General features: G+C 47.8%; 56 protein-coding genes and 1 riboswitch (1 of these 57 only partly in view). Of the genes, 20 read left to right on the plus strand and 36 right to left on the minus strand.

Annotated elements, in window-relative coordinates; translation table 11 throughout:
* Window positions 1–252: 252 nt before the first annotated feature.
* From IQ217_RS05290 to IQ217_RS05315, 6 genes are all read right to left on the minus strand, one after another.
* A complete protein-coding gene (locus tag IQ217_RS05290) occupies window positions 253–594 on the minus strand; it encodes a slr1659 superfamily regulator (RefSeq protein ID WP_190598470.1) in 342 nt (113 codons plus the stop codon).
* Window positions 595–656: 62 nt separating this feature from the next.
* Window positions 657–1,256, minus strand: coding sequence for a slr1658 family protein (locus IQ217_RS05295; protein WP_194019176.1), 600 nt, complete (start codon window positions 1,254–1,256; stop codon window positions 657–659).
* A gap of 41 nt (window positions 1,257–1,297) precedes the next feature.
* Entirely contained in the window at window positions 1,298–2,125 is an 828-nt protein-coding gene (locus IQ217_RS05300; RefSeq protein WP_194019177.1) for a diguanylate cyclase, read from the minus strand.
* A gap of 384 nt (window positions 2,126–2,509) precedes the next feature.
* The gene (gene murG / locus IQ217_RS05305; protein ID WP_194019178.1) at window positions 2,510–3,577 is read right to left on the minus strand and encodes an undecaprenyldiphospho-muramoylpentapeptide beta-N-acetylglucosaminyltransferase; all 1,068 of its coding nucleotides are present in this window, start codon (window positions 3,575–3,577) and stop codon (window positions 2,510–2,512) included.
* A 185-nt stretch (window positions 3,578–3,762) separates the two neighbouring features.
* The gene (locus tag IQ217_RS05310; protein ID WP_028948017.1) at window positions 3,763–3,879 is read right to left on the minus strand and encodes a photosystem I reaction center subunit VIII; all 117 of its coding nucleotides are present in this window, start codon (window positions 3,877–3,879) and stop codon (window positions 3,763–3,765) included.
* A gap of 90 nt (window positions 3,880–3,969) precedes the next feature.
* Entirely contained in the window at window positions 3,970–4,443 is a 474-nt protein-coding gene (locus IQ217_RS05315) for a photosystem I reaction center protein subunit XI (protein ID WP_190598466.1), read from the minus strand.
* Window positions 4,444–5,025: 582 nt separating this feature from the next.
* Here IQ217_RS05315 and IQ217_RS05320 point away from each other — a divergent pair.
* The gene (locus IQ217_RS05320) at window positions 5,026–6,660 is read left to right on the plus strand and encodes an iron uptake porin (RefSeq protein ID WP_194019179.1); all 1,635 of its coding nucleotides are present in this window, start codon (window positions 5,026–5,028) and stop codon (window positions 6,658–6,660) included.
* On the opposite strand, the gene IQ217_RS05325 is transcribed toward IQ217_RS05320, so the two are convergent.
* From IQ217_RS05325 to IQ217_RS05345, 5 genes are all read right to left on the minus strand, one after another.
* Window positions 6,657–7,871 (minus strand): M20 metallopeptidase family protein, encoded by a 1,215-nt coding sequence (locus IQ217_RS05325; protein ID WP_194019180.1) that lies wholly within the window; start codon window positions 7,869–7,871, stop codon window positions 6,657–6,659. The two genes, IQ217_RS05320 and IQ217_RS05325, sit on opposite strands and share 4 nt — an antisense overlap.
* 48 nt (window positions 7,872–7,919) lie before the next feature.
* Window positions 7,920–8,597 (minus strand): diacylglycerol/polyprenol kinase family protein, encoded by a 678-nt coding sequence (locus IQ217_RS05330; RefSeq protein WP_476718266.1) that lies wholly within the window; start codon window positions 8,595–8,597, stop codon window positions 7,920–7,922.
* A gap of 202 nt (window positions 8,598–8,799) precedes the next feature.
* Window positions 8,800–10,359, minus strand: coding sequence for a circadian clock protein KaiC (kaiC, locus tag IQ217_RS05335; protein WP_190598462.1), 1,560 nt, complete (start codon window positions 10,357–10,359; stop codon window positions 8,800–8,802).
* Between the two features lie 157 nt (window positions 10,360–10,516).
* Window positions 10,517–10,834 (minus strand): circadian clock protein KaiB, encoded by a 318-nt coding sequence (kaiB, locus tag IQ217_RS05340; RefSeq protein ID WP_010874242.1) that lies wholly within the window; start codon window positions 10,832–10,834, stop codon window positions 10,517–10,519.
* A 127-nt stretch (window positions 10,835–10,961) separates the two neighbouring features.
* Complete coding sequence (locus IQ217_RS05345; RefSeq protein ID WP_190598461.1) at window positions 10,962–11,861, minus strand: circadian clock protein KaiA; 900 nt, start codon at window positions 11,859–11,861, stop codon at window positions 10,962–10,964.
* Window positions 11,862–12,249: 388 nt separating this feature from the next.
* Here IQ217_RS05345 and pgm point away from each other — a divergent pair, with 388 nt between their 5' ends.
* Window positions 12,250–13,905 carry a phosphoglucomutase (alpha-D-glucose-1,6-bisphosphate-dependent) gene (pgm, locus tag IQ217_RS05350; RefSeq protein ID WP_194019182.1) on the plus strand — a complete coding sequence of 552 codons (1,656 nt, stop codon included), beginning with the start codon at window positions 12,250–12,252 and terminating at the stop codon, window positions 13,903–13,905.
* Window positions 13,906–14,019: 114 nt separating this feature from the next.
* On the plus strand, window positions 14,020–15,777 hold the full coding sequence (locus IQ217_RS05355) for a glycosyltransferase family 39 protein (RefSeq protein WP_194019183.1): 1,758 nt from the start codon (window positions 14,020–14,022) through the stop codon (window positions 15,775–15,777).
* A 62-nt stretch (window positions 15,778–15,839) separates the two neighbouring features.
* Here IQ217_RS05355 and IQ217_RS05360 read toward each other — a convergent pair whose 3' ends face one another.
* The 4 genes from IQ217_RS05360 to IQ217_RS05375 form a co-directional block, all read right to left on the minus strand.
* Window positions 15,840–16,082, minus strand: coding sequence for a DUF4926 domain-containing protein (locus IQ217_RS05360; RefSeq protein WP_190598458.1), 243 nt, complete (start codon window positions 16,080–16,082; stop codon window positions 15,840–15,842).
* The gene (locus IQ217_RS05365) at window positions 16,079–16,414 is read right to left on the minus strand and encodes a DUF6883 domain-containing protein (RefSeq protein ID WP_194019184.1); all 336 of its coding nucleotides are present in this window, start codon (window positions 16,412–16,414) and stop codon (window positions 16,079–16,081) included. The genes IQ217_RS05360 and IQ217_RS05365 overlap by 4 nt, the downstream gene beginning before the upstream one ends.
* A 74-nt stretch (window positions 16,415–16,488) precedes the next feature.
* Entirely contained in the window at window positions 16,489–17,046 is a 558-nt protein-coding gene (labA, locus tag IQ217_RS05370) for a low amplitude/bright protein LabA (RefSeq protein ID WP_010874237.1), read from the minus strand.
* Window positions 17,047–17,394: 348 nt separating this feature from the next.
* A complete protein-coding gene (locus tag IQ217_RS05375) occupies window positions 17,395–17,658 on the minus strand; it encodes a DUF4327 family protein (protein ID WP_190597932.1) in 264 nt (87 codons plus the stop codon).
* A 478-nt stretch (window positions 17,659–18,136) separates the two neighbouring features.
* Here IQ217_RS05375 and accA point away from each other — a divergent pair, with 478 nt between their 5' ends.
* The 3 genes from accA (at window position 18,137) to IQ217_RS05390 (ending at window position 20,392) form a co-directional block, all read left to right on the plus strand.
* A complete protein-coding gene (gene accA / locus IQ217_RS05380; protein ID WP_194019185.1) occupies window positions 18,137–19,117 on the plus strand; it encodes an acetyl-CoA carboxylase carboxyl transferase subunit alpha in 981 nt (326 codons plus the stop codon).
* Window positions 19,118–19,127: 10 nt separating this feature from the next.
* Entirely contained in the window at window positions 19,128–19,988 is an 861-nt protein-coding gene (locus IQ217_RS05385) for a DNA adenine methylase (RefSeq protein ID WP_228023937.1), read from the plus strand.
* A gap of 149 nt (window positions 19,989–20,137) precedes the next feature.
* Window positions 20,138–20,392: a DUF6737 family protein gene (locus IQ217_RS05390; RefSeq protein WP_190597929.1), complete on the plus strand. Its 255-nt coding sequence runs from the start codon at window positions 20,138–20,140 to the stop codon at window positions 20,390–20,392.
* A 12-nt stretch (window positions 20,393–20,404) separates the two neighbouring features.
* Here the strand turns inward: IQ217_RS05390 and IQ217_RS05395 are convergent, their stop codons facing one another.
* Window positions 20,405–21,748: an ArsB/NhaD family transporter gene (locus tag IQ217_RS05395; RefSeq protein WP_194019186.1), complete on the minus strand. Its 1,344-nt coding sequence runs from the start codon at window positions 21,746–21,748 to the stop codon at window positions 20,405–20,407.
* Window positions 21,749–22,071: 323 nt separating this feature from the next.
* Window positions 22,072–22,207: riboswitch (cyclic di-AMP (ydaO/yuaA leader) on the minus strand.
* A 104-nt stretch (window positions 22,208–22,311) separates the two neighbouring features.
* On the opposite strand from IQ217_RS05395, the gene IQ217_RS05400 reads away from it, so the two are divergent.
* Complete coding sequence (locus IQ217_RS05400; RefSeq protein ID WP_194019187.1) at window positions 22,312–22,887, plus strand: carbonic anhydrase; 576 nt, start codon at window positions 22,312–22,314, stop codon at window positions 22,885–22,887.
* A gap of 189 nt (window positions 22,888–23,076) precedes the next feature.
* Here the strand turns inward: IQ217_RS05400 and eno are convergent, their stop codons facing one another.
* Both eno and IQ217_RS05410 read right to left on the minus strand, forming a co-directional pair.
* The gene (gene eno, locus IQ217_RS05405; protein ID WP_190597926.1) at window positions 23,077–24,375 is read right to left on the minus strand and encodes a phosphopyruvate hydratase; all 1,299 of its coding nucleotides are present in this window, start codon (window positions 24,373–24,375) and stop codon (window positions 23,077–23,079) included.
* 124 nt (window positions 24,376–24,499) lie between these two features.
* Entirely contained in the window at window positions 24,500–25,246 is a 747-nt protein-coding gene (locus IQ217_RS05410; protein ID WP_194019188.1) for a tetratricopeptide repeat protein, read from the minus strand.
* Between the two features lie 124 nt (window positions 25,247–25,370).
* Here IQ217_RS05410 and IQ217_RS05415 point away from each other — a divergent pair, with 124 nt between their 5' ends.
* Window positions 25,371–25,820, plus strand: a complete 450-nt coding sequence (locus tag IQ217_RS05415; RefSeq protein WP_190597924.1) for a DUF4278 domain-containing protein — start codon at window positions 25,371–25,373, stop codon at window positions 25,818–25,820.
* A 129-nt stretch (window positions 25,821–25,949) separates the two neighbouring features.
* On the opposite strand, the gene bchN is transcribed toward IQ217_RS05415, so the two are convergent.
* The 4 genes from bchN to IQ217_RS05435 all read right to left on the minus strand — a co-directional run bounded on the left by bchN (window position 25,950) and on the right by IQ217_RS05435 (window position 30,019).
* Window positions 25,950–27,359, minus strand: a complete 1,410-nt coding sequence (gene bchN, locus IQ217_RS05420) for a ferredoxin:protochlorophyllide reductase (ATP-dependent) subunit N (protein WP_190597923.1) — start codon at window positions 27,357–27,359, stop codon at window positions 25,950–25,952.
* A 42-nt stretch (window positions 27,360–27,401) separates the two neighbouring features.
* On the minus strand, window positions 27,402–27,791 hold the full coding sequence (locus IQ217_RS05425; protein ID WP_194019189.1) for an endonuclease domain-containing protein: 390 nt from the start codon (window positions 27,789–27,791) through the stop codon (window positions 27,402–27,404).
* Between the two features lie 131 nt (window positions 27,792–27,922).
* A complete protein-coding gene (gene bchL / locus IQ217_RS05430) occupies window positions 27,923–28,783 on the minus strand; it encodes a ferredoxin:protochlorophyllide reductase (ATP-dependent) iron-sulfur ATP-binding protein (protein WP_194019224.1) in 861 nt (286 codons plus the stop codon).
* 540 nt (window positions 28,784–29,323) lie between these two features.
* On the minus strand, window positions 29,324–30,019 hold the full coding sequence (locus tag IQ217_RS05435; protein WP_194019190.1) for a phosphate ABC transporter permease: 696 nt from the start codon (window positions 30,017–30,019) through the stop codon (window positions 29,324–29,326).
* 167 nt (window positions 30,020–30,186) lie between these two features.
* Here IQ217_RS05435 and IQ217_RS05440 point away from each other — a divergent pair, with 167 nt between their 5' ends.
* Both IQ217_RS05440 and IQ217_RS05445 read left to right on the plus strand, forming a co-directional pair.
* Window positions 30,187–31,776 (plus strand): glycoside hydrolase family 57 protein, encoded by a 1,590-nt coding sequence (locus tag IQ217_RS05440; protein ID WP_194019191.1) that lies wholly within the window; start codon window positions 30,187–30,189, stop codon window positions 31,774–31,776.
* Window positions 31,777–31,790: 14 nt separating this feature from the next.
* Window positions 31,791–33,002, plus strand: a complete 1,212-nt coding sequence (locus IQ217_RS05445) for a family 10 glycosylhydrolase (protein WP_194019192.1) — start codon at window positions 31,791–31,793, stop codon at window positions 33,000–33,002.
* 165 nt (window positions 33,003–33,167) lie between these two features.
* Here IQ217_RS05445 and IQ217_RS05450 read toward each other — a convergent pair whose 3' ends face one another.
* From IQ217_RS05450 to IQ217_RS05460, 3 genes are all read right to left on the minus strand, one after another.
* Window positions 33,168–34,259: an ABC transporter ATP-binding protein gene (locus IQ217_RS05450; RefSeq protein ID WP_194019193.1), complete on the minus strand. Its 1,092-nt coding sequence runs from the start codon at window positions 34,257–34,259 to the stop codon at window positions 33,168–33,170.
* Window positions 34,260–34,381: 122 nt separating this feature from the next.
* Window positions 34,382–35,650 (minus strand): glucosylglycerol 3-phosphatase, encoded by a 1,269-nt coding sequence (stpA, locus tag IQ217_RS05455; RefSeq protein WP_194019194.1) that lies wholly within the window; start codon window positions 35,648–35,650, stop codon window positions 34,382–34,384.
* Between the two features lie 38 nt (window positions 35,651–35,688).
* Window positions 35,689–36,954, minus strand: coding sequence for a two-component system response regulator (locus IQ217_RS05460; protein ID WP_194019195.1), 1,266 nt, complete (start codon window positions 36,952–36,954; stop codon window positions 35,689–35,691).
* 231 nt (window positions 36,955–37,185) lie between these two features.
* Between IQ217_RS05460 and leuC the strand changes: the two genes are divergently transcribed.
* The gene (gene leuC / locus IQ217_RS05465) at window positions 37,186–38,592 is read left to right on the plus strand and encodes a 3-isopropylmalate dehydratase large subunit (protein ID WP_194019196.1); all 1,407 of its coding nucleotides are present in this window, start codon (window positions 37,186–37,188) and stop codon (window positions 38,590–38,592) included.
* 222 nt (window positions 38,593–38,814) lie between these two features.
* Here the strand turns inward: leuC and IQ217_RS05470 are convergent, their stop codons facing one another.
* From IQ217_RS05470 to IQ217_RS05480, 3 genes are all read right to left on the minus strand, one after another.
* On the minus strand, window positions 38,815–39,267 hold the full coding sequence (locus IQ217_RS05470; RefSeq protein WP_194019225.1) for an SH3 domain-containing protein: 453 nt from the start codon (window positions 39,265–39,267) through the stop codon (window positions 38,815–38,817).
* 121 nt (window positions 39,268–39,388) lie between these two features.
* Window positions 39,389–40,237, minus strand: coding sequence for a TIGR03943 family putative permease subunit (locus tag IQ217_RS05475; RefSeq protein ID WP_194019197.1), 849 nt, complete (start codon window positions 40,235–40,237; stop codon window positions 39,389–39,391).
* A 28-nt stretch (window positions 40,238–40,265) separates the two neighbouring features.
* Complete coding sequence (locus tag IQ217_RS05480; protein ID WP_194019198.1) at window positions 40,266–41,555, minus strand: glucose-1-phosphate adenylyltransferase; 1,290 nt, start codon at window positions 41,553–41,555, stop codon at window positions 40,266–40,268.
* Between the two features lie 360 nt (window positions 41,556–41,915).
* Between IQ217_RS05480 and htpG the strand changes: the two genes are divergently transcribed.
* Both htpG and IQ217_RS05490 read left to right on the plus strand, forming a co-directional pair.
* Entirely contained in the window at window positions 41,916–43,886 is a 1,971-nt protein-coding gene (gene htpG / locus IQ217_RS05485; protein WP_194019199.1) for a molecular chaperone HtpG, read from the plus strand.
* A gap of 250 nt (window positions 43,887–44,136) precedes the next feature.
* Window positions 44,137–45,294, plus strand: a complete 1,158-nt coding sequence (locus IQ217_RS05490) for an abortive infection system antitoxin AbiGi family protein (protein ID WP_194019200.1) — start codon at window positions 44,137–44,139, stop codon at window positions 45,292–45,294.
* Window positions 45,295–45,458: 164 nt separating this feature from the next.
* Here the strand turns inward: IQ217_RS05490 and IQ217_RS05495 are convergent, their stop codons facing one another.
* Together IQ217_RS05495 and IQ217_RS05500 are read right to left on the minus strand one after the other, a co-directional pair.
* Window positions 45,459–46,118 carry an SDR family oxidoreductase gene (locus tag IQ217_RS05495; protein ID WP_194019201.1) on the minus strand — a complete coding sequence of 220 codons (660 nt, stop codon included), beginning with the start codon at window positions 46,116–46,118 and terminating at the stop codon, window positions 45,459–45,461.
* A gap of 49 nt (window positions 46,119–46,167) precedes the next feature.
* Window positions 46,168–46,845, minus strand: coding sequence for a uracil-DNA glycosylase family protein (locus IQ217_RS05500; RefSeq protein WP_194019202.1), 678 nt, complete (start codon window positions 46,843–46,845; stop codon window positions 46,168–46,170).
* A 234-nt stretch (window positions 46,846–47,079) separates the two neighbouring features.
* On the opposite strand from IQ217_RS05500, the gene IQ217_RS05505 reads away from it, so the two are divergent.
* From IQ217_RS05505 to IQ217_RS05515, 3 genes are all read left to right on the plus strand, one after another.
* Window positions 47,080–47,274, plus strand: a complete 195-nt coding sequence (locus IQ217_RS05505) for a hypothetical protein (protein ID WP_190597907.1) — start codon at window positions 47,080–47,082, stop codon at window positions 47,272–47,274.
* A 270-nt stretch (window positions 47,275–47,544) separates the two neighbouring features.
* The gene (gene dacB, locus IQ217_RS05510; protein WP_228025698.1) at window positions 47,545–48,456 is read left to right on the plus strand and encodes a D-alanyl-D-alanine carboxypeptidase/D-alanyl-D-alanine endopeptidase; all 912 of its coding nucleotides are present in this window, start codon (window positions 47,545–47,547) and stop codon (window positions 48,454–48,456) included.
* A gap of 26 nt (window positions 48,457–48,482) precedes the next feature.
* Window positions 48,483–49,802, plus strand: coding sequence for an FAD-binding oxidoreductase (locus IQ217_RS05515; protein ID WP_194019204.1), 1,320 nt, complete (start codon window positions 48,483–48,485; stop codon window positions 49,800–49,802).
* 117 nt (window positions 49,803–49,919) lie between these two features.
* On the opposite strand, the gene psaJ is transcribed toward IQ217_RS05515, so the two are convergent.
* Window positions 49,920–50,042 (minus strand): photosystem I reaction center subunit IX, encoded by a 123-nt coding sequence (gene psaJ / locus IQ217_RS05520; protein ID WP_010872732.1) that lies wholly within the window; start codon window positions 50,040–50,042, stop codon window positions 49,920–49,922.
* A gap of 100 nt (window positions 50,043–50,142) precedes the next feature.
* A complete protein-coding gene (locus IQ217_RS05525) occupies window positions 50,143–50,640 on the minus strand; it encodes a Photosystem I reaction center subunit III (protein ID WP_190597904.1) in 498 nt (165 codons plus the stop codon).
* A 310-nt stretch (window positions 50,641–50,950) separates the two neighbouring features.
* Between IQ217_RS05525 and tsaD the strand changes: the two genes are divergently transcribed.
* The 4 genes from tsaD (at window position 50,951) to IQ217_RS05545 (ending at window position 54,678) form a co-directional block, all read left to right on the plus strand.
* Window positions 50,951–51,997 carry a tRNA (adenosine(37)-N6)-threonylcarbamoyltransferase complex transferase subunit TsaD gene (tsaD, locus tag IQ217_RS05530; protein ID WP_194019205.1) on the plus strand — a complete coding sequence of 349 codons (1,047 nt, stop codon included), beginning with the start codon at window positions 50,951–50,953 and terminating at the stop codon, window positions 51,995–51,997.
* Between the two features lie 185 nt (window positions 51,998–52,182).
* Entirely contained in the window at window positions 52,183–52,728 is a 546-nt protein-coding gene (gene rimM / locus IQ217_RS05535; protein ID WP_194019226.1) for a ribosome maturation factor RimM, read from the plus strand.
* 103 nt (window positions 52,729–52,831) lie between these two features.
* Window positions 52,832–53,761, plus strand: a complete 930-nt coding sequence (locus IQ217_RS05540) for a UDP-glucuronic acid decarboxylase family protein (RefSeq protein ID WP_194019227.1) — start codon at window positions 52,832–52,834, stop codon at window positions 53,759–53,761.
* A complete protein-coding gene (locus IQ217_RS05545) occupies window positions 53,758–54,678 on the plus strand; it encodes a DUF4351 domain-containing protein (protein WP_194019206.1) in 921 nt (306 codons plus the stop codon). The genes IQ217_RS05540 and IQ217_RS05545 overlap by 4 nt, the downstream gene beginning before the upstream one ends.
* Before the next feature lie 43 nt (window positions 54,679–54,721).
* On the opposite strand, the gene rsmI is transcribed toward IQ217_RS05545, so the two are convergent.
* From rsmI to IQ217_RS05565, 4 genes are all read right to left on the minus strand, one after another.
* On the minus strand, window positions 54,722–55,561 hold the full coding sequence (gene rsmI, locus IQ217_RS05550; protein ID WP_194019207.1) for a 16S rRNA (cytidine(1402)-2'-O)-methyltransferase: 840 nt from the start codon (window positions 55,559–55,561) through the stop codon (window positions 54,722–54,724).
* Complete coding sequence (locus tag IQ217_RS05555) at window positions 55,561–55,782, minus strand: hypothetical protein (protein ID WP_228023938.1); 222 nt, start codon at window positions 55,780–55,782, stop codon at window positions 55,561–55,563. The genes rsmI and IQ217_RS05555 overlap by 1 nt, the downstream gene beginning before the upstream one ends.
* Window positions 55,783–55,855: 73 nt before the next feature.
* Window positions 55,856–56,767, minus strand: a complete 912-nt coding sequence (gene miaA / locus IQ217_RS05560) for a tRNA (adenosine(37)-N6)-dimethylallyltransferase MiaA (RefSeq protein ID WP_194019208.1) — start codon at window positions 56,765–56,767, stop codon at window positions 55,856–55,858.
* A 6-nt stretch (window positions 56,768–56,773) separates the two neighbouring features.
* Window positions 56,774–57,012: the 3' end of a Gfo/Idh/MocA family protein gene (locus IQ217_RS05565; protein WP_194019209.1), read on the minus strand. The gene runs 877 nt beyond the window's last position; the window shows 239 of its 1,116 coding nt (coding positions 878–1,116); its start codon lies off the right edge, out of view; the stop codon is at window positions 56,774–56,776.

Consider the following 57,012-nt stretch of genomic DNA (forward strand, 5'->3'; position numbering starts at 1 on the left):
GAGTTCGTCGGCAGCGTCAGTGTGTATAAGAGACAGGAGTATAACGGGGTGGGGGTCTACGGGCCATAGGGAAAAGTTGAGAGGGTGGAGTTTCCTAGTCTAGCTTTGGGAGAACTATTTCAGCCGGCCAGGATTCAGGGTGAGCTTTGGGGTTGAATATGAAGAGAAAATATTGTCCCGTGGCTTGGCATTGCCAACACCAGGTAATGGGCAGAGAGAATACTATCCTATCCAAGTTTTCCGTCCAGAATTTTAGATGAATTCCAAGGTTAAACCAGGCATCAACCGTTGCAGATTTCTTAGGGATTTAGTTTGCCAGAGGATATTTTTAGAACCCCTAAAGGCCAGACTGGCACCTTCCTTGCCCCGCACCTTCATGACAAACATTGAGAGCATACTGATGCCGGAACTGTTGAGAAATTCTAACCCTTCCAGGTTGATGATCAGCTCACTACAATCCGCCAAAATTTCTAGCATGGTGTTCATAATTGGCTGATATTCCTTCATGCCTTCCAATCGCAAAAAGCCGCGAAAATAAAGGGTATTGTTGGCTTCTTCAAAGTAAATTCGATAATCTTCGGTGGTTATTTCCATATGGATAGGTCGCAATAAAATTAGGGATTTGGGAGAAATGGTTTTTTCTTAGCTATCACTGCTCAAATTTCGACGCTCAAGTGGGTCATTACCGTCACTTTTATCAAATCCTCAGAGCCGGGAACCGGGGAAAATTGCCAACCAAACTGGGCTTGGTAATCATTAATCATGGTTAATAAGCCAATTTGGGATGCTTCGCAGTTTTCCAGGGCCGATTTTTCCAGCCGTTCCATATACAATTCCATGGGATCCTTCTGCTTCAGCACTTTGATGAAGTCTTCATACTCGATGGTGGTTGGCAGAGGCGAAATATTACTGGTCTCAAAAATTAATTTGTGATCGTAGAGATGGAGGGTGATGATGATGGGGCAATCATGGTCCGTGGTGCTGTATTTAACGGCGTTTTCCAACAATTCGTTGGCAATGTAACTGACGGACCCTTTGATGGTGTCCCGCTGACTGAGGCCGTCGTCCGCTTCATTACCCGGAAAAAAGGTGGCAAAGTAGTCTCCCAAAAAGTCCGCCGATAGGCCATAGTTGCGCCAACGTTGTAGACGATTGGCCCGGTCGGGGGAAAAGTTTAGGGTGAGAAATTCGTCGCTGGGGGGAATAGGGTCAAGAAACTCTCCCCATTGTCTGACATTGGTCTGGTCAGTGCTCATGGTTGTGCCTATGGGACTGGCTCACTTAGTTGATAGGAAAATCAATGGCCGACAATACAATTCCGGCCCTGGCGTTTTGCCTTGTAAAGATTTTCGTCCGCTTGGGCAATTAGGTCTAGGGGGGATTGCCCTGGCTGGGGATACACGCGACCGATGCCAAAGGACATGGTAACGAATTCATTGGTGGGGGAATGGTGGTGGGGAATCTCTAGCATGACCAGGGATGATTGCATCCGTTTAGCAATCTGCTGAGCGGCTTCACCGGTCACCTGGGGTAGAATGACGGCAAATTCTTCGCCACCGTAGCGGGCGAAAAGATCGAAGGGGTTGCGGAGGGTGGAACTGAGGGTTTTGGCAATGCGCCGTAGACAGTCATCCCCACTGAGGTGGCCATAGAGGTCGTTGAATTGTTTGAAATGGTCGATGTCACACAAAACTAAGGCGATCGCCCCTTGGTCATCCATGGCCCGTTCCCATTGTTGGGCTAGATGGAGGTCAAAGTGGCGGCGGTTGGAAACCTGGGTGAGGCTATCGAGGTTGAGTAGCTCTGCGGTTTCTCCTAGCTTTTGTCGCCATTGGGCGTCCACCACGTCCCCATGTTGCATGATGGTTTCCACAATAATCTCTAGGTCTTCCTTTTCTCGGGAAATTAAACTGAGGATATTTTGTAACTTCGCTTCTGCCCGCTGTCGTTCCACAATCTCACTTCTGAGCTTGACATTGGTTTCATTCAGCAATGACTCGATCATGTCCCCATGTTCGGCGATCGTGGTTAAGGCAATGTGGAGGTCATCGTTTTCCCGTTGCAACCGATTAATTTCTTGCTGGAGTTGAGCTAGGGTGGCCGCCGTTAATTCTGTCGTAGTCATAGTGGGGAGCAGGGACGGAGATAGGATCCAGAAATTTTTGAGTGGGTTTATTTACCTACCTAGGTTATTCAATGTAACTCACTTAGTTAAGAATGACTGCTTACCAGGGACTCTTTTCTACCAGATATTCTAAATATTTTTGTTGGGTAACCCTCTGTTTAGTTGTGGGTGGGGTATAGAGTACCTACTATCGTTCCCCTAGAAACAACAGGGAGCGAGTCTTGTCTTGGCTTAGGGCCTACTGGCAAAGTGCTATTTTGCGCCTCAATGGACTGAATGGGGCACTTTTTCCTGTTTTTTTCCAAGCTTAGGGGAGGCGGGAGGGCTTTTACAACAATCTTTTTGATGAATCCGGTAACTACGTCTCAGCAGGCTCCGTCAATGTCAGCGAGATTTTTCCACCGATGCCCTGACGATCGCCGCTAACTGTTCTGCACTATCGAGGTCAGCCAAGGTGCCAGCGGCCTTGGCCATGGTGGTCAATTTTTCCGGACTCTGGAGGAGTTCGAGCCCAGCTTGCTCCAACTGTGCCGCCGTGAGGGATTTTTGGGCAAACATTAGGGCGGCCCCGGCATCGACAAATACCTGGGCGTTGTACATCTGATGATTTTCCGCTGCAAAAGGATAGGGAATTAAAATGGCAGGCGTCTGGGTAACAGCCAATTCCGTCAGGGTGCCTGCCCCGGCTCGACTGATGGCTAGGTCTGCCCTCTGCAAAAGCGCCGCCATGTTATCAAAAAATTCTAGGGAGAGATAATGATCATGGCTAAAGGTGGCTGCCTCCGGATCGTTCTTGCCGGTCAAATGGACAATAAAAGCTCCGGCATTAACCCAAGCCGGCACACAACTACGGACTTTTTGGTTCACTGTCACGGCCCCTTGGGAGCCGCCTGCGACCACAATTAAATGTTTGCCCGCTGGGATGGACAGGTCTAAGGGCTGGGGTTGGTGAAACTGCTCTCGCACGGGGGTACTGATCCACACCGTTGCACAGTTGGGCAAATATTTGGCTGTGCCCCGAAAACCGATCGCCACTTTATCGCACCAACGGCCCAACCAAGTGGTTACTTTACCGGGAATGAAGTTAGATTCATGAAAAATTACCGGAATGCCACATAATTTGGCTGCCACAATGGCCGGTGCCGCAATATAACCCCCCGTAGTCGCCACCGCATTAATTTGTTTGCTCTTAATCAATTTTCTGACGGTGAATACGGACCGCAACAGATTCCAGCTGATCTTGACTGTTTTTAAACTGGGCCGCCCCTGGAAACCTTCCACTGGGATAGTTTGGAGGGGATATTGCCTGGGTACTAGCGTGGTCTCCAGGCGATCGGGCACCCCCAACCAAGTAATCTCATAGTCTGGCAACTGTTGGGCCAGGGCTAGGGCCGGAAAAAGATGTCCCCCCGTGCCACTGGCGGCAATTAGTAAACGAATCGGTTCAGTCATCTCACCAAAATATCCGGTAAAAACTACATAAGCCCTTAATTAAGCCCACAAAAAAAATACCCCACCCGCTGGCGGAGTAACAAATTAAAATGTCCAATCCCCCGCATAACGGAGAAATCCTGACCCACCCAAGGATGGTTAGACATTTTTGATTAAAAGACTGTTAGTCTTCAAACCTTCCCAGCCTAACCTTCACTTTCAATGTGAATGAAAAGCAACCCCATGGTCACAGCGGGGAATAACCAACCGACCATAGGAATCAAAATCCAAGGCAGATAAGATGCAGCGTAGGAACCGTCCATTAGTTAATACTCCTTATTAATTGGATGATTGTAAACTCAGGCCGTTGTGGCAACGGCAAAATCGCAACAGTTTAAAGGTTATAAGGTTATTTAGTTAAATAGACCCCGGAAAATCCCATCCACAACACTGAGGTTTTCCAGCAGGAAGTAAGCCACAAAGGCACCTCCCATGCCACCCACAAAAAAGCCAGCGGCAAATTGGCTCCAACCATCGGCTGTTTGCAGAGTGTCGCCGGTACCCTCTTCCCCTTGGAAAGTAACTAAGCCATAGCTACTCAAGGCAGCGGTGGCCACCAAGATCAAAGCCAAAGCTCCGATCAGACCACCAATGTACTGGTACTCAGAATCCCGCAGGGGGCCGAGCAGGGTCCAGGGGCCAATCAGAAAGTAGCCATGGGCCATCCCCACTTCCAAACCTCTGAGGATGGGGGAAAGACCTTTGCGGTAGGCGGGTAAGTTACCGATAAAAGTGCGGGTAAAAGCGGAGTCGGAAATGGGGGTGGAAAGGTGCCCCACAAAAGGATCGCCGTTATAGGCTTGTACAACTTGGTTAGATTCAGCCATTGGTATTGAGTTCTCCTGTTAAAGAATTTCGTCAGGGACGTGACAAAACTTTAGTCCCCATTTTACGCACGGGGGGACGTTTTGCGAGGAAAATGGCCTTTAGCTTTAAAAAAATTCATTAAGTTTTATTGACATCCCACGACAAGGGCTGTTTTGTTGGGATTCTCGACCCAGAGGACTTCTTTATATCTGATTTGCCAATTAGTTGGCTCTGTCTTTTTTAATAAGCTAATAAGCTTCTTCAATCTTTGTCAGTTTGCTTTTGGCGATTTGGAGAAAATGGGCGAGCCAAATCATGGCTTTGTCTAAGGAGATTAACAAAGGAAAAAAGCTGTCTGAGCCGTTATCCCTCCATCTATTCGTGCAGGTGAAAAAATCACTAGGACTTAGTCAATGAAGATTCCAGTCCGATGGGCTTGGTGGAAATGCTCACCATAAATGGCGGAAAATATTATATTGTGATAATGATTATCATTGTTAAGGCTAGCCTGGGGCAATTTTTGGGTATGGGGAGGAAGGGCATTGCTTTCGCTCTGACTTCTTGCCTATATTCTCAATAATTTGTCGGCTAATCCTTAGAGTGTGAGGACTCGTATGTTAAAAAAACTGTCACTAGTGTGGGGTTTAGGTGCCCTGATGGCGATCGCCGGGGGAGAGGGAGAAGCTTTAGCCGAACCAGTCGACAAAATCGAACGCTTGCAGTTTGGTCAATCCCTGGAAGATATGGACTCCAACCCCATGGGACAGATCACCAATGTATCGGAGCTCAGGGATGTGCAGCCCACCGCCTGGGCCTACGAAGCATTAAAAAGTTTAGTGGAGCGTTACGGTTGCATCGTTGGTTACCCTGACCGGACTTTTCGCGGCGATCGAGCCCTATCCCGTTGGGAGTTTGCTGCGGGGCTAAATGCCTGCATGAATGTGATGGAGCGGTTAATCCAGGAGAACGTAGCGGTTTTACGGGAAGACGTTGATAAGCTGAAACGCTTAGCTCAAGAATTTCAGGGAGAATTGGCGGCCCTGGGAACCCGCATCGATAATCTGGAAGTCCGCACGGCTTACCTGGAAGACCATCAATTTTCCACCACCACCAAATTAAGTGGGCAGGTAGTAACGGCCCTGAGTGGCATTGTCAGCGGCGACAAAAATAATGGCACCGAATCAATCACCAGAAATACCACCTTGGGTTATCGCACCCGCTTGGAGCTCAATACAAGCTTTCGGGGAGATGATGATCTGTTTATTCGTTTATCCAGTGGCAATTTAGAAGACTATGGTCCCATTGCCGGTACTTTTCAGCCGGTGTTAGGGGCAACGGAACCGGAAGATGGCAACCTCAGCAACAGTGTTCTGTACTATACTTTCCCTGCCACGGAAAATATTCGTCTGTGGGCCCTTGGGGCTGGGGGAGCTTTCGATGATTTCACCAATACCATTAACGTTTTGGACGGGGATGGCGCCTTTGGTGCGTTGACAGCCTTTGGTACCCGTAGCCCTATCTATTTTCTAGGGGAAGGCACCGGGGCGGCCCTCCAGGGCACCTGGGATAGATTACAACTCAGCCTTGGTTACCTGGCCCCCGCTGGCAATGATCCTTCCCAGGGAGAAGGGCTATTTAACGGTAGTTTTGGCACGATCGCCCAGTTAAACTACGACTTCAGCGACAATTTGACCCTAGCTTTAACCTATGGCTATGGCTACAATACCCTGGACACCAGCACCGGTAGCCAACGCTCTAATTTCCGCTACTTCACCGAAACCACCTTTGGCGAAGCAGCCAAAACTTCCCACAACGCCTATGGAGCGGCTTTTTCCTGGCAATTGAGTGACCATTTTGTCCTGGGAGGCTGGGGAGGCCTTACCAAAGCCCGCACCCTCAACTCCATTGATCTGGTAGATGCCAGCATTGGTAGGGGCAGTTTAGACATTTGGAATTGGGCAGTGACTTTGGCTTTCCCCGACATTATCAAGGAAGGGAATATGGCAGGGATTATTGTGGGCATGCAACCCTGGGTGAGCAGCAGTTCCATCGTCTTTCCCGATGACGTTGCCAGCACCGACATTGACAGTTCCCTCCACCTAGAAGGGTTTTTCGAGTGGGCAGTGAATGATAATCTTTCCATTACCCCCGGTATTGTGGTGGTGCCCAATGCTGATTACAACAACGCCAATGGCACCCTGGTGATGGGGGTGATTCGTACCACCTTCAGCTTCTAGGCATGGCAAAACCGTTCCACACAACGGACAAATAACTCTACCCCCACTGGCAACACGGCCTCATCAAAATTGAAGCGGGGATGGTGGTGGGGATAGTCCAAACCTAGGCCGCTATTGGCAGACCCTAAAAAGAAGTAACAGCCTGGCACGGCCTGGAGGAAAAATGACATGTCTTCCCCTGCTAGGGTTTGATAATCCGGTTGGAGATGGTCATCAGTTAGTAACACATCCGCCGCCGCCAATCGCACTAAATCCACCAAACGGCGATCGTTGACCACGGGGGGATAGATATTGTCGTAGGTGAATTGGTAATTAGCCCCGTGAGTCTGGCAAATGCCCTTGATAATTTCTTCGATGCGTTGGGCAAAATAGCCCGCAAAACTGGGGTCAAAGTAGCGCACTGTGCCCCGGAAATAGGCACTGTCGGGGATGACGTTAAAGGCCGTACCGGATTGCAACTGTCCCACAGTAACCACGGCGGACTGCAGGGGATTTAAATTGCGGGCCACAATGCCTTGCAAAGCCATGACAATCTGGGCACTAATCACCAGGGTATCAACGGTTTGGTGCGGCATGGCCCCGTGGCCCCCTTGACCGAACAGTTGACATTCAAAATGTTCCACCGCTGCCATCACTGGCCCTGGTTTGATGCCCACCGTGCCCACGGGCAGATCGTTCCACAGATGTAAGCCCACAATGGCATCCACCGCCGGATTTTCCAGCACCCCCGCCTCAATCATGGGTTTGGCACCGCCGGGGCCTTCCTCCGCTGGTTGAAAAAACAATTTTACCTGGCCCCGAAAACTATCCCGATGGGCTGCCAAATATTGCGCTGTTCCCAAGGCGATCGCCGTGTGACCGTCGTGGCCGCAGGCGTGCATTTTGCCTGGGTGGAGGGAACGGTAATCCACTTCATTTTCTTCTGTTACTGGCAGAGCATCCATATCGGCTCGGATGGCCAACACAGGCCCCGGTTTACCACTGTCAACCACTGCCATAATGCCGGTTTTGGCAATGCCTGGGGTGTGGGGAATCCCTAGCTTAGTGAGGGTTTCCGTAATGTGGGCCGAGGTTAATTGCTCTTGGAAGCCCAATTCCGGGTATTGATGAAATTGCCGTCGCCATTGGATCAATTGACCATGTAGCGCCTGGATGGGCAAACGGACATTGGTACTGGGCAGATTGGTTGGCTGGGGAAGGGTAAAAACCATAGTGGAAAAGCAGGGTGGTGTTTGTATTTTAACCATTCCCCCCAGGCATTATCCCAGCCAGAGATAGCTACCAACCAAGGCGATCAAGGCACTGCCCATGGGAACAGTTAGGTTATCAATGCCCCAACGGGAAAAGCTCTCCAATCCCGCACTGGCGATCGCCACCGCCCCGGCAACAACAAAGGAACTAGCTGTGAAGCCAAAGGTGTAACCCAGGAGTGCCACTGTGACCAAAAAACTAGCCAACACCATGGTGAGAGTGCCTTCCCAACTTTTGCGGAAACCAAAGACTTCGTAGCGGTGACGACCCCATCTTTGTCCCACCAGGGCCGCCATTCCATCACCCCAGGCCATGACTAAAATACCGATCGCCGCAAATACCGGCAGCCCCACGGAGAAAAATCCCCCCACCAATAGGCCAATGCTGAGGGCGTAAAACAAAGTGCCGTAACTATGACGGCCAACACTTTCCAGGCTGGGTAAAATCGGTAAACGGTAGGAGAGCACTGCAATGCCAGCGGCAAAGACACCGGCGATCGCCCCCACCCAACCGGGAATACCCAACCACCAAGCGATTAGCACCACCTGCCCCGCTCCAATGTGGACAATTTTGCGGGTTACCTCCGCCGGACTGGGGGAAAGGCGATTAAGCAGTTCCGCCGTTAACACCACAGCCCCTAGGTAAGTTGCCGCTAGCCCCACCGCTATCCAGAGAGAAAAAGCCATAGGACTATTTTGCTCGATGCCCATCAGGAAAGAAAACCATGGTTATAGCTTCGGTGCCAGTACCTTAGCTTGATGACAATCCCACTAATCATACCTTCAAAAATATGATCGATCTTTTAATCAATTTGGGTTTCACTACCAATGTTTGATTTTCGAGTAGTTTAAGAGCCTGTTTGTAAAGTCTGATTTCGCCCTCTAAACTCTACTCAACTGTTTTATCTTTAACGCCCCGAACAATACGGGAAAGCTCAGATTTTTCATCCACACTGATGCGGGTGGGAGAACCACTAATAATCCGTTCATAATTGCGGAAGGAATCCCGAATGTCAGGGCCGTCATGGCTGATGCTATATTCGCGAATACCTTTATCGTGCCAAGAACCCCGCATTTTAAACACATTTAGGGCCCGGGACATTTCCCCCCGTATCTCCACATACTGCAACATCAAAATAGTGTCCGTAATGGTGGAAATATGGGATTCCGTAATGGAATGGGCCCCCATAAATTGGTCTGTGGTATTAGTAAAGAAACCAGTAATTTCTTCCTGTTTGGCGTAGCCCGTTACCCCAATGACAAATTGACGGAAAGCATTATTAGTCACCCCCCGGGCCAGGGCAGAGAGGGAATCGATGGCAATCCGGGAGGGCTTAAATTCCGATATTTCTGATTTAATCATTTGTAAATGATCTTCCAAACCTGCCGATTCCGGATAGGTACAGAGGAGTTTTAACAAACCTTTGTGTTCCATTTCTTCAAAGTCAATGCCCCAAGAAGAAGCGTTACGGGAAAGCTGAGCCCGGGACTCTTCATAGGCAAACAAAATGGCCCGTTCCCCTTGGCGACAACCTTCTTGTAAAAATTTGCTTACTAATAGAGTTTTGCCGGTACCAGTAGCCCCCGTAGCGAGAATAATTGAATCTTTGAAAAAGCCACCGCCACACATTTCGTCCAAGGTTTGCACCCCCGAAGAAATCCGCGCATTGGAAGACCTCTGGGTGAGGCGCATGGCCCCAAGGGGAAAAATATTAATGCCGTCATGGGTGATGGTAAAGGGATATTCCCCTTTCATGTGGGTGGTGCCCCGCAGTTTGAGGATTTCTACGGTGCGCCGTCGCCGTTCCCCTTCCAAAACATTACGCAAAACCACCACGTTATCGGAGACAAATTCTTCAACTCCAAAGCGGGCAATGGGGCCATACTCCTCCACCCGTTCCGTGGTCATAATCGACGTTACCTGTAATTGTTTTAGCCGGGCCACCAAACGAAAAATTTCCCGCCGCACCACCGAAGCCGCATCATATTGTTGAAATACCGCTGTGACGGAATCAATGGAAACTAACTTGGCTTTATACTTCCGCACTGCATACTGAATTCTTTCAATTAGGGCCGATAGGTCAAAGGTGCCCACCACTTCCTGCCCTTCCGGATCAGGAGAAGCATCGAGGATAAATAATTTGCCATCTTCAATTAGCTGCTGTAGATCCCAACCAAAGCTGTAGGCATTTTCAATAATGTCACTGGGGGATTCTTCAAAGGTAATAAATAGCCCTGGATAGTCGAAGTGTTGAATTCCCTGATAAAGAAATTGCACTGCCAGCAGGGTTTTACCGGTACCAGAGGTACCACTCACCAGGGTAGTACGGCCAATGGGCAAACCGCCATGGGTAATTTCGTCAAAGCCCTCAATCACAGTACGAATTTTCTGTACTCCCTTCCTTGGCACGTCGGGGCGGTTGCGTTCGTTAACAATCGGTAAGTTCATTAGCTAAATTTAAATTTTTAAAGAAGTTAGTAAAACTAAATAACGGTTTGGCTAAAACTAATTGAATTTGTTTAGGTTGAGGGGCGAGATTAAGATTTTCTACGAGTTCGATGACTTATGCTGATCCGGAGACGCGCTAGCCCTGTGGCCAAATTTTTTATTGGTCTTCCGCTTCCCGTTCCCGGATTTCGTCATAGAGCAAATCTAGACCAATTAACACTTTTTCTCGGTCGGAAAGATCACCGATGATTTTCCTGACGGGGGGCGGTAGGATTTTAGCTAGGGTGGGGGTAGCAAGAATTTTATCTTCTTCGGCCAACTGGGGATTTTTTAACACGTCGATCACTTTGAGGGCATAAACTCCCTGAAATTCTTGCTCTAGGATATTTTTCAGCATTTTAAGGGCCCGCACAGAATTGGGGGTATTGCCGGCTACGTAGAGTTTGAGAACGTAAGTTTTTTTAAAAGGGCTCATTTTATGGGTTTACTAGGACGAAGGGGGAAACCAACCAAGAAACAACTAAGCAAATAGATAACCAGGGAATCGAGGCAGTTTCAACAGTCAAAAGTTGAGCTGATGATTAAACCGCAGCATTTGGTTATTAATCCGTTTGATAATATACATCAAAGGGAATGTCCTCCCGTGGTATGGAACGACGATACATTTCCCCCAGATGGGCGAGGATGTCGATCAGCACTAAACGATAATCTAGGAGAACTTCTTCGCTCCGTCCTTCTAGCTTGAGGTGCTGGGAAAATTCGTCCATTAACTCCATATGAATTTCGAGGATTTGGGAAATGGCCAGGTCAGCAAAAAAAGCCTGGTTGACAAATTGATCCAATAGGTCGTTAACTGTTCCCTCATTGCTGAAGTAACTGAGGGTAATCTCCCGATATTGGGAACTTAAATCTTCTAGATATTCCTGTTTTTCCTGGGGGGAAAAGTTGCGGTAAAAGTGACTGGGCTTACGTTTGTAATACACTCCTAGGTAACCAAGTCTTTCTTTGAGTTTGTCGGCCAGCCTTCTTTGCTGTAGCAGTAAAAAGCTTTGGGATGATTCATCGACAATGGGGGCAGGGATAGTTTCTCTTTGGTTAGGGAGGGTGCAGAGGGGCCCAAGGTGTAAATAATGGGCGATCGCCCGGTCTACGACGGTGGGCAGTTCGGACCATTGGGATTCGGGCAGATGGATTTCGGCGTTGTGATAGACAATGGTGGGGTGTTCGTTGGTAGTTTTTGCTAGGGCGGAAGGACTAGGTTCGAGCAAAATAATTGGCAACAAACGCCCCTGTTCATAGAGACGATTCAACACCGGCAAGGAATTAACTTCGTAGTAGACCAACAAACAATCAATCCGTTCAGGTTTGTCTTCTAGAAAGGCACAAAAGTCATCTAGCGCTTGAAAACTCGACAGATGATGGCGATCGCCCTGGAAAATAGACCTGAGTCTATGGGCAACGTGTTCGGGAGCAAAAAGACAGAGGGAGAGGGGAGACTGCACAGGGGATCAATAATCAGTCGAAGGTTAATCAGACAAGGGCTCAGATTAGTTTTGTCACCACGGAAGGTGCAAGTTAAGAAAGTATTAATACTATTAATTGGAAAATTGTGTTAAGCAACTACCCCCTGAACGTTAACACAATCTGAGTGCTCCTTGGCCGGATAGCTTAAGACCTGTTTACAAAGATTGAATCTGCGCTCCTAATCTTGTCGCTGGGCATGATTAGCTCAAGGTAACTTTGGAACTTTTTCCCCATAGCTAGGGGGTGGGGGGATTTTTTTACCATCTGTTTGTCAAGGGCTAGCCCTTGGCTAGTTCACCCTTTTTGGCTAGGATTTGGGTGTCTAAGCCCCCGATCGCCGCCCTCCATTTTTTATAGTCTCCGTATATGACAAGCAGAATTAACCCCCTCGCCGGCCAGCATCCCCCCGCCGATCAACTGTTGGATGTGGCTCAACTGCTCGACAATTACTACCGTCAGCAACCGGACCCGGAAAATCCCGCCCAGCTAGTGAGCTTTGGCACCTCTGGTCATCGGGGTTCTGCCCTTAACGCTACTTTTAACGAAGCCCATATTTTGGCGGTGACCCAGGCGGTGGTGGACTATCGCCAAGCCCAGGGCATTACGGGGCCTCTTTATATAGGGATGGATAGCCATGCCCTCTCGGAACCGGCCCAGAAAACCGCGTTGGAAGTATTGGCCGCTAACCAGGTGGAAACCTTTTTAACCACCGCCACCGACCTGACCCGCTTCACCCCTACCCCAGCGGTGTCCTACGCCATTTTGACCTACAACCAGGGGCGCAAAGAGGGTTTGGCCGACGGTATTATTATTACCCCTTCCCACAACCCCCCCAGCGATGGCGGTTTTAAATATAATCCCCCTTCCGGCGGCCCAGCAGAACCGGAAGCAACCCAATGGATTCAGAACCGGGCCAATGAGTTGCTCAAAACCGGCAATCGAGCAGTTAAACGATGGGACTATGACCGGGCGTTGAAGGCCCCCACCACCCATGCCCATGATTTTGTTACCCCCTATGTGGACGGTTTGGCGGACATCATTGACCTCGAGGTAATTCGCTCAGCGGGCTTGCGGTTGGGAGTTGATCCGCTGGGGGGAGCCAATGTGGGCTATTGGGAACCCATTGCCGCTAAATATAATTTGAATATCAATCTGGTTAATCCCGGCGTAGATCCGACGTTTAAATTTATGACCCTGGATTGGGACGGCAAAATCCGCATGGATTGTTCTTCCCCCTACGCCATGGCCAGTTTGGTGAAAATCAAAGATCACTACGATATTGCTTTTGGTAATGACACCGACGGCGATCGCCATGGCATTGTCACCCCCAGCGTGGGGTTAATGAATCCGAACCATTTCCTCTCCGTGGCGATCTGGTATCTATTTAGTCAGCGGCAACAGTGGTCGGGGCTGAGTGCCATCGGTAAAACCTTGGTTAGCAGTAGCATGATTGACCGAGTGGGGCAATTAATTAACCGTTCCGTCTATGAAGTGCCCGTGGGCTTTAAATGGTTTGTCAATGGTTTGTTGGACGGCTCCTTTGGCTTTGGCGGCGAAGAAAGTGCCGGGGCTTCCTTCCTGAAGAAAAATGGCACCGTTTGGACCACCGATAAGGATGGCACCATTATGGATCTATTGGCGGCGGAAATTACGGCTAAAACCGGCAAAGACCCTGGGCTCCATTACCAGGATTTAACCGCTCAGTTGGGTAATCCGATCTACCAGCGCATCGATGCTCCGGCCACCCCAGCCCAGAAGGATCGACTGAAAAAACTTGCGCCCGATGACGTTACTGCCACTACCCTGGCCGGCGACCCCATCATGGCGAAGCTGACCAAAGCCCCCGGTAACCAAGCGGCGATCGGTGGGTTGAAAGTCACCACTGCGGAAGGTTGGTTTGCCGCCCGGCCCTCCGGCACGGAAAATGTCTATAAAATCTATGCCGAAAGCTTTAAGGATGAAGCCCATCTCCAGGCTATTTTCACGGAGGCAGAAGCCATTGTTACCGCGGCTTTGGGTTAACCTACCCAGTCTATGTTTCGTCTGAAACGTCCTCTTCCCCCTGGCAACCTAATCGCTGGGGGGATTGTCTGTCTGTTGGGAAAAACCCTGTCTTTGCCCCTGTGTTAATTGCCTATGTCCCGCTCTTTTTGGTTACTTCTGCTCTGGACGGCGATCGCCGCTGGATTACGAAGTTGGAATTTGGACAGTAAACCCCCCTGGACTGATGAATTTGCCACCCTCGTATTTAGTCTAGGTAATTCTTTTAGCGATATACCCTTGGGTCAGGTGTTGACCGTTGCCGACCTATTAAGCATTTTGCAGCCCCTACCCCAGCCAGAACCCAATACCGTGGCAGCAAGTTTATTAAATGGTGATAACCATCCCCCCTTTTATTTCGTCCTGGCTCACCTGTGGTATCGATTATTTCCCCCCGATGGCAATTATTTATCCCTGGCGATCGGGCGATCGTTGCCGGTTGTTTTTGGCACCCTTGCAGTACCCCTAGGCTATGGCTGTGCTAAGTGGATTTGGGGTAAAGATCAGGAAAAATTAGCCCAATTTACCGCCCTGTTGATGGCCATTTCCCCCTACGGAATTTTCATTAGCCAGGAAGCTCGACACTACACCTTTGCCATTATTTGGGGACTAATTTCCATTGCCTGTTGCTTAAAAAGCTTAAGCTATTTATTGAAAAATCAACGTTTACCTTTTTCCTTAACTATCATCTGGATATTAGCCAATGCTCTAGGCATTTCGGTCCACTTTTTTGCCGTTTTACCAATGGCCGCCCAGGCGATCGCCCTAGCACTGTGGCTGGGAGTCTGGCATCGCCAGGGAAAGATTAACTTTCTATTAGCTTTAAAATCCCTTTTACCCGTCATACTGGGCACCGCTGCCGCCGGTCTCAGTTGGATAGTGATTATTAACCAAAAGCAATTCGGCCATGGCATGACGGAATGGATTCAATTCACCGATATGTCCTGGGTTGATACCCTCCTCGGCCCTCCAGCCCAATTAGCTGCCGCTGGCATCACCATGTTTTGTCTATGGCCTGTGGAATCGGAAAATTTGTGGCTTGTGGTGTTATCAGGTCTGGGGATGTTGGCCTACTTTATCTGGTTAACCCCGGTGGTATGGCAGGGTCTGGGGCACGGCATAAAAACGCAAAAAGATCCAAGGGTTTTAGTTTTGGTTACTACTTTTATTTTTTTGGTAATTATTTATTTGACCATCAGTTACGGAGCTGGGTTAGATATTACCAGGGGGGCAAGGTATAGCTTTAACTTTTGGAGTTTACTGATGTTAATGGCCGGTGTGGGCCTAGGAAAAAATCCCCAAGTAAATTCCCACCGCAGTGGTGATTTAGTCCCATCAGTTGATCAATGGCAGCAATTAAATTGGTGGCAAAGAAGTCGCCAGGGCCTCTATTTGCCGATGATCATTTTGATCATTGGTATTTTGAGTGCTTTCACTGTTACCCATAACTTGGCTTACCAGAAATATTATCGACCCGATAAACTTTTAACCCTATTGGTAGACAATCCCCCTAGCGAAAACCGTTGGATTGTCACTACCCATAAAAGCTTGGTACAGGTGGGGGAACTGTTGGGCCTCGCCTGGGAAGCGCAGCGACATTTTCCCGAGTTAGTACCCCAGTTACGATTCGTTTTTTTGCCCCAGGAAAAATTACAGGATCCTGCTGCCACAGAAAAGTTACAGAATTTATTAAAACAGGCGGAAGGACCAGTGGATTTATGGTTAGTTAACTATTTTGCTCCCCTAGATTTTCCCGATTGTCAAATGGATAGAAGTCCGAAAAAAAATATTTTTGGCTATCCCTATCAACGCTTTTATTGTCCTCTAAATAGAGAACTTGGACAGATTAATTGAATAAATGAAACTAAAACTGGCCATTATACAATTCCTCTAGTTGAGGATACCAATTCACTTTCTCATGCGGCCAGGAGACGAACGGACAGTAGAGCATTATCGGGAATGGGTTCGACTTGGGACTGGGGAAGGCTAATAACGGCAATACTTTCGCCTTTAGCATTGAATACTTCCAAAATATAGCCATTTTCTCTACCGGCAGGATGAGGAACCATATCAACTAACGTGGCGATATCTCCTTTTTTGAGGTTATATTGGGGTTGGTCTACGGTCAGGACAACACGCTGATAAAGCTCTAAGTTCAAAGTGTTTTCTCCTTTTTAGGTTTGAGGGTTACAAATCGAAATTTTTGGTCAATATGCCACTGTATCCAGATAGTGACAACATTTATAGTTCTGGTTTGGGTTCCCTGCAGTGGTCCTTCAACTCGATAGAATTTGCCATATTCGTTGTTACCGTCAAAGATGGCAGACTCAGTGGAAATAAGTATTCGTATCGCCCGTTCCAAATTTTCGGGAGCATCTAAGGTGAAACCAGCTTGAGCAAGAAATTTTGATTTGTCATCTTGGGGTTTAAAGATCAGTAAATAACAAGTTAGTTTTTCTACTGGAATGATAGCATCACTAGGAATTTTCATTCTCGGGCGCAGTCTCTTTAGTATTACTTACTAGATTATCCATTCCTATTAATAGGAATTTATTAAGAAGACAGTTAAGCAGTTTGTTCAGTGCTATAAAAATCCTGTTTTTCAATGGCTGGTCTGATGTCATTAAGGTCGATATAACGATCGGTGGCATTTCGTAATTCCCTGGCAATCATGCCTTCGGTGGAAACTACGGTGATGTGGGTACTTTTTGATCTTAATAGCTCGATCGCCCGTTCAAAATCGCCGTCGCCACTGAATAAAACCACCCGGTCATATTGATCAACGGTGTTAAACATATCTACAACAATTTCAATGTCTAAATTAGCTTTTTGGGAGTATTTACCAGAAATATCGTCGTAATATTCCTTCAGAATTTTAGTTCTGACGGTGTACCCTAAACTAATTAGGGCATCCCGAAAACCCCTTTGGTCTTGGGTATCTTTCAGACCAGTGTACCAAAAGGCGTTGACGAGTTTTACGGATGGATCTTCAGTGAAAAAAGATAATACCCTTCTCGGGTCAAAAAACCAGCCATTTTTCTGCTGTGCATAAAACATATTATTCCCATCCACAAAGATAGACAAACGATCCCTGCGGAAAGGAATACCACTATGAATTGACATATAAAGTTAAATCGTAAAAATAAAAATAACTAGCGATAATGCTAAGAAATAGAATAGAAGTTAGAAATAAAAATAATAGCTGAGGTTAGTTTAGCGCAATTGTTAACCCCTAGGGAATTGGAGCAACCATCAATGCCCCCCCAGAATACTTGATTCGGCGGAAAAATGGCTAAATCAGCTCATCTCGGCTCAATGGAGGCGATCGCCGTGGGATGGTGACATTGCTGGAGCCTCTAGGGGGGGGGATGGTTCCCATCAGCACATTGCCTTGCCCATAACCAGACCTTTGGGAGGCTAAGGGCTTGCAGGAGGGCTTTTCAAAACTTCTTCAGGAAATGCCCTTTCTCCCTAGGCACAACCGTAACCGTCTGGGTCCTGGAAATCCCAGGCTTCGCAATTCATCAGATCGATGATGTGGTCCCGCAAAAGGTAATCGTGCATTTCCAACTCCCTTTCCACTGCTAACCATTGCCGGGCAGGAATGAATTGACAAAGGGTATAGATGGGCTGTTGGCGATCGAGGCGGTTTTGGCGCACCAGTTCACTGGCGGTGGAGCGAATGACTTCGAGGGAAAAAACTGTTTCTTGATGGAGCGGCGAGGAAATAACCATGGTGGGTCAACCGGAAATGGACAGTGTATAAAAAGCCAATATCTACGGAACTGAGGATTACAGAAGGGCAGGCTGGGGGCTGGACAAAGCCCCAAATGGTAGTAATTTTGACAGCAGACGCAAAAACCTTTAATAATTTAGGGGCAAAATCTGGTCAAGGGAAGGGGAAAAAACCGTATAACCGTAACAAAAAATACAATCTTCCCTATTTTACGAAGGGCGGACAGGCAATGTCACGCTTTTGACCTTAATCTTTTGTTTATCTTTAGCTTTGGTTTTTGCTGGGGTTGGCCCCCTCTTTTTCGTGGCACTGATAAGGGACTAAGCTAGGCCCAGTCGGTCTTTTTTGCTTATGGTGGTCACAGTCGCCCCGGGCGTTTCGCTCCCGAAGGTTGGGTCAACGCCAGCATTAAAGTCACGGCTTTTTGATACGCTGGAAAAATCCATCACCCTTAGCCCGGCTAATCCATCCCTAGTTATGAGTAAAAGTGAGCGTCGTGTTTTTCTGCTGGATTTTGAGAAGCCCCTCTATGAGTTAGAGGAAAAAATTAATCAAATCCGGGAACTAGCCCAAGAAAAAAATGTGGACGTGTCCGAACAGCTCAGCCAACTAGAAAATCGGGCTGAACAGTTGCGCCAGGAAATTTTTAGCAATCTCAATCCTTCCCAGAGGTTGCAGTTGGCCCGCCATCCCCGTCGTCCTAGCACGTTGGACTATATTCAAGCCATTGCGGATGATTGGTTTGAAATGCACGGCGATCGGGGGGGGTACGATGATCCGGCTTTGGTGGGGGGAGTGGCTCGGTTGGGAACTCGGCCTGTGGTGATTATGGGCCATCAAAAGGGAAGAGATACCAAAGATAATGTGGCCCGTAATTTTGGCATGGCGGCCCCCAATGGTTACCGTAAGGCCCTGCGGTTGATGGAACACGCTAATCGTTTTGGCATGCCTATCATCACTTTTATTGATACCCCTGGGGCTTGGGCCGGCATTGATGCAGAAAAGTTGGGTCAAGGGGAGGCGATCGCCGTTAATTTGCGGGAAATGTTTCGGTTAGATGTGCCCATTCTTTGTACCGTCATTGGGGAAGGGGGTTCCGGCGGTGCGTTGGGGATTGGCGTTGGAGATCGGGTATTGATGCTGGAAAATGCGGTCTACACGGTGGCTACTCCAGAGGCCTGTGCGGCCATTCTCTGGAAGGATGCGAAAAAATCGGACAAAGCGGCGATCGCCCTAAAAATTACCGCTGACGATTTAGCCAAGTTACAAATTATTGATGGCATCATTCCCGAACCAAAGGGAGCCGCCCACGCTGATCCATTGGGAGCCGCCGCTAAGTTAAAGGAAGCTTTATTGTTCCACCTCAACACCTTGGCCCAATTGACTGCCCAAGAACGGAAACAATTGCGGTACGACAAATTCCGGCACCTAGGTCAATTTTTGGAAACAGCAGTATAGAGCGAATTAGATGATGAAGGGGGCGGGGGAGACGGAGAAACCAGAGCATTCTGCTGATCAAAGGGACAAAATCAAAAGTCCTCTGCGTTATCCAGGGGGCAAATCCAAAGCCCTGAAGCAAATTTTGCCCTATATTCCCGCTCAAATTAAAGAGTATCGGGAGCCATTTATTGGTGGGGGATCAGTATTTTTAGCTATCAAACAAATTTTTGGCGATAACATTAATAAATATTGGATTAACGACTTAAATTTTGATTTATATTGCTTTTGGCAATGGGCCCAGGATGGCATTACCGAGCTAACCGACGCAGTTACAGAAGTCAAAAATCAACAAACCGATGGCAGAAAACTTTTTGCTAAATTAACTGAAGATGGGCTGGAATTGAATGAATTTGCCCGGGCAGTGCGTTTTTTTGTGCTGAATCGCATCACCTTCTCCGGCACAGTTGAATCCGGGGGCTATTCCCAGCAGGCGTTTGAGAAACGTTTCACCAATTCTTCCATTGCCAGGTTGAATGATTTAGGCAAAATGCTTACCAATGTCGCCATTACCAATCTGGATTATCAGCAATTAATTGATTCACCGGGGGAAGGGGTATTTATTTTTCTCGATCCGCCCTACCTGAGCGCCACTAAGTCCAAACTCTATGGCAAAAAGGGAGATTTACACACTTCCTTTGATCATCAGAGATTTGCTGAAATTATGAAAGCCTGCCCCCATAAATGGTTAATTACCTACGATGATTCTGAAGAAATCAGAAAATTATTTAGTTTTGCTCAAATTATTGAATGGGATTTACAATATGGGATGAACAATTACAAGCAAGAAAAAGCTTCCAAAGGGAAAGAGTTAATGATCAAAAATTATTAGGCTCTGTCGTCAAAATTTCAGTCGCCCCCCTAAATCGACTCAATCAAACGACCGCAATAGTGGGGGGCTTGTATCTAGTTTCCCCCTCAACTTGGGCAGTCAGCAATGACTTGCAAACCTATGCTTGGGCTATTAAGCAGCAAAACATTATGGATCATCCTGAAAATTACGACGTTTGGTCAGAAAAGCCCCGCTGGTGTCAGCCTTGGACAATTTTACTCACTGGGTCAGTGATTATTGCCGCTAGTTGGTTACTGTTCCATCGATGGTGGTTATCCTTACCCGTGGCCGCCGTCATTGCCCTCTGGTGGTGGTACTTTCTCCTGGCCTATCCCCGTTTGGTACGCCAGGCGATCGCCATGGAGCAAGGTTATCCATCCACCTCCCAAGCAAATTCTGATTAGGCTTTATCCGCCCTATCGGGTGAGCATCAACCAAGCCACAAAAAGAGCCGCCACCACCAACTGCACTGCCATCACCGGCAAACCATAGTGTAAAAAACGGTGAAAGGAAATCGGTCGCCCATGTTGTTCGGAAATGCCTGCCGCCACAATATTGGAGGAAGCCCCCACTAAAGTGCCATTGCCCCCCAGGGTAGCGCCAAACATCATGGCGTAAAACAAAGGCAATACTTCCACCGGCAATTGTCCAGCAAAATCAGGGGTCAATATTTCTGGGCCAGCAAAACCAATATTAACTACATATTGTTTGAGCAGGGGAACCATGGCCACCACCAGGGGAATATTGGGCACCACACTGGATAACAATCCCACCGTAAACACTAAAACGATCGCTCCAAAAGCAATATTTTGCCCCACCACCACCGCCAAAAGTTGGGCAAGGGAAGCAGTTACTCCGGTTTTTTCCAAAGAGCCAATAATGACAAAAATGGACATGAAAAAGATGAGGGTGCTCCAATCCACGTCCCGTAAAATATTATGTACAGTGTCAATTTTGCTTTGGTGGGCAAGAAGTAAGGCCAGGCAGGCCCCCATTAGGGCTACCGAAGCGGGGGGAATGGGAACAGGTAAATTTTCACCAATAACGAAAAAAATTAGCACTAAGGCAATAATAATTCCCCCGGCCATCAAGATTTTGGGGTGATTAATTTGGGGATGGGGAAGATCTTCTAAATGGGTAAACCGACTGCGCCAAATTTTACGAAATAGTATCGGGGCGATCGCCAAAATACTAATGATGGCCAAAACCCCCATAAAACTCAGTTTGAATAGGTACTCATTAAAACTGATATTAATGGCATCCCCAACGATAAAAGTAGCGGGATCTCCCACCAGGGTTAACAGTCCAGCACTGTTGGCCACAAAGACCATTAAGATCAATAGGGGGACAAAATCCACGCCAATTTCCTGGGCCAAGGGAGGAATCAGAGGGGCCAAAAGCATCACTGTGGTGGCATTGGGTAACACGGCACAGATGGGAGTTGTGATGGCAATTACCCCCAGCACTAGGAGTTTGCCACTACCTTTGGCTAGCAATACCATTTGAGTGGCTAAATACTGAAAAATGTTGGTGGGCTCGAAGGATCTTACCAACACCATCACCCCAAAAAATAGTGCTAGGGTGGCATAACTTTGACTGATGTAATCAATGCCCTCTTTGAGGGTAATCACATGGGTGAAAACTAGAATTAACGCCCCCAAAAAGGCGGCGATGGTTAGGTGCATTTTCTCCGACATAATCAGGAGAATAACCCCGATAAAAACCCCAAGGGAAAGCAAAGCAGGTATATTGGCCGCCATAAAACCTCCGGACGATTAGAGTAAGCCGTAATCAGTCGAAAATAACCAAAGCAGACAGAAAATGAGCCAAAAAGCACATCATCATCACCCCTTTGAATGAGGGTATTAAAGGAATGGCCACGCCATGGCAGGATGGATCAAAACCAGAACAAGGTTAAGGGCAAAAATTCTCCCAACCTTGAATGGAATAGACGAACAAAAACTAATGACAAAACTCTTGCATCATCAATCTCAACTTTATTTAGAACAGGATGAAATAACAGTCGCGTCCCTGGCTGAGTTCCTCAATAAAGTCAAAACATCGGTGAACAATGATGATTTATTAGTCCTCCCTCAATGCCTACGGGGTTAGCTGACGGGCTAGAAATGAGAGTTTTTCCTTCCTAATATTTTTAGGAATAAGCCCCTAGGTTGGTTCCCCCGCTTCCCATTCCCTCCACGCCACAGCTAAGAAAATTTAGGGCGTATTCAGGGAATAAAAATTAGGCTGACTTGATACTGTTATCTATTGACGTTTGATTCTAGCACAAGCGCCAATCATCTCTCCTATAGTGCCCGTAGCTATGGTTAAACCAGTTAATTTGCCTGATTGTTACCCCTGGGGCTGTTGCCCACCAACCCATACCCTCCCCCGTCGCCATTTTCTGCGGGGCCTGGTGGCTACTGGTTTGTTGGTTGGCTTACCCTCCATGGACAGTGCCGCTGACCCGGGGAATCCATCTCAAGCCAAAGCGTTAGTGCTCAGTTGTATTGATTTCCGTTTCCTTGAATATCAGCATTCCTTTCTGGGGCAACAGGGTTTGAGCCAAGCCTATGATTGGGTAGCTTTAGCGGGAGCTTCCCTGGCCCTGACTGGTTTTCCCCACCCCGCCGAAGCAGAAACCTTTTGGGATCAACTGGCCCTTTCCAAACAGTTGCATAACATCAGTCGGGTGATTATTTTTGATCACCAAGATTGTGGCGCCTACGCTCAGGCTAACCCTTTATCCTTTGGCGATCGCCAGGCGGAGGAAAATTTCCATGCCAGTTATCTAAAGCAAGCTGGGGCAAAAATTCGGGAGCGCTATCCTGATTTGATAGTGGAATTGTACTTTATTGAGCTTACGGGGCAAGTGAATGCCATTGCCTCTTTGGGTTAGGCTGGGTCAAACAAAAAACATTCCCATAGTCCACCGGCGGCGTAACCATGGGAAAAATTAATCTTGAATAGCAAAACTGAGGAAGTTTAGACAATCACAAGCAACAATCTAATCCGAAGAACCCGTTTGCAAAATTTTAGTTTGCCCCTAAAAACCTCAGGTCATAATGGGGGGCTTTTAAAACACTCCCTAAGAATGTTTGGGGCCTAGGCCAATTTTAGGAGCATAAACGGCCCGATCGCCAAGCTCATCTTCAATGCGGAGTAAACGGTTATATTTAGCAACCCGCTCAGAACGACAAAGGGAACCGGTTTTAATTTGCCCCACCCTGGTGGCCACAGCTAAGTCGGCGATCGTCGTGTCTTCCGTCTCCCCAGAACGATGGGAAATAACCGAACGGTAACTATGGCGGGTGGCGAGGGAAATGGTTTCTAGGGTTTCACTCAACGTACCAATCTGATTGAGTTTGATCAAAATGGCGTTGGCAACTCCCAAATCAATGGATTTTTGCAGACGTACAGGATTCGTTACCATCAAGTCATCCCCCACCAATTGGGTTTTGGTGCCCAGGGAAGCGGTTAAACTCTTCCAACTTTCCCAATCGTCTTCGTGTAAACCATCTTCAATGGAGACAATGGGATATTGGCTCACTAGCTTAGCTTGGTAGTCGATGAATTCCTGGGGAGAATGGGAACCACCGTCGTATTCATACTGGCCATTTTTGAAAAATTCACTGGCGGCAATGTCCATGGCCAAGGCAATTTGACTGCCGGGTTTGTAACCAGCTTGTTCGATCGCCTCAATGAGAATATCCAACGCTTCCTGGTTAGATTTGAGGTTAGGAGCATAGCCCCCTTCATCCCCTACTCCGCCAGAGAGTAGTTTCCGTTCCTTCAACACTTTGCCCAACACGGCGAACACTTCTGCTCCCCAACGTAGAGCTTCTTTGAAGGTTTCTGCCCCCACCGGCATGATCATAAATTCTTGAAAATCAACGTTATTGTCGGCATGGGCCCCACCGTTAATCACGTTCATCATCGGCACCGGCAGCACGTTAGCCAGGGGGCCGCCCAGGTAGCGGTAGAGGGGAATGGCTAGTTCAGCGGCGGCGGCCTTAGCAGTGGCTAAGGAAACCCCCAAAATGGCATTGGCCCCCAATTCTTTTTTATTGTCCGTTCCATCCCGGTCAATCATGGCCTGATCCACCGCCATTTGATCGAAGGCATCCAGACCTTCCACCACCGGGGCAATTTTTTCCGTCACGTTCCGTACTGCTTTTTCCACCCCTTTCCCGTCATAGCGCTTGGGGTCTCCGTCCCGCAATTCATGGGCTTCAAAACTGCCTGTGGAAGCACCACTGGGCACCTGGGCAATGCCGTGGGCCCCACTTTCCAGCCGGACTTCCGCTTCGATGGTGGGGCGACCCCTGGAGTCTAAAATTTCCCGGGCGGCGATTTCTTCAATGGTGGCGGGGACTTTACTTAACATCGGTGTGTAATGCTCCAAACACAGTTGACAGCCATAATTATAGGGGTATCCCCTTCCCCTCTCCGGTATTTCTGCCCTGGATACTAGGGGAAAGTTGTGGCCCTGTGACCTACGCTGGCAAAAGTCATAGCCCCAACTCACTCATTTGATCCAGAGCTTCGAGGTAACCAAGGCGATCGCCACGGTTGAGGTAAGCCTGGGCAGAAAACAGCAGATCTTGACGGGAATTGTCTAGTTGTCCGGCTTGGAAGTGGGCCAAACCCCGGTTATAAATGGCGTTGATGTAGTCCGGCCTGAGCACCAGCACCCGGTTGTAGTCGGCGATCGCCTGGGCGTATTGTCCCAGTTGGAAATAACTATTGGCCCGGTTGTAGTAGGCCTTATAACGGTTCGGATCGTAGGTGATGGCCTGGGTAAAATCCTGGATAGCTGTGTGGTGGTCCTGCTGTTGGCTATAGAGGTTACCCCGATTGATGTAGGGGGGAATGTAATAACGGTCCAGGGCAATACTGCGGCCATAATCGGCGATCGCCTGGTCCACATTGCCGAGCCTCTCCCAAGCCAGACCACGGTTATAGTGAGTTTCCGGCGAGTCTGGACTCAGCTTGAGCACGGCCGAAAATAACTCCACTGCTTCAGCGTAATTACCCGCTTCCCCAGCCTTGACCCCCCGGGCAAAAATGGCCTCCGGTGTCATAGCCGATTCCAGCACCACTACTTCCTGGGTTGCTCCGGTCTGACCTAGGGCCATATTCATACCCACGGAGATCGCCAGGGCCAAAGGAATATTGACCAATGCGCCAGCCAAGGACGACAGAAAACTTCTTCCAGTTAAACCAGGGCAAAAGTAATTGCTTAAATCAGCTTTCATTGGGGACTAGCGAGATTATGCTAGAAGGTATTACAACATACACAGCCGGTAAATGAATAAAGGGAAAATGGACCGGAAACTGTGCCGAAGATATCAAAGATAGCAAAAGTGATCAAGCAAAGCTATGGAATTTACTTTTTTACTGCCACTAACTATTGGCTTAATGGTTGGATATAAAGCCTGGGGCTCCCGCCATGATATTGCCCATCTAGCAGTGATTTTTGCCGTTGCCAACCTACTGGCAAGTTTACTCTTAGCGCCCTGGGAAGTCAAAGTTGTTTTGCTAATACTAACGGCTATAGTCGTTGGCCCTTTATGGCAAAGCTTTGAGAATAAAAATACTCTTGCAAATACTCAAACTATTGACAGTAAAGAGACAGAGCTTCATTATCGTGGCATTAGCTACGAATCTTCAAAATCAGCAGCTCCCATCGAAAAAACTGAGAAAATTAGCAAATGTTACCGGGGCATCGACTATGAATCTTCTGAAACATGTACTCCCCAAAATAATGAGGTAAAGGGAAAAGTAATTAAATATCGCGGCGTTGATATAGGAACTAAAAAACAAGACTAATCAGCTTTTTGAGCAATAGCTACAATCCTTGAAAAAACAAACCCATTGCCCCTGGCGATCGCCGTTCGACCTGCCGAGACAATGGGTATATTTATTTGTAAAATAGTTCAGCCTAAAGGCGATCGGAATCTAAACCTGAGCAGGTACATCTTTGGCAATCAACTTATCCCAGCCCAATTCCCCTAGTTGGGAGTTACGCCGTAGGGGACGGGTAGCTAATTCCAAAATATCCCGAGCATTGGTAAAGCCATGGATTTGGGCAAAGGTAAATTCCACCGACCATTTAGTATTGATTCCCTGGGCTTCCAAAGGATTAGCATGGGCCATGCCGGTGATCACTAAATCTGGTTGCAGGGCTTTAATCCGTTGAATTTGATTGTAGTTATCAGGTTTTTCCACAATGTTTGGCAAGGGAACCCCCATGTCAGCACAGGTTTTTTCCAGTAGAGCTAATTCCGCCGCTTGATAACGTTTATCCATATAGGGAATGCCAATTTCAGGGCAGGTCATGCCACAACGAATCAGGAAACGGGCCAGGGAAACTTCCAGCAGATTGTCCCCCATAAAAAATACCGATTTACCCCGAATTAACTTAATGTAATCCTCCAAACTTTCCCAAATTTGGGCTTCCCGTTCCTCCAGTCCTTGGGGTTCAATGCCCAACACAGAGCAAATTTTTTCAATCCAGGCCCTGGTGCCATCGGGACCAATGGGAAATGGAGCACCAATTAATTTACATTTACGCCGACGCATCAATGTGGTGGCGGTACGACTGAGGAAAGGATTAACCCCGGCCACATAGTAACCTTCGTCAATTACAGGTAATTCCGTATAACGTTTGGCGGGTAACCAACCAGATACTTTAACTCCCTGTTTTTTTAACTCTAACGTTAAATTAGTCACCACCGGATCGGGCAGGGAACCAAACAAAACTAACGGCTGATGATCCACATATTCCGACTCAACTTTTTCCGCATCAGCTTTGCGACCAAAGGTTAACAACTTTTGAATGGCATTGCGTTCTTCCTTGTCTTCCCCTTGCACTTGAGCAGAGGTGGGACATTTGTGGGCCATGGAAGCCAGCACCGTATCTTCCCCTTGGGTAAAAGCATAATCCAAGCCATTGGCCCGGGCCGTAACGATGGGAATACCAATTTCTGCTTCTAATTGGGGAGCCAAACCTTCGAGATCCATTTTGATAATTTCGGTGGTGCAGGTGCCAATCCAGACAATCACACTGGGGTTACGATCCCGCTTAATTTGCAAACAAAGCCGTTTCAGTTCTTCATAATCTTTTAACTGGGCAGAAATATCCCCTTCTTCCAACTCTGCCATGGCATAACGGGGTTCGGCAAAAATCATTACCCCCATGGCATTTTGTAGAAAATATCCACAGGTTTTAGTACCGATGACAAGGAAAAAGCTATCTTCAATTTTTTGATAGAGCCAAGACACGCAACTGATGGGACAAAAGGTGTGGTAATTGCCGGTTTCACAGTCAAAATTCAAAGCGGAAGGGGCTTGTTGGGCAACGGTCATAATTAGGTTCTCCTGGGATAGTTTGGATTTTGTTTTACCCCCCTAACCCCCCAATACTGGGGGGAACAGAGTTTGTGTTGTCTGAGTGATTTTTTCTAAAACGCTTGCTAAATCATCAATGACTTGATTGCTGGTAAATCGCAAAACATAATGACCAAATTCTTTGAGTTTTTCAGATCGATATTGATCATATTCCTGTTGGTTATCATGAATGCTTCCATCAACTTCTATTACTAATTTGAGTTGCGGGCAATAAAAGTCAACAATGAAATTACCAATAGGATGCTGGCGACGAAACTTAAAGCCTAAAATTTGGCGATTTCGTAATGAATGCCACAAAATTTTCTCAGCCTGTGTTGCCCCCTTTCTCAAAGTACGAGCTGCTTGCTCAATCTCTTTAGTTGTTCCAGGAATCCTATGGGAATCTTTCATCAGAAATGAATCAAGATTGTCTAAAATACTTTCGGCAACTCTTTGAAAATTTAGGGTTACCAAGTCCCCCAATTTTGGGGGATTTAGGGGGCTTAGTTATCAATCGACGGATCGGATTTAGGAAGCTAGACTTAAACCATCATCAAGTCCAATTCTTTGGCTTGGTTGGCGGGCTGGGCAGGATTGAGGTAGAAGTCAGATAGAAGACTGAATAAATCCCGATCCTGAGCATCCTTGGGTACAACTCCTTCCGGTTGGGACAAAATTTGATCGGCAATGTTCAGATAATAATCACAAACATATTCTAGGGAAGGGTCAGATTCCGCCATTTCAAACAAGGTTTTGCCTTTCACCCGAGAAACTCGAATGTCTTCAATCAGGGGCAAAATTTCCAATACCGGCATGGGTACGGCTTCAATGTATTTATCAATCAAGTCCCGTTTAGAAGTGCGATTGCCAATTAGACCGGCCAGACGGAGGCTATGGGTACGAGCTTTTTCTCGCACAGAAGCAGCGATGCGGTTAGCAGCAAATAGGGCATCGAAACCGTTGTCCGTAACAATCAAACAATAATCGGCATAGTTCAAGGGGGCGGCGAAACCACCGCAAACCACATCCCCCAGCACGTCAAACAAAATAACGTCGTACTCATCAAAGGCGTTCAGTTCCTTCAGCAGTTTCACTGTTTCCCCGACCACATAACCACCACAACCAGCCCCAGCGGGGGGGCCACCGGCTTCAACACAATCCACTCCGGCATAACCCTTATAAATCACATCCTCGGGCCAGATGTCTTCGTAGTGGAAATCTTTTTCCTGTAGGGTGTCGATGATGGTGGGAATGAGAAAACCGGTCAGGGTAAAGGTGCTGTCATGTTTGGGATCACAACCAATTTGGAGAACTTTTTTGCCTCGTTTTGCCAATGCCGTGGAGATGTTGCAACTGGTGGTGGATTTACCAATGCCGCCTTTGCCATATACCGCAAGTGTCAGTGTCAAGGGAGTTGCTCCTAAAAAAGTGCTCTGGGGGAATGCTCAGGGTTATTTTTTCACCGCTGGGCTGATCGCATTATTAGCGAGGTTTGGGGTCTTGGGGAAATAGCCTGGGGTATTAATGTGGCTTAAATAGTATTTTGAAGTTTTAAATTCCTTTTCATTGCCTTTAAAACTTATTCAAGCTATTAAAACTCTCAAAAAAAGATTTTGTGTTTTTGATTTTAGTAAAGCGAGACAAAAATAAAATAATTTGCCTGAGTATAGTTACCCATGGCGATCGCCAAAGATGGGGCCAAGATAAAAATGAGGTTTGTACTAAAAAGAATTAGATTTTAAAAGCTTGTTAGCAAAGCCATACAGCAATTAGCAGACGAAAATAGAGAGCCAGTGAACTAAGTAAATCCTGTCCGATCCCCGTGGTCAGCACCGGAGTTTCAATCGTAGAAACAGTCCATTGACCAGAAAAGAACAATGAAAGATAAATAAATGTGAATTTTTGCTCAACAGCCGGAAACTAGCCCAATTGCGTAACCAAACTTAACGAAATTGGCCAGAAGCACCCAGGGATGGAGACCGACGACGACGGGGAGATGAAGAGCCGAACTGATTGCTAATGTCGCGAAAAATATCCCGACGAACCACTGGATAGTCCCCCACCCAGAGGTCTAACTGGGGTAAATAGAGGTCACTTAATTTGCCAACCCTCTCCAACTCAGCATTTTTAGAGAACAACAACATTTCCGCCACCATGCCCGGCCGAATCGCTTTGTACGTTTTCTGTACGGGAGCCTGTACCACCGCCGAAAATCCCTGGCGATCGCCGACCTCCAGGTTAATGCGCCGCTCAATATTTTCCACCAGCACCAACTGCCCAAACTGATCCGCCTGCTGGGTCTGACTAATTAATTCTTCGGTGATGAAAATGTCCAGCACTTCCCCCCGCCAAAAACCCACATAGGGAAAACGACGGTATTGATTATTCCTCACACTGGCCACATAAACTGGACACCAAAGCCAATACATGCCGCCGATAATGAAACAGACCAATTCCACTCCCTGGGCTCCGTGCCCAAAAATTAAGCCCACAATCCAAATAGAAACCACAATTAAGAGGGAGATCAGTAATCTGGCTAAAAGGTTATAGACCTTACCCCAGGCATAGGAATACTGGGCACCAGTAGCAATAACAGGTACCACTTGGTCAAAGGTTTCTTTAGTAAGGGGAATGAGCATGGTAGGGGAAGCAATGGGCTATGGGGTGTATTATATCGAGCTTGGCTAAATGATCCCCCCCCGATCCCCGCCATCTGAGGCAAAGTTTTCCCGGGCCATATTTTGATAAGATTGGCTACAAGTTAGCCACTAACTTTGTACTATCCCGCATCAGGTGCGTAACTCCTATGGCTCTTGGCTATGTTGCCCTTGTCCTCCACGCCCATCTTCCCTTCGTTCGGCACCCAGAAAGCGATTATGTTTTGGAGGAGGAATGGTTATACGAAGCCATCACAGAGACCTATATTCCCCTTATCCATGTATTTGAAGGTTTGAAGCGGGATGGGGTAGATTTTAAAATTACCATGAGCATGACGCCGCCGTTGGTTTCTATGCTCCGGGATCCCCTGTTGCAAAGGCGTTATGAAGCCCATTTATCCTTGTTGCAGGAATTATTAGAAAAAGAAATTGTTCGTAATGAACATAACGGCCATCTACAGTATTTAGCTAATTTCTACGCCCAGGAATTTGCCACCATCCGGGAAACCTGGGAGCGCTACGACGGCGATTTAGTCACAGCTTTTAAGCAGTTTCAAGACAGCAATAATCTGGAAATTATTACTTGTGGTGCCACCCATGGATACTTTCCTTTGATGAAAATGTATCCCCAAGCGGTGTGGTCCCAAATTAAGGTAGCTTGCGAACATTATGAAGAAAACTTTGGGCGATCGCCAAAGGGCATTTGGCTGCCGGAGTGTGCCTATTACGAAGGGGTGGAAAGAATGCTGGCCGATGCGGGTCTGCGGTATTTTCTGGTAGATGGCCATGGCATTTTATACGCCCGTCCCCGACCCCGGTTTGGCACCTATGCCCCCATCTTTACTGAAACTGGGGTGGCCGCCTTTGGCCGGGACCATGAATCTTCCCAACAGGTGTGGTCTTCCCAGGTAGGTTATCCAGGGGATCCAGTTTATCGAGAATTTTATAAAGATTTGGGTTGGGAAGCTGAATATGAGTACATCAAGCCCTACATCATGCCCAACGGTCAGCGGAAAAATATTGGTATCAAATATCACAAAATCACCAGTCGGGATGGGGGACTGTCGGAAAAGGCTTGGTACGATCCCTACTGGGCCAAGGAAAAGTCCGCTGAACACGCTGCTAACTTTATGTACAACCGCCAGCAACAAGTGGGTCACCTAGCGGGCATTATGGGACGTCCTCCCCTGGTCGTGTCCCCCTACGATGCCGAACTGTTTGGGCATTGGTGGTACGAAGGGCCATGGTTTATTGACTATCTATTCCGCAAATCCTGGTTTGATCAAGACACGTTTGAGATGACCCATTTGGCGGACTATCTGCGGGGGAATCCCAACCAACAGGTTTGTCGTCCTTCCCAATCCAGTTGGGGTTATAAAGGTTTCCATGAATATTGGCTTAATGAAACCAATGCTTGGATTTATCCCCACCTACATAAAGCTGCTGAGCGTATGATCGACTTGAGTTATCGAGAGGCGGTGGATGAGCTGGAAGAACGGGCTTTAAACCAAGCGGCGCGGGAATTGTTGCTGGCCCAATCCTCCGACTGGGCGTTTATCATGCGGACGGGAACCATGGTGCCCTATGCGGTACGCCGTACCCGTTCCCATCTGTTGCGCTTTGATAAATTGTTTGATGATATTCGGGCTGGCAAGGTGGATGCGGGTTGGCTAGAAAAGGTAGAAGTTATGGACAATATTTTTCCTAACATCAACTATCGAGTTTATCGACCGATTTAAACTTAAATTATGTAATGTTTAAGTTTTGTTCTCGAAAATTCTTGCGGGGTTTAGGATTATTCTTACTGACAGTTAGCCTCATGGTTGGCACAGTTTTGCTGTGGGAAAATTCCCTGGCTTCCCCCACTAAAGTTCGGGGGGTTTGGTTGACCAATGTCGATAGTAATGTGCTTTACGATTCAGCCCAATTAAAAACGGCGATCGCCGACTTGAAAAGCACTAATTTCAATACCCTGTACCCAACGGTGTGGAACGATGGCCATACCCTCTATCCTAGTGCCGTGGCCCAACAATGGTTAGGGCAAAACCAAGATCCCAAACTAGGCGATCGGGACATGTTGGCGGAGGTAATTAACCTAGGCAAGGAAAAATCTTTGCGGGTTATTCCTTGGTTTGAATTTGGCTTTATGGCCCCGGCGGACAGTGAGTGGATCAAAAACCATCCCCATTGGTTGACCGCCAATGCTCAGGGGGAAACTATTTGGCTCGAAGGGGGCGTTATTCCTCGGGTGTGGTTAAATCCTCTCCATCCCGAAGTACAACAGCTAATTACTGCTTTATTGGTGGATTTAGTCCGTCGGTACAATGTCGATGGCATTCAATTGGACGATCATTTTGGTTATCCCTACAATTTTGGTTATGACCCCATCACTGTTGAGTTATACCGCCAAGAGACAGGCAATGAACCGCCCCCGGCCCCTGAGTTAAACCTAAATCAAAACTGCGTTAGCTCCGACCCTGTTTGGCAGCAATGGACCGATTGGCGATCGGCTAAAATTAGTCGCTACGTGCAGAGTTTAGTGCCCATTTTAAAAGCAGTAAAACCGGATTTGATCATTTCCATTTCCCCCAATCCCCAAACCTTTTCCAAAAATTGCTTTCTATTAGATTGGCAAACTTGGCATCAAGCCGGAGTGGTGGATGAGTTGGTTCTACAGATTTACCGAGAAAAACAAGCCTCTTTTACCGGGGAATTACAACAATCTTTAGTACAACAAACTAAAATGGAAATCCCCGTAGTAGTGGGCATCCTAAGCGGCTTAAAAAATCGTCCCATTCCTCCCCAAAGAATTCAACAGCAAGCCCAATGGGTTGATGATCAAGGTTTTGCTGGCACTTCTTTCTTTTTCTATGAAAGTTTATGGAATCTGGAAACGGAAACCAGCCCTAATCCCTTCGGTTTACGGCAACAGTGGCAAAGATTGTATCGACAGCTCAACCGTTAACTTGATCGCTCATTGGGTAACAACTGGGAAGATTTAGAAAAGTGACTAACCCTTTGAGAAAGTGCTTGAAAAGCTCTCCTGACTACCCACGCTTGGGGATAGATTGGATACAAATCCTCCAGCCCCAGGTAATTTAGGGGAAAACTAAAGCTTCGCCAACAAGTTCTAAGTAATCGCCGTTTCCATTTCCCGATCAAAGTAGTAAAAGCGGTGAGCATCAACCACAAACTTAACTGAGTCTTTTTGTTTAATATTTACCCTGGGGTCAATGCGGGCCACAAATTCTGTGCCGGCGGCGGTTTGGGCATAAACAATCAATTCATTACCCATCATTTCCACTAGGTTAATGGTAGCGGGTAATTCCAGTGGCTCAATTTCTAGCGGTAAGTACTGGGGATGATAAATATTTTCAGGGCGAATACCGAGGGTAACGGCACGATCGCCGTTTTTAGCTACGGTTTCTGGTGATGGTAGGGCCACACCATCTAAATTAAGTTTTTCTTCCCCTGCTTGACTTGATCTTTCTACCTGAAAGAAGTTCATGGCGGGACTGCCAATGAAACCAGCCACAAATAGGTTAGCGGGCTGATTATATAAATTAGCGGGGCTATCCACCTGTTGTAGAATGCCATCCTTCATCACGGCAATCCGATCGCCCATGGTCATGGCTTCCACCTGATCGTGGGTAACGTAAATGAAGGTGGTGGTCAGATCGCTATGGAGTTTGCTGATTTCTTTGCGGGCCTGCACCCGGAGCATGGCATCCAAATTGGAAAGGGGCTCGTCCATCAAAAATACGGAGGGTTTACGCACAATGGCCCTACCCACTGCCACCCGTTGCCGTTGTCCCCCAGACAATTCTTTCGGTTTACGGTGTAGTAGTTTTTCAATACCCAATTGTTCAGCGGCACCATACACCCGTTGCTTAATTTCGTCTTTGGACTTGCCCTGTAAATCGAGGCTAAAGGCCATATTGTCATAGACGCTCATGTGGGGATAGAGGGCATAGGACTGGAACACCATGGCAATGTCCCGATCTTTGGGGGATAGTTCATTCACCCGGCGATCGCCAATGCAGATTTGTCCTTGACTAACGGTTTCCAGCCCGGCCAAAAGTCGTAGAGAAGTGGTTTTGCCACAACCGGACGGCCCCACAAACACTAAAAATTCCCCGTCTGCAATCTCCAAATTCAAATTATTAACGGCGACATAATCATCAAACTGTTTAGTTACCTGTTCAAAACTGACACTAGCCATAGGCAAAAATTACGATACAACAAAAAAATCAAACGGTGAAAACTAACTGGTGCAATCCCTTCCATAACTCCCCGGCAATGGGGAACCCGGGGCGACCACAGAGGACGGCTCAACCACTTTAACTACTGGGAAAAATGGGCTCGTCGGCGCTGGGCCGCCTGTTTAAATGCCGCTACATATTGGTCATGGCCACCAGGAAAAGCCACATTGATCTGCAATGGATCTTCCCGATCCCGCATATCCCCAGGGCCTGCCACCACTTGGGTTTGCCCTGCCACGGTTTCTAGTTGTAGGGGTTGACGGTTTTTTACCTCCCCTTGGGAACTGTCCACATACACCACTAAGTTACCCTGATTTCCCAAATCTCCCAAGTCTTGGATCAATTGCAAAAATTGGCGATCGCTCCCGCCGCGTCGAATTTCCCCGGTAGCTTCATCCACCTGGCTAGTGATCGTATCCCCGACCCCAATGATTAGGGGCATCAAGTCCAGATCAAATTTCGTTTTCACCAAATGCAACAAATCCTGGTGGGATGGGGGGGCTTGGCGAGCACTAAAACTTTCCCCCAAAGGATATTGCCCCGTCCGACTGTGGTAGTAACGGTTCAACAAGGCCAAAACCCCCGCTTCTTTCACTCCCCCCCGCAACATAAACTGAAAGTCGGTGGTGCCGGAATCTCCAGCCTTGGCCCAACGAATAATTTCCTTACCCTGTTCATCCCGGCCCAAATTAGGGGCATAGTGGACGAAAAAACTGTTACCCAAACCCTGACCCCCCGCATCTGCCATTAGTTGGTCCAACAATTGAGCCATGGTTTCCTGTAAATCCCGGTAAATTTGCGGAGTGTCCTGTAACAAATTAGCCAAGGTATTTAAATTCGCTGTGGGGGAAGCCACATTATCTAAAACCGAAGCATCGATGCCCATTTGCAACTGCTCCGGGGACAAGGAATGGTGGCGATCGCCAAAAAAAGTCTGTAAGCAATTGGTAATTCTCTGGGGCACTGCCGCTAAAAACTCCAACTCCGTTTGCCCCACTCCGGGATGACTCACCTTGCCATGACGATCCTGCCACTGCACTCCCCCGGCCGCCAAACCAGGCAAATATAAACCCTCCTGTTGCACAAAAGGTACATCCCCAAAGGCCCGTTCCACAATGCCCTGTACTCCTCTTTTCCCCACATGCTCCCCATTGGTCAACACATAAAAATGCTCCGCAAAGAGAGTGGTGGCCCGGACATAATCAGCATCAATGCGACGGCCAAGGGGGTCTTGCACTAACTCCATGCAAACCCCATCCAGGTCTTGGACAATGAGTAAATTTTCAGTTTGGATTAAGGTTTGACAAAAAGCTCCATGGTCGAGGGAGAAACGTTGTTGGTGTAATACCATTATTGATTTGATTAATTTTTCGCATCTTGACTGGACTATCAGCGGCGTAGAGGCAAAATAGGACTGTCCGTGCCCCGGCTTAACAACTCGGTAAAATCCGCCACTGGCAGAGGACGACTAAAAAGATAGCCTTGCAACTCGTCACACCTCATGTCCGCAATGGTATCGTATTCTGCCCAGGTTTCCACCCCTTCGGCAATGACCCGCAACTCCAGTTCGTGGGCCAGGTTGATGATCGAGGCGGTGATAGTTTTGTTTTTGGCGTTTTGATCAATGTGACGAATAAAGCTTTGATCTATTTTCAGAACGTCAAAGGGGAACTGCTGCAAATAACTCAGGGAAGAATAACCAGTACCAAAGTCGTCGATCGCCACGCTGAAGCCCCCAGCCCGGAGCCCATTCAACTGGTCAATGGAATCCTGGACATTTTTCACCAAGAGGGTTTCGGTTAATTCCACTTCCAATTGTTGGGGACTAACATCATATTTTTGGGTGCCGAGCCGCAAAATAGAAATCAGATCTTCTCCATGAAATTGTTGGGCAGAAATATTGATCGCCACTTGCACCGGATCCAGCCCTAGGCAGTGCCATTGCTGACATTGACGCAAAGCCGTTTCAATCACCCATTCCCCCACCACGCTGATAAAGCCTGTTTTTTCGGCGATCGGGATGAAAATTCCTGGGGAAACAAAGCCTTTACGGGGATGATGCCAACGGATGAGCGCTTCACAGCCGATCAGACAATGGTTATGAATGGCTACTTTCGGTTGGTAAAAAAGACAAACTTGTCCGGTGTTTAAACCCACTTCCAAATCTCGCCAAATTTCTGCCTCATCGGGGGTTAAGGTCGGTGTGCCTGTGCTACTGGAGCGGCGGCGCCTATCGCTGGACGAAAGGGGCAGATTTCTCTGATAAAAGGCTGATAACTTGGCTTGTTTTTGCAAGCGGCTATTAACTGCATTCAGCAAATCTTCTTGTTTAAAAGGCTTGATTAAATAATCATCTGCTCCGGAATTCATCCCCTTGCGAAAATCTTGCATAGTCCCCAGGGCCGTCAGAAAAATGAAGGGAATGGCCGCTGTTTTAGGGTTCTGTTGTAGGGCTGTAATCAAGCCGTGGCCGTCCATTTCCGGCATCATCACATCACAGATGATTAAGTCGGGCATCACCTCCAGAGAGTTGAGCAGCCCCATGGCCATAACCCCATTTTCCGCTTCTAGAATCCTGTAGTTTTCCAAACTCAGAGTTTCCCCAATCAACTCCCGGATAATACTTTCATCCTCAACAACTAAAATAGTACTCATAGGGATTAATCAATCAAATCTTTGTCGGGGGTGCCAGGGCAGTTTTTCGGGCGGGCTCTGATTGTCATCCTAGCCTAATTTCCCCGATTTCAAGACCAAATTAACTTGATTTTTCTCCTTTACTGTCCCTAGGTGCAGGTTGTCAGGTCAGGCTAAGATGGTGATAGTTACTACGACTACCCCATCCTCCATTCATTTTCCCTCGGCGATCGCCCTGTCTAGACTTCCACTATGAGCGCAAGAACCTTATTTGACAAAGTTTGGGATCTCCACACCATCAGTGTTTTGCCATCGGGTCAAACCCAACTCTTCATCGGGTTGCACCTGATTCACGAAGTCACCAGTCCCCAGGCTTTTGCCATGCTGAAGGAGCGGGGATTGCGGGTCATGTATCCAGAAAGAACAGTGGCCACGGTGGACCACATTGTGCCGACGGAAGATCAACAACGGCCCTTCCAGGATTCCCTGGCCGAAGAAATGATGCAGGCGTTGGAGACCAATACCAAGGCCCATAATATTCGCTTCCACCCCATTGGCTCCGGCAATCAGGGCATTGTCCACGTCATTGCCCCGGAACAGGGCCTAACTCAACCGGGTATGACCATTGCCTGTGGCGACTCCCACACTTCGACCCACGGAGCCTTCGGGGCGATCGCCTTTGGCATTGGCACCTCCCAGGTGCGGGACGTATTGGCGGCCCAGAGTTTGAGTTTAAACAAATTAAAGGTGAGAAAAATTGAGGTTAACGGTGATTTAGCGCCAGGGGTCTATGCCAAGGATGTTATTCTCCACATTATCCGCAAATTAGGCGTTAAGGGCGGTGTCGGCTATGCCTACGAATATGCCGGGTCAACCTTTACCGCAATGGACATGGAAGAACGCATGACCGTTTGCAATATGTCCATTGAAGGGGGGGCTCGCTGTGGTTATATCAACCCAGATGAAGTGACCTTTGCATACCTGAAAGGGCGGGAGTTTGCTCCCCAAGGGGAAGATTGGGACAAGGCTGTGCAATGGTGGCGCAGTATCGCCAGCGACCCCGATGCAGTCTATGACGATGTGGTTTCCTTCCGGGCAGAGGACATTGAGCCCACCGTTACCTGGGGCATCACCCCCGGCCAAGGCATTGGTATTAGTGAACCCGTTCCCACCCTCGACAGTCTCGACCCCGATGACCAGGCGATCGCCAGCGAAGCCTACAAATATATGCAATTCCAGCCGGGACAACCCCTAAAGGGCACCAAGGTCGATGTTTGTTTCATTGGTAGTTGTACCAACGGCCGCCTGAGTGATCTGGAAGAAGCAGCTAAGGTGGCCAAGGGTCATCAGGTAGCAGCGGGGGTAAAAGCCTTTGTGGTACCTGGTTCCGAACAAGTGAAACAACAGGCCGAAGCGGCGGGATTAGATCAAATTTTTCAAGCGGCGGGCTTTGAATGGCGGGAAGCAGGCTGTTCCATGTGTTTGGCCATGAACCCCGATAAACTCCAGGGTGATCAACTGAGTGCTTCTTCCTCCAATCGCAACTTTAAGGGGCGCCAGGGTTCTGCCTCTGGTCGCACTTTGTTAATGAGTCCAGCTATGGTGGCGGCGGCGGCCATTACGGGGCAAGTGGCCGATGTGCGGGAACTAGTCAGCTAAGTGAATTAGAAGGGGGAACTGCCTGCCAGAACTGGCCGAAAAAGAATCTGACCAGTCATCTCGCCGCTGCCATAGTATCTGTTATCCTCGGTTACCACTAAAAATCTGTTTTAACAACTTCCCGCCCCTCAAATTTGGAGCAAATTTTAGATAAAAGTCCTTTTATTGGCGTTGCTTTAGTGGATCGATTGAGGGGAAAAACTAAAACTTTGTCAACAGGCCCTAGGGGCTTGCCAATTTTTCCAGATTGCCTGAACGCACCCATCCCTCGGTGCCCCCCACCCGTAACTTTGACCACTCCCCCTCGGTGGCCAACACCACCACTTCATCGTTGTAGTTAATGGTGGCGAGGGAATCAGAATCCCGATCCGGCTCGGTACGCACATTTAAGCCCCCATTCCAAATGACCTTAGCTTTATAAGCCCCAGGGGGAAGCTCTTCTGTGGGGGAAGGGGAAGGACTCGGTTGCGGTGATGCTTGGGGCGATGCTGTCCCCGTGGGGGAGGGCTTGTCATCTTTGGGCTGACTTTGTTCTTCAGGAAATAAGGGCTTTTCTGGATTAGCCGCAAAACGGTTGAAAATCAAATAGCCCGCCAGGGAAATCCCCCCCACAAACAGGGTCACCCCCAGGATAAAGCCGATGAAAAACTGTAACAGCCCGGACAAACCTTTCATACTGGTCAACGAATTTGCACAATAATGCTGGGTTATTTTAGCGAATAGACAATCTTCACCAAGGGAACCTCTGCCTTCGTATCGATGGATTTGGCCCAGATTAGGTTCCGTTCCCCATTGCTCAATCCGCGTAACTATAGGGATCCGCAGGAGTTGGCACCACTTCCACCGACTGGGCTTCCACCACTACCTGGCGCTTTTCTCCCCCTTGCCTACCTTGGTCCGGTGAACTGGGTAAGGTTGCGGCCACCATTTGCCCTTGGATGGTTAACCAAGTATCGGGGGGGTACTGGCTACGGGAACCTTCTAAACGGACAGTCAAAGCCACAGGGTAGGCATCCACTGCACAGCAGGTCAGAATAAAGCGGCTGATGAGGAGATAATTATCTGGCAAATAGTCGGGGTGAACGACAAAGCCCGTTACATTAACCTTTTGACCGGCGTAAACGTCCGGCTCTGGATAGGCGCTGATGGTGCGGACCCAATCCACCAGGGTGCGGTCTTCCGGCTTGATCTGGGAGGCAAAGCTGGATATCTGGGTTTGGGTAGGGGGCAAAGTGGTACTAATACCCCGTTGGATGGCCAATTGGCTGCTGAAGACAGAGGGAGTGATAAAAAGCCCCATCACGGCTGTAACCAACAACAGAGCGGTGCCCATGCCCAGGGGTAAAACTGCTACGTGGGTGACACTATCTTGGTTGCCATTCCCACTGCGACGGGCCCTTTTTAACCAACGTCTTCCGGTTTGGAACAACCTTAGACCGCCCAAAAACAGCAGGACAAAGCCCGTTACTGTCACCAGTCCAAAGTAGTTGGGGTGAATTAATAGCCTCAGTTCCCCAGAGACAGAATACTTGAGCATCAACACCCCCCAGGCAAGAATGCCCAGACCGTCCAACTGGTCTAGGACAGACCGGAGGGGGGCAAACTTCTGGGTTAGGGATTTTACTGCTTTAACAGGAGCGGTCATGGCCATAGTGCGAGGAAAGGAACTGGCCCTAGATTACCGTGCCATCGGCGATCGTCACATTTTTGATCACCACCACAATGCCGTTGCGGATGTAAAAGCCCAACTCTTCCCGGTTAGCTTCTTGGACATTTTCTTTGTTGACAATCATGACGTTTTTGCCGATGCGGGCATTTTTGTCGATAATCGCCCGTCGAATGGTGGTGTTGGGCCCAATGCCGGCGGGACATTTGCCGTTACTTTCCAAAGATTCCCGTTCCGGGGACGATTCATAAAAGTCATTGCCCATTAAGAGGGTATCTTCAATGGTGCAACCGGACTCAATGCGGCTACGGATGCCTAAAACGGAGTGGTGAATGCGGCAATCTTTGACGATACAGCCTTCTCCAATCATGGATTCCGTCACGGTGGCGTTCAGCATTTTGGTGGGCGGCAAATAGCGGCCCCTGGTGTAGATGGGGGCATCTTCGTTGTAGAAGCTGAAGTCGGGATGGGGCTGTTTCGTGAGGGCTAGGTTAGCTTCGTAAAAAGCTTCAATGGTACCTATATCTTCCCAGTAATCATCAAACAAATAGGCTTGGAGATTATAGTCCTTGGCGGAATCGGGAATGATTTCTTTGCCAAAGTCAGTGGCGCTTTCGTATTTCTCCAGTAGGTTGTGCAGTACTTCTTTTTTGAAGACGTAAATGCCCATGGAGGCAATGTAGGGATTGAGCTTAGCCTTTTCTGGGCTCAGACCGAGGAGGGTGGTGTCCACCTGCATTTGGCGCAGGGCATCTCCTTTCGGTTTTTCAGAAAAATTGACTACCCTGCCTTGGGCGTCTATTTTCATCAGGCCTAATTCGGGGGCTTTCTTGTCATCTACGGGGACAACGGAAAGGGTGATGTCGGCGTTAGTTTCCCGGTGGCGTCGAACAAATTGGGCATAGTCCATGCGATAAAGATGATCGCCGGAGAGAATGAGATACTCATCCACGTCCCATTCCCCCAGCAACCAAAGATATTGACGCACCGCATCAGCCGTACCTTGGAACCATTCGGGACTGTCCTTGGTTTGTTGGGCGGCTAGCACCTCCACAAAGCCTTCCTGGAAACCGGCAAAATTGTATGCCCTAGTCAAATGGCGGTTTAGGGAGGCGGAATTAAACTGGGTGAGGACGTAAATTTTAACGATTTCTGAGTTGATGCAATTACTGACGGGGATATCAATGAGGCGATACTTTCCGGCCAAGGGGACTGCGGGTTTGGCTCTGAGTTTGGTTAAAGGATAGAGGCGGGTCCCGGCCCCACCGCCCAGGATAATCGCTAAGACACGTTTCACAAGCAGACCTCTCGATTGCCAACAACACACTTCGAAGTCAAGTGTAGAACCGACGGGGACATCTGGAAAGGGAATCTGGACGGAAATTCCGGCTAGCCAGCGGGTTTTAATGCCCCAGGTAGCAATGGCGATCGCCGTTAGGATTCGGGGCCAAGTTGGGGGATCACTTTTGGGGTACGGATAACCGAAACGGCGAAGATCGGAAACTGCCGCTGAGTAAACTGTCCCTGGCTTCGTATGATGATGGGGTTACCCCCATTGCTGGGGAACTGGGCAAATCTGGGGAGCTGATCGGGTTCCTGGAAGTTTTGCCAGTCTACTAAATTTCCTAAACATCCTAAACATTAAATCTAAAGACCTATGGCAGTACTCGAAAAAGGCAATATCACGATCCACACCGAGAATATTTTCCCGATTATTAAAAAGTCTCTCTACACTGACCATGAAATCTTTTTGAGGGAACTGATCTCCAACGCCGTTGATGCCATCAGCAAACGGAAAATGGCCGCCTTCGCCAGCGACGGGGCCCAGGAAGTGCCGGATCCCCAAATCACTTTGGTGGTAGACAAGGCTAATAAGACCCTTTCCATTACCGATAACGGCATTGGCATGACCGTCGATGAGGTGAAAAAATATATTAACCAAGTAGCCTTTTCCAGTGCGGAGGAGTTCATCGAAAAGTTCCAAAAGTCCGCCAATGATCTGATCGGTCACTTTGGTTTGGGCTTTTACTCCGCTTTCATGGTGTCCCAAAAAGTGGAAATTGATACCCTTTCCTATCAAGAAGGGGCCCAGGCGGTGCATTGGAGTTGTGATGGTTCACCGGAGTTTGAACTAACCGATTCCGATCGCCAACAGGTGGGGACCACCGTCACCCTAACCCTATTAGATGATGAACAGGAATATTTAGAAGCCGGTCGCATTCGCCAATTGGTAAAAACCTACTCTGATTTTATGGCGGTGCCCATCCGCTTTGAAGGGGAAACGTTAAATAAGCAACGGGCCATCTGGAAGGAATCCCCCCAGAATCTAACCAAGGAAGATTACCTGGAGTTTTACCGCTACCTGTACCCTTTCCAGGAAGATCCGCTGCTGTGGGTACATCTCAACACCGATTACCCATTTTTGCTCAACGGTATTCTTTATTTCCCCAAATTACGTCCCGATGTGGATGTGTCCAAGGGGCAAATAAAACTTTTCTGCAACCAGGTTTTTGTCAGTGACCATTGCGAGGAAGTCATTCCCGAATTTTTGATGCCGCTCCGGGGAGTAATTGACAGTCCCGATATTCCCCTTAACGTTTCCCGCAGTGCCCTCACCAACCACCGCACCGTGCGCCGCATTGCCGACTACATTGCCAAAAAAGTTGGCGATCGCCTCAAATCTTTGTATGACGAAAATCCCGAAGAATATTTGAAATGTTGGGAAGACATTGGCACCTTTGTCAAATTTGGCTCCCTGCGAGAAGATAAGTTCAAACAACAGGTGGAAGACCTGTTACTCTACCGCACCACCTACAAAGCCGAAGTTACCGAGCCTAAAGTGGAAGTTTTAACGGAAGATGGTGATGCCTGGTCCGATGCCCAACAGGATGATGGCGTTAATCCCTACGAAAAAGAGGGCTACACCAGCTTAAAGCGTTACTTGGCCAGGAATAAGGAACGCCACGAAAATCGGGTTTTCTACTGCACCGATCAGAGCACCCAAGCGACCTATGTGGAACTGTATAAAAATCAGGGCATTGAAGTCCTGTTTATGGATTCCTTCATTGACACCAATTACTTCATTCCCTTCCTGGAAAAAGAGTACAGTGACGTCAAATTTTCCCGGGTCGATTCAGAACTGGATCAAAGTCTGATTGAAGAGGACAAGGCCAGCGACATTGTCGATCCGGCCACCAACAAATCCCGCAGTGAGCAAATTAAGGAAATTTTTGAAAAGGCCCTCAACAATCCCAACATCAACATCAAAACCCAATCCCTAAAATCCGACGATCCCCAATCTACGCCCCCCGCTATGGTGTTATTGCCGGAAGCAATGCGCCGCCTCCAGGAAATGACCGCCATGATGCAACAGCAAGCCATGGCTTTCCCGGAGCAACATGTGCTGGCGATCAACACCAATCATCCTCTGATTCAAAACATTCTGTCCCTCAGCCAAGGCAGTATTGTCACCGGCAGTGGAGAATCTCCTTCAGCAGAATTAGCCAAGTCCCTTTGTCAACACGTTTATGACCTGGCATTAATGGCCCAAAAAGGTTTTGATGCGGAGGGCATGAAGGGTTTCATTGAGCGTTCCAATGCGGTGTTAACCCGTTTGACCAAACAGTAAATTTTTGACAAAATAACATCAAAAATTACCTGGAAACAGGGGGCAGCCAATCCTACTTTTTTGGAGGTTTCCCCCTCTTTTTTTAAATGAACTGGAGCTAATCTAATCGAGAATGTTGGGATACAATCAGATTAAGCTTTAGTGTTATCAAGAATATTATTAATGGTTTAATCTAAAACGATGCGGACTCTAATCCAACAGTAAATTGAAGTAACTTGCTATTTTAATTTAATACAAAATTAATAAAACAATGACAAATACTCCAAAAAGAAATCTGAAACCAACTTTTCAGTTGACTCCTGTAGACAAACCAGACATGTCTCCTTACTTATTTCATTTAACGACAAAGGATAATCTTATTCAGATTCTTAAAGATAAATTTTTAAAATTACAAAAACCTCGCGGTAGTCACTCAGACAAACATGATTATGCAATGGTTTGTTTTACAGAAAGTCCACCTTTTGCATTAGATTTTTTTAGATATAGGTGGAATGACAATAAGGATAGAGATGATTTAAAATACGGAATAGGTTTTAGCAAGGAAAAAATGGTTAGAAAAGGAGTTCGTCCAACTGCTTATTTTGATAGAGAGTTAATAAAACTTGTCCAATGGCTTCAAGAAAAATTGAATAATAATAAAGAAAAGTATGAAGTAGAAAATAAAGAGATGCATAAATTGGCAGGACAGATATCACCGTTAATTTTTGGAAATATAAATAGTCGAAATAATTTACAAGGTTATTCATGGGAAAGAGAATGGCGGTACACAAAGGGAAACAAAGAAGACATAGAAAAAGAAACTGAGGAGGAATATAAATTAAAATTTAATTATGACGAGATAACATATATTTGTTGTCCTGACGAAGATAAAAGGCAGATTCAGGAAATAGTTGGAAATACTCCAAATATCAAATACTTGAAGACTTGGGAGGAATATAATGAAATAATTGATTTTTTGAGCGCAAAAGATTCCTATCAAGAAGATGAAGTAGAAGAATTAGAAGAAAAGCAACATCGTATTAGAAATTTGATTATCCGTTACGAATCAGGCTATCAACAGATAGACAAATTAAAAGAACATCTAGATCATATAACTGAAAGCATAGAAGATAAAATAGAACGGCAAAATATTATTAATATAATCTCAAATAAACTCGGAAAAGATGCAGCTACCGGAGGGGTAGAAAAAATAATAAAAAAGAGTAATATGAGCATAGAACGTATTGTTAATAATCTTGCTTATACTCTTTGTAGTGAATATACAGACCCAGGTCGCTTTTTATTTAAGAGCATAGAAAAAGACTACTACACTACCTGTTCTGAAGATAAAAAAATAGATGAAGTTAATAAACAAAAAAATAAAATCATGGGTGAACTTGACCAATTTAGAAAAATAGCTGGATCTTGAAGTCTGATTGCTTGCGAAAAATCATGCCTACTTGAAATAAAATTAAGCCAATAAAGTTTTATATTAGGTCTGTATTAAAAATATATTATTTTACACCCTAATAATCCCCAGCTCATGCAATTAAATGCTAACTGGGGAAAAAAATTAGATTTCTGTGATTACGGCTAGGCAACTACGGCAAATAATTCCTCAAAGGACTGTACGGGAATATCCGGCTTACTGATAATTTCAACAATTTTATTTTTGGCACTAGGAGAAAGGAGAGATTCCACACAGACCTCTGCTACTTTTTGTCGGGGAATACTACCATCAAATAATGTATCCGCCCCGGCCATAACAATGGCATTGTCGTTATCCTCATTTTTGAGTCCTCCTGGCCGCACAATGGTGTAGGGCACACCGCTCTGACGGAGATAATTTTCGCCCCACTGTTTCCAGACCAAAATTAGACCGAACAGGTTGAGGGGATGGAAGAAATTGGATACACAGAGGGAAGAGACCAGCACCAATTGTTCAATGTCGCTGGCCTTGGCCACATCCACTAGGTTGCGGGTACCCAAATAATCCACTTTAAATGGCCCGGTCAAATCCACACTCGGCCTGGCTCCGGCCGCACTAATCACCGTAGTGCAATCGGCGATCGCCGCTTTGATAGTTTCCGGTTCCAACAAATCCCCCACCATAATTTCCGTCCCTGGGGGCAATACCGCTTTAGCACTGTCATAGTTCCGTACCAAAGCCCGCACTGCAATTTGGCGATCGACTAGGGTGTTGACAACCCGTTTGCCCGTTTCTCCGGTGGCACCGACAACTAAAACTTTCATAGGTAAATTTGATGGATTCTGGAGTAATGTAACCGCCCTCAACCTAGAGCTAGAAAGCAATTTCCGCCAAGCGGCGTTGCAACATTTGGGGAAATTGGCCGTAGTACCGCTTATTTAACGGTGAAGGATGGGGTAAAGGCATTAATTTAACAATTTTTTGACTACTTTTGCCCGCTCCTGTGTTGGCTTTGATCAACACATCTAAGGAAGATTCATAGCGATCGCCACCCCGGAAAAATTCATCCAACTGTCCCTTAGCGCCATAGGGGGCGAACCATTTAAAAGCTTCCGTTCCTAGGGTAATAATTTGTTTGCCCTGCCAATGGAACACCAATAACTGCTCCACAAAAGGACGAAACCGCTCCTTCACCTTAACGGAATAGGCCTTATTCTCCGGGGGTTTGTAGGGCACTGTATTGGTAAGCAAAATCCTTTGGCAAACAGTTTGCAGATCGTCTTGACCTTTGGGCGTCCGACCTTGCCAAGCTTCAAAAAAGCCCTTCCTCACTAAGCGGCCCGCCGCTCCGATCAAGGGTTGTCCTTGGCGTACCTCATCCGCTCCCAGATCTCGACCAAAAAAACAAAGCTGACTGCCCAGATTCCCTCCGAACAAAATCGGCTCTAGGGCATCCTTGCTGGCCTGCTGGTAAATGGGAGAATCTAAGGGAAAAGGCTCCCGTTCTGCTTCTTGACGAATACTACGGATCAGGGTTTGAAGCTCTGACATGGAAAAACTGAATAACTGATTGGCAAGAGAATTGGCAAAGGAAACTAGGCACCCAGGGCCCAATTTAGGGAGAAATGTCCCAGGGCCACAGACAGCTAAATGTTAAAGACTGTTGCAGAAGCGTGCGTCTCCGCTAATGCCATGGTAGTTTTTATAGGGATCCCAAGTCCCTCGGTTGGATACTTTTCAGTTATTTTTTTAGTTAACAGCATTGCTCAAGGAGGAAAAAGGACAGTGTCAGCGACCCCGGTAGATCTTCCCCAGCCCCAAGAAGCCATCAGTGATTACGTGGCGGAATTGCAACTGCACATGACTCTCCAGGCCCGTAACCTGGTGCCTACCCTAACCCAAGCCCCCGGGCCATGCCATAGCCTTGTGCATGAAAGCCAAGCCATGGTGGAAAAAATTATCTCCCGCCAGCGTCGTTAGGAAGTTTTCTTAGTACTTCCTGATATTCTCTGCAGCAGAGTCAAGCCAAGAAGTTTTCATTTCGTCCTGAATAATGGTTTCCCCGATGGCCTACCAATGGTTGTCGACGATGGTGGTATAATCCTGACTTTGCTGCATCAAAAATGGTGCGTCACAAAAAAGCCCAAACCTAGAGATGGAAGGTAGCAGTGCCTGTGTGGTTGGACCAAGGTCAGACCTGAAGCAATCTGCTCCCCCATGGTTCGCGGTTCTGAACTTTATTGGAAGCCCATGATCAAAAATCGTTTTCCCTGGCTAAAAGTTGGCGCCCTTGCCACCAGCGCTGCCCTGTTAAGCACCACCCCGGCCTTAGCCGACCAGCCAGAAACCTTTGCCAGCGTTGACTATTTTCAGGGTAGGCAGTCAGTTCCCATCGAAGTGGAAATGCCAACGGGGGGATTTGGCAACATTGGTTCCCCTATTTACCAAGGGGCTTGCCCTGCTACCTTTGAACCCATTGTGCAGCGCATTGTGGGGGCCAAGGCCATCGCCAACTGGGGGGTATTGGTGGAACGATTGGACGATCGCCGGGTGCTATATAGCCATAACGAAAATAAGTTCTTTATTCCTGCTTCCAACGCGAAGATTTTCACCACAGCGGCGGCTCTACAAAGGTTGGGTCCCAACGCCACAGTGCGTTCCCAGCCCCTGCGTAACTGGGTAATGACCACCAATAAACGCTCCAACAACAGCTATGCAGAACTGTTGCTCAACACCGTGGGGGGGCCAGGGGCCGTTAAAGCGGCGGTGGCAGAATTGGGGGTTAATCCCCAGGGTTTTCGAGTGGCAGACGGTTCTGGTTTGTCCCGCAATAATGCGGCTACGCCCCGCTCCCTAGTAGATACCCTCCAGGCCATGTACCGCAGCAATAACAGCAGTTTATTTGTTTCTTCGATGCCGATCGCCGGTCAGGACGGTACTTTAGCCCGGCGCATGAAAGCCACCACGGCCCAAAATAACGTCTTTGCTAAAACAGGAACCCTGCGGGGGGTACGGGCTCTGTCCGGCTATGCCAACACCCCTGCCCACGGCACTGTGGTTTTCAGCATTTTGGCCAACGATTGGAGCCGCTCCGGAGATAACCTCGTGCGGGCCATTGACCAGTTAGTGGTGCAAATTAATAATATGGGAGCCTGCGACTAATCCATAGTTAGTAAGGGATCACAGCAATGGACTGGTCAGCAATTGCGGCATTATTGGCGGCCGAGGGTTTGGAGGTGATTCAAGACCCCCAGCAGAGGCAGAAACTATCCACCGATTATGCCCATTTCAGCCCCATTTTGACTGAGCAGTTACGGGGTAAACAGGCGGATCTGGTGGTGTTGGCCCGCTCAGAAGCGGAGGCGATCGCCGTGATCCTTTGCTGTGTAGCCAATCAAATTCCCCTCACAGTGCGGGGGGCCGGCACGGGCAATTACGGCCAATGTGTTCCCCTCCAGGGGGGGATTGTGTTGGATTTGTCCCCTATGCAAAGGATTGTCAGCCTGGAAGCAGGGCGAGCAGTGGTGGAACCGGGGGTAAAGTTAGGCAAGCTAGAACAGCAGGCTAAGCAAATGGGCTGGGAATTACGGCTCTTACCTTCCACCTACCAAACGGCGACGGTGGGGGGCTTTGTCAGCGGCGGCAGTACCGGCATGGGGGCAGTGAACTATGGCACCCTCTTTGACCCCGGCAATGTCCAGAGCCTGACAGTGTTGACCATGGAGGCAGAACCCCAGCGTCTGGTTCTAGCTGGTGAGGCCGCCCAACCGGTCATCCACGGCTATGGCACCAATGGCATTATTACTGAAATTACTTTGCCGTTGGCCCCGGCCTTACCCTGGCAGGAAGCCGTTGTTAGTTTTGCCGATCTATCAGCGGCGATCGCCTTTGCCCAGAATTTAGCTAACCAGGACGGCATTGTTAGCAAGGAAATTTCCATTCAAGGCCATCCCATTCCGCAATATTTCAGCAGTTTAAAAAATTATTATCAGCCCGGTGACCACTGGGTAATGGTGATTGTTTCCGCCTTAGATTGGCTAGCTTTTACGGAATTAGCCAAGTCAAATAAAGGGCAAATTATTTTTGAACAAAATCCCCAAGCCCCTGGCAAAAAAGTTAATTTAATTGAATTTAATTGGAACCACACTACCCTGTTGGCTAGGGCCATGGATTCCAGCCTCACCTATCTCCAGGTATTTTTCTATCAAGATTTAGAACAAATTCTTACCCTAGAAAAACTCTTTCAAGATGAGATTATGTTCCACATCGAAATGATGCGCATCCAAGGGGCAATGTGTTTGGCTGGTTTTCCTTTGGTTAGATTTACCAACGGCGATCGCCTAGAAGAGATTATGGCAGCCCACCAAAATTTAGGCGCCAGAATCGCCAATCCCCACACTTACAGTTTAGCTGGCGGGTCAGTACAACCCCTGCCAGAATCCCAATTAATGTTTAAACGACAAGTAGATCCTTTTAATTTACTCAACCCAGGTAAATTGACCGATTGATCTGGTAATTCAGCTATTTTTAGCAAAAAAAATTGGCTAGGATTTCAATCGTAAATCCTAACCAAAGTCTTGTCTCACCACACACAATAGTGAGAGAAATTCATTTGCCCAGTAAAACTAGGGGTGGAAAAGAAGATCGGGGTAAAAACGATTAAACTCGATCAAAATGCCAGCGGTGAAAGTCAACAAAGCCATAATCATGACCGGAGCTGTTGACAAAAAGGATTTCAAACCGTCCATAAATTGAGTCTCCAGAATTGACAAAGATAAACAAAAAATAAGTTCAGAATTAAAGGGGGCTAGATATGGGGCAATAACACCAATCTTTCCCCGTCCCTAACTAGCGGGGGGAGGTGGGGATTTCTGAATCCTTCATCACCAGTTTGCCAGAAGTATATTCTCCAGCAGCGGCCAGGGGCCAGAGGAATCCACCCAACATTTTTTTGATGGCGAGGGGGACATTGATGACCACTTCCTGCATTTCAGGATTTTTGCTTTCCCGAATTTCAATTAGGTAGGAACGACCAACCCAACCGATCCAGCCAGCAATGTAAAGGAACAAAATGCTAGGAATCAGAAAATCACCGGCATGGGTGAAACGGCCGTCCACGATCAGGTGGGGATAGCCTTCGGGACCACAAAGGGCGGAAGCATAACGTTCGGCCCGGATTTTGCCGGAGTTGGGATCGTCGGTAGTGTTGAGATAGTTCTGGGACTTAGCTTGGAAAGCGGGATTTTCGCTACAGGGGGTCAAATTGGCAAAATCGTCCGCCGAAGCGGTCGGGGCGAAATTAAACCAGAGTGTAAAGGCTAGGAGCAACGCCAACAAATGTTTCATAAAAATCGTTTCCTTGGTTAAACAAAAGACTAAAAAGGCGGCTATTGACAACTCCCTCACCCAGAGGCGTGGGATTCTTGCTTCCTTGGGTTTGTCTAGTTCCAGCTCATTTTTGTTCTGAAACCTTGGCCAGATTCCCCTCCGCAAGCATCTACTTTAACGTCCACGATGTGCCCCACCGCAGACAAAACGGGTCATAAACAAGCCAGTTGAGCAACCTGTTACCGTGATCCGGAGATCGTTAGCCGATAATAGGAAAGACAGGGCTAATAAACCGTCGTCTTTTGGATCAAACTCAAACTAGCAGAGAATGGCAATCATTTTAGCAATTGAAACAAGTTGTGATGAAACCGCGGTAGCAATTGTAAATAATCGTAACGTTTACAGTAATGTGGTTTCTTCCCAGATACAAACCCATCAAGTTTTTGGGGGGGTAGTACCGGAGGTGGCCTCCCGTCAGCATTTGCTTTTAATTAATGCCTGTCTCGACCAAGCTTTGCAAGGGGCTGGTTTGGGGTGGCCAGACATTGAGGCGATCGCCGTGACGGTGGCTCCGGGGTTGGCCGGGGCGTTGATGGTGGGAGTAACGGCGGCCAAAACGTTGGCCATGGTGCACCAAAAGCCCTTTCTGGGGGTACATCATTTGGAAGGCCATATCTATGCCAGCTATCTGAGTCAGCCGGAGTTGCAGCCACCCTTTTTATGCCTATTGGTATCCGGTGGCCATACCAGTTTGATCCACGTTAAGGGCTGTGGCGATTACCGACAATTGGGCACCACCAGGGATGATGCAGCGGGGGAAGCGTTTGACAAGGTAGCTCGTCTGCTGGATTTAGGTTACCCAGGGGGGCCGGCCATTGACCGAGCGGCTAAAAATGGCGATGCGGCTGCTTTTAAGTTACCCGAGGGAAAAATTTCCCTACCCCAGGGGGGATACCATCCCTACGACTCCAGTTTTAGTGGTTTGAAAACTGCCATGTTGCGCCTTACCCAGGAGCTAAAGCAAAGCCCAGAACCTTTCCCCGTGGATGATTTAGCAGCCAGTTTCCAAGATACGGTGGCCCGTTCCCTGACAAAGAAAACTATTCGTTGTGCATTGGACCATGGCTTAACCACCATTACTGTGGGAGGAGGGGTGGCCGCCAATAGCCGCCTACGCTATCATCTCCAAGCCGCCGCCGAGGAAAATCAATTGCAGGTTTTTTTCCCACCCTTAAAACTTTGTACTGATAATGCCGCCATGATTGCCTGTGCCGCCGCTGACCATTTCCACAACGGCGATCGCTCTCCTTTGACCTTGGGTATTCAGTCCCGCCTTGCGGTGGAGCAGGTAGGTCAGCTTTACGTCACGAATTAGCTATTTCCCAGTGGACAATAGGTTTCTGTTTAAAAAGCCTTTGGTCCCCCTTAGTTTCGGGGAAAACTAGAGAAAAGCCTCCCAGTATTGGGGGGTTTAGAAGCCAAACTAAAACCTTGTCAACAGTCCCCCAAAAGACGAACGATGGTGGAGTCCGAGAAATTTTAACGAAACATCAAAAAAATATGATCCAAACCATGGAAACGGAAAATTGGCTAGAAATTGGTACCATTGTTGCACCCCAGGGCATTCAGGGGGAAGTGCGGGTTCTTTCAGCCTCAGATTTCCCCGAAAGATTTTTAACCAAGGGTCAGCGGTGGATTAGAAAAACAGCTCAGGACACCCCCCAACCCCTCACGCTCAAAAAGGGCAAACAAATTCCTGGCAAAAACCTTTATATTCTTCGTTTCGCTGAAATTACCGACCGCAATCAGGCGGAAGCCTTGGTCAATTACCAACTATTGGTGCCCGCCACTGATCGCCTACCGTTGGAGCCGGGGGAATTCCATGTCACTGATTTATTAGGGTTGATTGTTTACGACCACAACAATGGCGATCGCCTAGGGATAGTGACAGATTTCTATAGCGCCGGCAACGATTTGTTAGGGGTAACTTTGGATAAAAGCCCGGACAAAGAAGTGCTCATCCCCTTCGTTGAAGCCATTGTACCTACCGTGGAACTAGCGGAGCAACGGCTGGAAATTAAAACCATTCCAGGACTATTGGATTGATCTCAAACCTTTCCTCTGTGGGGGGTAGACATATTGGATTTCATTGCTGTCTAGGCATTTGCCAAATGCTAAAATGACGCCATTTGTACAAGTTGGGGTAAAGATGCGGATTTTGGTCACAGGGGGAGCAGGCTTCATTGGTTCCCATCTTATCGATCGCCTGATGGCCCAGGGCCACGAAGTTTTATGCCTGGATAACTTTTACACCGGCACAAAGCGGAACATTATCCAATGGTTAGATAATCCCAATTTTGAACTCATTCGCCACGACGTTACCGAACCCATTCGCTTGGAAGTCGACCAGGTTTACCATCTAGCCTGCCCAGCCTCCCCCGTCCATTACCAATTCAATCCCGTTAAAACCATCAAAACAAATGTGATGGGGACTTTGTATATGTTGGGTTTAGCTAAACGGGTTGGCGCAAGGTTTTTATTGGCATCCACCTCGGAAGTGTATGGCGATCCAGACGTTCATCCCCAACCGGAAAGCTATCGGGGCAATGTTAATACAATTGGTCCAAGAGCCTGTTACGACGAAGGGAAGCGGGTGGCAGAAACCCTAGCTTTTGAATATTATCGAGAGCACAAAGTTGACATTAGAGTAGCAAGAATATTCAACACCTATGGCCCCCGAATGTTGGAAAACGATGGCCGGGTGGTGAGTAACTTTATTGTTCAAGCATTACAGGGTAAACCCCTCACAGTTTTTGGCGATGGCTCCCAAACCCGCAGTTTCTGCTACGTATCCGACTTGGTGGAAGGTCTAATGCGCCTCATGAATGGGGATTACATTGGCCCAGTTAATTTGGGTAATCCGGGGGAATATACCATTTTGCAACTGGCAGAAAAAATCCAGACCGCCATTAATCCTGATGCGGAGTTAATTTACCAACCCCTACCGGAGGATGACCCCAAACAGCGGCAACCGGATATTACCTTGGCAAAAAACTATTTAAATTGGCAACCAACCATTCCCCTAGATCAGGGTTTGGCCATGACTATTGAAGATTTCAAATCTCGCCATCAAGAATGATTGACCATGATCGCCTCTTCAAGGAACTTTTAACAACTTTTTTTGTAGAATTTCTTGATCTGTTTTTTCCCCAGGTACTGGATTACTTAGACCAAGATTCCTTGATTTTTCTCGACAAGGAAATTTTTACCGATGTAACAGTGGGCGAAAGATACGAAAGTGATCTGATTGTCCAAGCCAAATTTAAAGGGCAAGATGCTTATTTCCTAATCCATGTGGAAGCCCAGGCGACAAACCAGTCCCAGTTTAATCAGCGGATGTTTCAATACTTTGCTCGCCTCCATGGCAAGTTTTCTTTGCCAGTTTATCCCATTGTGATTTTTTCCTACGATCGTCCTTTAAAGCCGGCTCCCCAGGAATACCGTGTTAACTTTCCCGACTTATTAGTACTAGATTTTAAATATAGAGTCCTTCAACTTAACCAACTCCACTGGCGGGATTTTTTGTCCCAACCCAATCCCGTTGCTTCGGCGTTAATGGCAAAAATGCAGATTGCTCCCCCAGACCGTGCCAAAGTTAAGGCTGAATGTTTGCGACTATTGGTAACCCTCAAGCTTGATCCGGCTAGAATGCAATTAATCTCTGGCTTTGTGGACACCTATCTCACTCTCAATCAAGCGGAAGAGACAATTTTCAAAGAAACCATCGCCGAATTTTCCCCCCCAGAACAGGAGGATGTTATGCAGTTAACAACCAGTTGGATGCTTCAAGGTATTGAACGTGGACAAAAATCTCTGCTACTCAAACAAATTAGGCATCGTTTTGGCGAGTTGGATGAAGTTAATCTGACGAGAATTGACACTCTAACTGTGCCCCAATTGGAGCAGTTGGGAGAAGTCCTGTTGGACTGCTCTGATTTCACAGAATTAAAACAATGGCTAGCGGCCCAAGCTGGAACTCCTGAGCGAAAAACTTAGTGAATTTCCAGAGGTGGGTGTTGCCATGGGAGTTGGCCAAGAATCAGGTTTCAGCTTCCAGTTCCAAACTGAGTTGATAAAGTTGCCGACGGGGCAGTTTCGTTGCCTCCGCCAGTTGGCGACTGGCCTGGGAGCGAGTTAATCCTTTAGCCATAAGGCTTCTCAGTTCGTGCCGTAGATTTTCTTCGGAGAAGTTAGCCCTCTCCTGCGGTGGTGCCCCGGCAATTACCAGGCAAAATTCCCCTTTCGGTGTGTTTTCCGTGAAATAGGCGATCGCCGTTTGCAGATTTCCCCGCCAAAATTGTTCATGGTATTTGGTCAATTCCCGGGCCACAGTTAAGTTCCGTTCGGGGCCGAAAACAGTCTGCAGATCAGTCAAGGTGGTCAATAAACGGTGGGGCGCTTCGTAGAGGATAATAGTCCGCTGTTCTAGCACCAGACTCTGTAACAACTGCTCTCGGGGCTGATTTTTCGTGGGTAAAAAACCTTCAAAAACAAAACGTTCCGTGGCTAAACCGGAGCTAATCAAGGCCGCAATCAAAGCAGTGGCCCCAGGGATGGGCACCACCTCGATCGCCAACTCACCACAGGCGGCCACCAACTCCTGCCCTGGATCGGAAATGCCTGGGGTCCCCGCATCACTCACCAAAGCAATGTTTTGTCCCCCTTGTAATTTGGCCAATAGCTCCTGGGTGCGGCCATGGCGATTATGGTCGTGGTAACTAATCTGGGGCGTGGTGATTTGGAAATGTTGTAATAATTTGCCCGTGTGCCTGGTATCCTCCGCCGCAATTAAATCAACTTCCTGCAGGGTTTCCACCGCCCGGGGAGTCATATCGCCCAAATTGCCAATGGGGGTCGCCACCAGATAAAGAATGCCCATTAAAGCCCCAAGTTTTCCTGTTTTCTGGCCTTAAAGGAAGCCCGTAACCAAATGGTGCCGGAAACTAGGGAAGGGGCTAAGACGAAAATAGTGCCAGTGATAATGGGGTGTTGTCGGGCCGTTTCTGAGGAAAGCATCACTGCCAAAATAAATGCACAGTAGAGCACCCCCAAAAGTGGGACTCCCATTACCAATAGGGCAAATTTCGTATCCTTATCCATGGCCATAAGCGTGAAAATCCTGAGGGAAAACTAGCAATAATGCCATTTTAAGAATTATTTCAGCCGGCAATACTTAAAACATTCCTCTGTTTTTCTGGACATGCAACAATTTTATCGCTGACTCTAGTAAGTTTTCCTGGTTAGGATCAAGCCACTGGATGGACGGGTCTTTGCGGAACCATGTGCGCTGGCGTTTGGCGAATTGTCTGGTGTGGACAATGATTTGCTCCGTAGCTTGGGCCAGGGATATTTTGCCCTGGAGATATTGTTTAATTTCAGCATAGCCGAGGGTATGGAGCAGGGGTAAGTTTTCACCGTACTGATGGATTAAACTTTCCACTTCCCCCACTAAACCGGCCTCAATCATGGCGTGGGTGCGGCGGACAATTCTCGGTTGGAGTTGATCCGGTTCCAGTCCTAGGCCAATTTGCACAATGGGATAGTCCGGGGGATTTTCCCCTTGGAGAGCAGAAATGGCTTTGCCAGTGGTGTAGAAAACTTCCAAGGCCCTGAGGGTACGCACCACATCAGCGGGTTCAATTTTGCTTTGGGCCATGGGGTCAACGTGACCCAACAGTTGATAACAAAAAATTTGTCCTAAATTAGCCAATTGTTCCCGTAGCTCTGCCTGGGGGGGAACGGCGGGAATTTTTAACCCCCGCACGATCGCCTGAATGTACAAACCAGTGCCTCCCACCAGAAGAATGGGTTGGCTTAATGACGCAATTAACTTCTCGGCTTGCCGTTGATACTCCGCTAGGGTGAAGTTTTCCGTCGGTTCGCAAATGTCAATCAGGTAATGGGGCACCCGTTGGCGATCGTCGAGGCTGGGTTTAGCGGTGCCAATGTCCAATTGTCGATAAATTTGTCGGGAATCGGCCCCCAAAATAACTGCGTTTAACCTCTGGGCCAGGGCCATGGCCAGTTGGGACTTCCCGCTGGCAGTGGCTCCACAAATAACGATCAGGGGCGGAACTTTGGCCATGGAAAACTATCGGGCCAACAGGCGATCAAGATCCGGCACGGTCACCCATTGTTTTTGTTGATGGGCTTGCTTAGTCAAATCCATTAATAGTTGGGAGTAAACCCCATGGCGCAAAGATGGTGTAGGAGTTCTCCTTTGCAAGATACTCTGTGCCCATTCATCCACCACCCGCACCACCGGAGCCAGGCGACCATCGGCAAATACCTTCGGAAAGTCTAAACGGGTTGGTACCGTCAACTCCTGCA

The sequence above is a fragment of the Synechocystis salina LEGE 00031 genome (genome assembly GCF_015207985.1).
Classification (GTDB): Bacteria; Cyanobacteriota; Cyanobacteriia; order Cyanobacteriales; family Microcystaceae; genus Synechocystis; species Synechocystis salina.

Excerpts from the sequence above, each read along its gene's own strand:
- IQ217_RS05310 (WP_028948017.1), bottom strand. The coding sequence starts at position 3,879 with ATGGACGGTTCCTACGCTGCATCTTATCTGCCTTGGATTTTGATTCCT.
- IQ217_RS05450 (WP_194019193.1), bottom strand. The coding sequence starts at position 34,259 with ATGGCTAGTGTCAGTTTTGAACAGGTAACTAAACAGTTTGATGATTAT.
- IQ217_RS05315 (WP_190598466.1), bottom strand. The coding sequence starts at position 4,443 with ATGGCTGAATCTAACCAAGTTGTACAAGCCTATAACGGCGATCCTTTT.
- murG (WP_194019178.1), bottom strand. The coding sequence starts at position 3,577 with ATGACTGAACCGATTCGTTTACTAATTGCCGCCAGTGGCACGGGGGGA.
- IQ217_RS05515 (WP_194019204.1), top strand. The coding sequence starts at position 48,483 with ATGGACTGGTCAGCAATTGCGGCATTATTGGCGGCCGAGGGTTTGGAG.
- bchN (WP_190597923.1), bottom strand. The coding sequence starts at position 27,359 with ATGACCGTTGCCCAACAAGCCCCTTCCGCTTTGAATTTTGACTGTGAA.
- IQ217_RS05545 (WP_194019206.1), top strand. The coding sequence starts at position 53,758 with ATGATTGACCATGATCGCCTCTTCAAGGAACTTTTAACAACTTTTTTT.
- IQ217_RS05355 (WP_194019183.1), top strand. The coding sequence starts at position 14,020 with ATGTCCCGCTCTTTTTGGTTACTTCTGCTCTGGACGGCGATCGCCGCT.
- IQ217_RS05435 (WP_194019190.1), bottom strand. The coding sequence starts at position 30,019 with ATGCTCATTCCCCTTACTAAAGAAACCTTTGACCAAGTGGTACCTGTT.
- htpG (WP_194019199.1), top strand. The coding sequence starts at position 41,916 with ATGGCAGTACTCGAAAAAGGCAATATCACGATCCACACCGAGAATATT.
- IQ217_RS05365 (WP_194019184.1), bottom strand. The coding sequence starts at position 16,414 with ATGAAAATTCCTAGTGATGCTATCATTCCAGTAGAAAAACTAACTTGT.
- IQ217_RS05495 (WP_194019201.1), bottom strand. The coding sequence starts at position 46,118 with ATGAAAGTTTTAGTTGTCGGTGCCACCGGAGAAACGGGCAAACGGGTT.
- IQ217_RS05445 (WP_194019192.1), top strand. The coding sequence starts at position 31,791 with ATGTTTAAGTTTTGTTCTCGAAAATTCTTGCGGGGTTTAGGATTATTC.
- IQ217_RS05400 (WP_194019187.1), top strand. The coding sequence starts at position 22,312 with ATGGTTAAACCAGTTAATTTGCCTGATTGTTACCCCTGGGGCTGTTGC.
- psaJ (WP_010872732.1), bottom strand. The coding sequence starts at position 50,042 with ATGGACGGTTTGAAATCCTTTTTGTCAACAGCTCCGGTCATGATTATG.
- IQ217_RS05500 (WP_194019202.1), bottom strand. The coding sequence starts at position 46,845 with ATGTCAGAGCTTCAAACCCTGATCCGTAGTATTCGTCAAGAAGCAGAA.
- IQ217_RS05375 (WP_190597932.1), bottom strand. The coding sequence starts at position 17,658 with ATGGTTATTTCCTCGCCGCTCCATCAAGAAACAGTTTTTTCCCTCGAA.
- IQ217_RS05460 (WP_194019195.1), bottom strand. The coding sequence starts at position 36,954 with ATGAGTACTATTTTAGTTGTTGAGGATGAAAGTATTATCCGGGAGTTG.
- IQ217_RS05385 (WP_228023937.1), top strand. The coding sequence starts at position 19,128 with ATGATGAAGGGGGCGGGGGAGACGGAGAAACCAGAGCATTCTGCTGAT.
- IQ217_RS05525 (WP_190597904.1), bottom strand. The coding sequence starts at position 50,640 with ATGAAACATTTGTTGGCGTTGCTCCTAGCCTTTACACTCTGGTTTAAT.
- IQ217_RS05325 (WP_194019180.1), bottom strand. The coding sequence starts at position 7,871 with ATGGTTTTTACCCTTCCCCAGCCAACCAATCTGCCCAGTACCAATGTC.
- leuC (WP_194019196.1), top strand. The coding sequence starts at position 37,186 with ATGAGCGCAAGAACCTTATTTGACAAAGTTTGGGATCTCCACACCATC.
- miaA (WP_194019208.1), bottom strand. The coding sequence starts at position 56,767 with ATGGCCAAAGTTCCGCCCCTGATCGTTATTTGTGGAGCCACTGCCAGC.
- dacB (WP_228025698.1), top strand. The coding sequence starts at position 47,545 with ATGATCAAAAATCGTTTTCCCTGGCTAAAAGTTGGCGCCCTTGCCACC.
- kaiB (WP_010874242.1), bottom strand. The coding sequence starts at position 10,834 with ATGAGCCCTTTTAAAAAAACTTACGTTCTCAAACTCTACGTAGCCGGC.
- kaiC (WP_190598462.1), bottom strand. The coding sequence starts at position 10,359 with ATGAACTTACCGATTGTTAACGAACGCAACCGCCCCGACGTGCCAAGG.
- IQ217_RS05290 (WP_190598470.1), bottom strand. The coding sequence starts at position 594 with ATGGAAATAACCACCGAAGATTATCGAATTTACTTTGAAGAAGCCAAC.
- stpA (WP_194019194.1), bottom strand. The coding sequence starts at position 35,650 with ATGGTATTACACCAACAACGTTTCTCCCTCGACCATGGAGCTTTTTGT.
- labA (WP_010874237.1), bottom strand. The coding sequence starts at position 17,046 with ATGTCAATTCATAGTGGTATTCCTTTCCGCAGGGATCGTTTGTCTATC.
- IQ217_RS05390 (WP_190597929.1), top strand. The coding sequence starts at position 20,138 with ATGGATCATCCTGAAAATTACGACGTTTGGTCAGAAAAGCCCCGCTGG.
- IQ217_RS05475 (WP_194019197.1), bottom strand. The coding sequence starts at position 40,237 with ATGACCGCTCCTGTTAAAGCAGTAAAATCCCTAACCCAGAAGTTTGCC.
- IQ217_RS05330 (WP_476718266.1), bottom strand. The coding sequence starts at position 8,597 with ATGGCTTTTTCTCTCTGGATAGCGGTGGGGCTAGCGGCAACTTACCTA.
- IQ217_RS05415 (WP_190597924.1), top strand. The coding sequence starts at position 25,371 with ATGGAATTTACTTTTTTACTGCCACTAACTATTGGCTTAATGGTTGGA.
- IQ217_RS05295 (WP_194019176.1), bottom strand. The coding sequence starts at position 1,256 with ATGAGCACTGACCAGACCAATGTCAGACAATGGGGAGAGTTTCTTGAC.
- IQ217_RS05425 (WP_194019189.1), bottom strand. The coding sequence starts at position 27,791 with ATGAAAGATTCCCATAGGATTCCTGGAACAACTAAAGAGATTGAGCAA.
- rsmI (WP_194019207.1), bottom strand. The coding sequence starts at position 55,561 with ATGGGCATTCTTTATCTGGTGGCGACCCCCATTGGCAATTTGGGCGAT.
- IQ217_RS05410 (WP_194019188.1), bottom strand. The coding sequence starts at position 25,246 with ATGAAAGCTGATTTAAGCAATTACTTTTGCCCTGGTTTAACTGGAAGA.
- IQ217_RS05395 (WP_194019186.1), bottom strand. The coding sequence starts at position 21,748 with ATGGCGGCCAATATACCTGCTTTGCTTTCCCTTGGGGTTTTTATCGGG.
- pgm (WP_194019182.1), top strand. The coding sequence starts at position 12,250 with ATGACAAGCAGAATTAACCCCCTCGCCGGCCAGCATCCCCCCGCCGAT.
- IQ217_RS05555 (WP_228023938.1), bottom strand. The coding sequence starts at position 55,782 with ATGGATAAGGATACGAAATTTGCCCTATTGGTAATGGGAGTCCCACTT.
- IQ217_RS05300 (WP_194019177.1), bottom strand. The coding sequence starts at position 2,125 with ATGACTACGACAGAATTAACGGCGGCCACCCTAGCTCAACTCCAGCAA.
- eno (WP_190597926.1), bottom strand. The coding sequence starts at position 24,375 with ATGTTAAGTAAAGTCCCCGCCACCATTGAAGAAATCGCCGCCCGGGAA.
- IQ217_RS05540 (WP_194019227.1), top strand. The coding sequence starts at position 52,832 with ATGCGGATTTTGGTCACAGGGGGAGCAGGCTTCATTGGTTCCCATCTT.
- accA (WP_194019185.1), top strand. The coding sequence starts at position 18,137 with ATGAGTAAAAGTGAGCGTCGTGTTTTTCTGCTGGATTTTGAGAAGCCC.
- IQ217_RS05440 (WP_194019191.1), top strand. The coding sequence starts at position 30,187 with ATGGCTCTTGGCTATGTTGCCCTTGTCCTCCACGCCCATCTTCCCTTC.
- IQ217_RS05490 (WP_194019200.1), top strand. The coding sequence starts at position 44,137 with ATGACAAATACTCCAAAAAGAAATCTGAAACCAACTTTTCAGTTGACT.
- rimM (WP_194019226.1), top strand. The coding sequence starts at position 52,183 with ATGATCCAAACCATGGAAACGGAAAATTGGCTAGAAATTGGTACCATT.
- IQ217_RS05470 (WP_194019225.1), bottom strand. The coding sequence starts at position 39,267 with ATGAAAGGTTTGTCCGGGCTGTTACAGTTTTTCATCGGCTTTATCCTG.
- tsaD (WP_194019205.1), top strand. The coding sequence starts at position 50,951 with ATGGCAATCATTTTAGCAATTGAAACAAGTTGTGATGAAACCGCGGTA.